58 protein-coding genes and 2 pseudogenes (1 of these 60 cut by a window edge) are annotated in these 55,671 nt (G+C 70.0%); 25 read left to right on the forward strand and 35 right to left on the reverse strand.

Going from position 1 to position 55,671, the window contains the following annotated elements; all coding sequences use genetic code 11:
• Positions 1 to 170 precede the first annotated feature (170 nt).
• The 12 genes and pseudogenes from MICAU_RS32820 to MICAU_RS31585 all read right to left on the reverse strand — a co-directional run bounded on the left by MICAU_RS32820 (position 171) and on the right by MICAU_RS31585 (position 10,930).
• Entirely contained in the window at positions 171 to 491 is a 321-nt protein-coding gene (locus tag MICAU_RS32820; RefSeq protein ID WP_013289124.1) for an STAS domain-containing protein, read from the reverse strand.
• A 202-nt stretch (positions 492 to 693) separates the two neighbouring features.
• Positions 694 to 861, reverse strand: a pseudogene (gene rpoZ / locus MICAU_RS32175) (DNA-directed RNA polymerase subunit omega); the annotation flags it as partial.
• A 149-nt stretch (positions 862 to 1,010) separates the two neighbouring features.
• The gene (locus MICAU_RS30080; protein ID WP_013289125.1) at positions 1,011 to 1,484 is read right to left on the reverse strand and encodes a Dps family protein; all 474 of its coding nucleotides are present in this window, start codon (positions 1,482 to 1,484) and stop codon (positions 1,011 to 1,013) included.
• A 373-nt stretch (positions 1,485 to 1,857) separates the two neighbouring features.
• The gene (gene clpB, locus MICAU_RS30085; RefSeq protein WP_013289126.1) at positions 1,858 to 4,497 is read right to left on the reverse strand and encodes an ATP-dependent chaperone ClpB; all 2,640 of its coding nucleotides are present in this window, start codon (positions 4,495 to 4,497) and stop codon (positions 1,858 to 1,860) included.
• 7 nt (positions 4,498 to 4,504) lie between these two features.
• Positions 4,505 to 4,816, reverse strand: coding sequence for a chaperone modulator CbpM (locus MICAU_RS30090; protein WP_013289127.1), 312 nt, complete (start codon positions 4,814 to 4,816; stop codon positions 4,505 to 4,507).
• Positions 4,816 to 5,814 (reverse strand): DnaJ C-terminal domain-containing protein, encoded by a 999-nt coding sequence (locus MICAU_RS30095; RefSeq protein ID WP_013289128.1) that lies wholly within the window; start codon positions 5,812 to 5,814, stop codon positions 4,816 to 4,818. The genes MICAU_RS30090 and MICAU_RS30095 overlap by 1 nt, the downstream gene beginning before the upstream one ends.
• Before the next feature lie 12 nt (positions 5,815 to 5,826).
• On the reverse strand, positions 5,827 to 6,381 hold the full coding sequence (locus MICAU_RS30100) for a nucleotide exchange factor GrpE (protein ID WP_013289129.1): 555 nt from the start codon (positions 6,379 to 6,381) through the stop codon (positions 5,827 to 5,829).
• Positions 6,382 to 6,406: 25 nt separating this feature from the next.
• Positions 6,407 to 8,314 carry a molecular chaperone DnaK gene (dnaK, locus tag MICAU_RS30105; RefSeq protein WP_013289130.1) on the reverse strand — a complete coding sequence of 636 codons (1,908 nt, stop codon included), beginning with the start codon at positions 8,312 to 8,314 and terminating at the stop codon, positions 6,407 to 6,409.
• 188 nt (positions 8,315 to 8,502) lie between these two features.
• The gene (trxA, locus tag MICAU_RS30110) at positions 8,503 to 8,913 is read right to left on the reverse strand and encodes a thioredoxin (protein ID WP_013289131.1); all 411 of its coding nucleotides are present in this window, start codon (positions 8,911 to 8,913) and stop codon (positions 8,503 to 8,505) included.
• Positions 8,914 to 8,984: 71 nt separating this feature from the next.
• Positions 8,985 to 9,455, reverse strand: a complete 471-nt coding sequence (locus tag MICAU_RS30115; protein WP_013289132.1) for an Hsp20/alpha crystallin family protein — start codon at positions 9,453 to 9,455, stop codon at positions 8,985 to 8,987.
• A gap of 20 nt (positions 9,456 to 9,475) precedes the next feature.
• Positions 9,476 to 9,988 carry a hypothetical protein gene (locus tag MICAU_RS30120; protein WP_013289133.1) on the reverse strand — a complete coding sequence of 171 codons (513 nt, stop codon included), beginning with the start codon at positions 9,986 to 9,988 and terminating at the stop codon, positions 9,476 to 9,478.
• 102 nt (positions 9,989 to 10,090) lie between these two features.
• Positions 10,091 to 10,930, reverse strand: a complete 840-nt coding sequence (locus tag MICAU_RS31585; protein WP_152748323.1) for a neutral zinc metallopeptidase — start codon at positions 10,928 to 10,930, stop codon at positions 10,091 to 10,093.
• Positions 10,931 to 11,097: 167 nt separating this feature from the next.
• On the opposite strand from MICAU_RS31585, the gene MICAU_RS30130 reads away from it, so the two are divergent.
• The gene (locus MICAU_RS30130; RefSeq protein WP_013289135.1) at positions 11,098 to 11,643 is read left to right on the forward strand and encodes a YflT domain-containing protein; all 546 of its coding nucleotides are present in this window, start codon (positions 11,098 to 11,100) and stop codon (positions 11,641 to 11,643) included.
• 79 nt (positions 11,644 to 11,722) lie between these two features.
• Here MICAU_RS30130 and MICAU_RS30135 read toward each other — a convergent pair whose 3' ends face one another.
• The 5 genes from MICAU_RS30135 to MICAU_RS30155 form a co-directional block, all read right to left on the reverse strand.
• On the reverse strand, positions 11,723 to 12,163 hold the full coding sequence (locus MICAU_RS30135; RefSeq protein WP_013289136.1) for an Hsp20/alpha crystallin family protein: 441 nt from the start codon (positions 12,161 to 12,163) through the stop codon (positions 11,723 to 11,725).
• 127 nt (positions 12,164 to 12,290) lie between these two features.
• On the reverse strand, positions 12,291 to 13,454 hold the full coding sequence (locus tag MICAU_RS30140) for a magnesium and cobalt transport protein CorA (RefSeq protein ID WP_152748322.1): 1,164 nt from the start codon (positions 13,452 to 13,454) through the stop codon (positions 12,291 to 12,293).
• Between the two features lie 279 nt (positions 13,455 to 13,733).
• Entirely contained in the window at positions 13,734 to 14,594 is an 861-nt protein-coding gene (locus MICAU_RS30145) for a PPK2 family polyphosphate kinase (protein ID WP_013289138.1), read from the reverse strand.
• A gap of 363 nt (positions 14,595 to 14,957) precedes the next feature.
• Positions 14,958 to 15,839, reverse strand: coding sequence for a zinc metalloprotease HtpX (gene htpX / locus MICAU_RS30150; RefSeq protein WP_013289139.1), 882 nt, complete (start codon positions 15,837 to 15,839; stop codon positions 14,958 to 14,960).
• Between the two features lie 484 nt (positions 15,840 to 16,323).
• Entirely contained in the window at positions 16,324 to 16,815 is a 492-nt protein-coding gene (locus tag MICAU_RS30155; protein ID WP_013289140.1) for a DUF1269 domain-containing protein, read from the reverse strand.
• Between the two features lie 302 nt (positions 16,816 to 17,117).
• Here MICAU_RS30155 and MICAU_RS31590 point away from each other — a divergent pair, with 302 nt between their 5' ends.
• Both MICAU_RS31590 and MICAU_RS30165 read left to right on the forward strand, forming a co-directional pair.
• The gene (locus tag MICAU_RS31590) at positions 17,118 to 17,393 is read left to right on the forward strand and encodes a cation:proton antiporter regulatory subunit (protein WP_013289141.1); all 276 of its coding nucleotides are present in this window, start codon (positions 17,118 to 17,120) and stop codon (positions 17,391 to 17,393) included.
• Positions 17,394 to 17,426: 33 nt separating this feature from the next.
• On the forward strand, positions 17,427 to 18,629 hold the full coding sequence (locus MICAU_RS30165) for a cation:proton antiporter (protein WP_013289142.1): 1,203 nt from the start codon (positions 17,427 to 17,429) through the stop codon (positions 18,627 to 18,629).
• Between the two features lie 54 nt (positions 18,630 to 18,683).
• On the opposite strand, the gene MICAU_RS30170 is transcribed toward MICAU_RS30165, so the two are convergent.
• The 3 genes from MICAU_RS30170 to MICAU_RS33735 are packed head-to-tail and all read right to left on the reverse strand — an operon-like array spanning position 18,684 to position 19,851.
• Positions 18,684 to 19,058 carry a sensor histidine kinase gene (locus MICAU_RS30170; RefSeq protein WP_041799138.1) on the reverse strand — a complete coding sequence of 125 codons (375 nt, stop codon included), beginning with the start codon at positions 19,056 to 19,058 and terminating at the stop codon, positions 18,684 to 18,686.
• A complete protein-coding gene (locus MICAU_RS30175; protein WP_174361752.1) occupies positions 19,058 to 19,567 on the reverse strand; it encodes a sensor histidine kinase in 510 nt (169 codons plus the stop codon). Before MICAU_RS30175 ends, MICAU_RS30170 begins: the two co-directional genes overlap by 1 nt.
• Positions 19,564 to 19,851, reverse strand: coding sequence for a PAS domain S-box protein (locus MICAU_RS33735; RefSeq protein WP_082171391.1), 288 nt, complete (start codon positions 19,849 to 19,851; stop codon positions 19,564 to 19,566). The genes MICAU_RS30175 and MICAU_RS33735 overlap by 4 nt, the downstream gene beginning before the upstream one ends.
• Before the next feature lie 149 nt (positions 19,852 to 20,000).
• On the opposite strand from MICAU_RS33735, the pseudogene MICAU_RS30180 reads away from it, so the two are divergent.
• Positions 20,001 to 20,303: pseudogene (locus MICAU_RS30180) on the forward strand (IS1380 family transposase); the annotation flags it as partial.
• Between the two features lie 300 nt (positions 20,304 to 20,603).
• On the opposite strand, the gene MICAU_RS30185 reads toward MICAU_RS30180, so the two are convergent.
• The 4 genes from MICAU_RS30185 to MICAU_RS30195 all read right to left on the reverse strand — a co-directional run bounded on the left by MICAU_RS30185 (position 20,604) and on the right by MICAU_RS30195 (position 22,319).
• Positions 20,604 to 20,867 (reverse strand): DUF3703 domain-containing protein, encoded by a 264-nt coding sequence (locus MICAU_RS30185; protein WP_085985951.1) that lies wholly within the window; start codon positions 20,865 to 20,867, stop codon positions 20,604 to 20,606.
• A gap of 21 nt (positions 20,868 to 20,888) precedes the next feature.
• Complete coding sequence (locus MICAU_RS32580) at positions 20,889 to 21,038, reverse strand: hypothetical protein (protein WP_157547425.1); 150 nt, start codon at positions 21,036 to 21,038, stop codon at positions 20,889 to 20,891.
• A gap of 294 nt (positions 21,039 to 21,332) precedes the next feature.
• Positions 21,333 to 21,938 carry an ImmA/IrrE family metallo-endopeptidase gene (locus MICAU_RS30190; RefSeq protein ID WP_013289143.1) on the reverse strand — a complete coding sequence of 202 codons (606 nt, stop codon included), beginning with the start codon at positions 21,936 to 21,938 and terminating at the stop codon, positions 21,333 to 21,335.
• A 3-nt stretch (positions 21,939 to 21,941) separates the two neighbouring features.
• Positions 21,942 to 22,319 carry a helix-turn-helix domain-containing protein gene (locus MICAU_RS30195; protein ID WP_013289144.1) on the reverse strand — a complete coding sequence of 126 codons (378 nt, stop codon included), beginning with the start codon at positions 22,317 to 22,319 and terminating at the stop codon, positions 21,942 to 21,944.
• Positions 22,320 to 22,492: 173 nt separating this feature from the next.
• Between MICAU_RS30195 and MICAU_RS30200 the strand changes: the two genes are divergently transcribed.
• From MICAU_RS30200 to MICAU_RS30215, 4 genes are all read left to right on the forward strand, one after another.
• Positions 22,493 to 22,768 carry a multiubiquitin domain-containing protein gene (locus tag MICAU_RS30200; RefSeq protein WP_013289145.1) on the forward strand — a complete coding sequence of 92 codons (276 nt, stop codon included), beginning with the start codon at positions 22,493 to 22,495 and terminating at the stop codon, positions 22,766 to 22,768.
• A complete protein-coding gene (locus MICAU_RS30205) occupies positions 22,765 to 23,151 on the forward strand; it encodes a hypothetical protein (protein WP_013289146.1) in 387 nt (128 codons plus the stop codon). The genes MICAU_RS30200 and MICAU_RS30205 overlap by 4 nt, the downstream gene beginning before the upstream one ends.
• Complete coding sequence (locus MICAU_RS30210; RefSeq protein WP_218917876.1) at positions 23,082 to 24,494, forward strand: ThiF family adenylyltransferase; 1,413 nt, start codon at positions 23,082 to 23,084, stop codon at positions 24,492 to 24,494. Before MICAU_RS30205 ends, MICAU_RS30210 begins: the two co-directional genes overlap by 70 nt.
• A 108-nt stretch (positions 24,495 to 24,602) precedes the next feature.
• A complete protein-coding gene (locus MICAU_RS30215) occupies positions 24,603 to 25,061 on the forward strand; it encodes a GNAT family N-acetyltransferase (protein ID WP_013289148.1) in 459 nt (152 codons plus the stop codon).
• Between the two features lie 181 nt (positions 25,062 to 25,242).
• Here MICAU_RS30215 and MICAU_RS30220 read toward each other — a convergent pair whose 3' ends face one another.
• From MICAU_RS30220 to MICAU_RS30245, 6 genes are all read right to left on the reverse strand, one after another.
• Positions 25,243 to 25,659, reverse strand: coding sequence for an Imm1 family immunity protein (locus MICAU_RS30220; protein WP_013289149.1), 417 nt, complete (start codon positions 25,657 to 25,659; stop codon positions 25,243 to 25,245).
• A complete protein-coding gene (locus MICAU_RS31595) occupies positions 25,656 to 26,051 on the reverse strand; it encodes a DddA-like double-stranded DNA deaminase toxin (RefSeq protein WP_342341499.1) in 396 nt (131 codons plus the stop codon). The genes MICAU_RS30220 and MICAU_RS31595 overlap by 4 nt, the downstream gene beginning before the upstream one ends.
• Before the next feature lie 89 nt (positions 26,052 to 26,140).
• Entirely contained in the window at positions 26,141 to 26,668 is a 528-nt protein-coding gene (locus tag MICAU_RS30230) for a DUF6244 family protein (RefSeq protein WP_013289151.1), read from the reverse strand.
• A gap of 128 nt (positions 26,669 to 26,796) precedes the next feature.
• Complete coding sequence (locus MICAU_RS30235; protein ID WP_013289152.1) at positions 26,797 to 29,244, reverse strand: tetratricopeptide repeat protein; 2,448 nt, start codon at positions 29,242 to 29,244, stop codon at positions 26,797 to 26,799.
• Positions 29,245 to 30,244: 1,000 nt separating this feature from the next.
• On the reverse strand, positions 30,245 to 31,354 hold the full coding sequence (locus tag MICAU_RS30240) for an XRE family transcriptional regulator (protein WP_013289154.1): 1,110 nt from the start codon (positions 31,352 to 31,354) through the stop codon (positions 30,245 to 30,247).
• Positions 31,351 to 32,049 (reverse strand): hypothetical protein, encoded by a 699-nt coding sequence (locus MICAU_RS30245; protein ID WP_152748278.1) that lies wholly within the window; start codon positions 32,047 to 32,049, stop codon positions 31,351 to 31,353. The genes MICAU_RS30240 and MICAU_RS30245 overlap by 4 nt, the downstream gene beginning before the upstream one ends.
• Before the next feature lie 355 nt (positions 32,050 to 32,404).
• Between MICAU_RS30245 and MICAU_RS30250 the strand changes: the two genes are divergently transcribed.
• The 5 genes from MICAU_RS30250 to MICAU_RS32185 all read left to right on the forward strand — a co-directional run bounded on the left by MICAU_RS30250 (position 32,405) and on the right by MICAU_RS32185 (position 42,309).
• Positions 32,405 to 33,520 carry a DNA cytosine methyltransferase gene (locus MICAU_RS30250; RefSeq protein WP_200905210.1) on the forward strand — a complete coding sequence of 372 codons (1,116 nt, stop codon included), beginning with the start codon at positions 32,405 to 32,407 and terminating at the stop codon, positions 33,518 to 33,520.
• Positions 33,521 to 33,537: 17 nt separating this feature from the next.
• Entirely contained in the window at positions 33,538 to 35,394 is a 1,857-nt protein-coding gene (locus MICAU_RS30255) for an ATP-binding protein (protein WP_174361753.1), read from the forward strand.
• Positions 35,394 to 36,941 (forward strand): hypothetical protein, encoded by a 1,548-nt coding sequence (locus MICAU_RS30260; RefSeq protein WP_013289158.1) that lies wholly within the window; start codon positions 35,394 to 35,396, stop codon positions 36,939 to 36,941. Before MICAU_RS30255 ends, MICAU_RS30260 begins: the two co-directional genes overlap by 1 nt.
• Positions 36,938 to 41,815 (forward strand): helicase HerA-like domain-containing protein, encoded by a 4,878-nt coding sequence (locus tag MICAU_RS30265; protein ID WP_013289159.1) that lies wholly within the window; start codon positions 36,938 to 36,940, stop codon positions 41,813 to 41,815. The genes MICAU_RS30260 and MICAU_RS30265 overlap by 4 nt, the downstream gene beginning before the upstream one ends.
• 95 nt (positions 41,816 to 41,910) lie before the next feature.
• Positions 41,911 to 42,309: a very short patch repair endonuclease gene (locus MICAU_RS32185; RefSeq protein WP_152748281.1), complete on the forward strand. Its 399-nt coding sequence runs from the start codon at positions 41,911 to 41,913 to the stop codon at positions 42,307 to 42,309.
• 202 nt (positions 42,310 to 42,511) lie between these two features.
• On the opposite strand, the gene MICAU_RS30270 is transcribed toward MICAU_RS32185, so the two are convergent.
• From MICAU_RS30270 to MICAU_RS30290, 5 genes are all read right to left on the reverse strand, one after another.
• Positions 42,512 to 42,772, reverse strand: coding sequence for a hypothetical protein (locus tag MICAU_RS30270; RefSeq protein WP_013289161.1), 261 nt, complete (start codon positions 42,770 to 42,772; stop codon positions 42,512 to 42,514).
• Positions 42,772 to 43,533, reverse strand: coding sequence for an IS21-like element helper ATPase IstB (istB, locus tag MICAU_RS30275; protein ID WP_013289162.1), 762 nt, complete (start codon positions 43,531 to 43,533; stop codon positions 42,772 to 42,774). The genes MICAU_RS30270 and istB overlap by 1 nt, the downstream gene beginning before the upstream one ends.
• Positions 43,530 to 44,972: an IS21 family transposase gene (gene istA, locus MICAU_RS30280; protein WP_013289163.1), complete on the reverse strand. Its 1,443-nt coding sequence runs from the start codon at positions 44,970 to 44,972 to the stop codon at positions 43,530 to 43,532. The genes istB and istA overlap by 4 nt, the downstream gene beginning before the upstream one ends.
• Positions 44,973 to 45,169: 197 nt before the next feature.
• On the reverse strand, positions 45,170 to 45,886 hold the full coding sequence (locus MICAU_RS30285) for a prepilin peptidase (protein ID WP_013289164.1): 717 nt from the start codon (positions 45,884 to 45,886) through the stop codon (positions 45,170 to 45,172).
• A gap of 30 nt (positions 45,887 to 45,916) precedes the next feature.
• Positions 45,917 to 46,267, reverse strand: a complete 351-nt coding sequence (locus MICAU_RS30290; RefSeq protein WP_013289165.1) for a winged helix-turn-helix transcriptional regulator — start codon at positions 46,265 to 46,267, stop codon at positions 45,917 to 45,919.
• 737 nt (positions 46,268 to 47,004) lie between these two features.
• Here MICAU_RS30290 and MICAU_RS33340 point away from each other — a divergent pair.
• From MICAU_RS33340 to MICAU_RS30350, 12 genes are all read left to right on the forward strand, one after another.
• Positions 47,005 to 47,601 (forward strand): hypothetical protein, encoded by a 597-nt coding sequence (locus MICAU_RS33340; protein ID WP_235437502.1) that lies wholly within the window; start codon positions 47,005 to 47,007, stop codon positions 47,599 to 47,601.
• Positions 47,601 to 48,464, forward strand: a complete 864-nt coding sequence (locus MICAU_RS30300; RefSeq protein ID WP_041799405.1) for a hypothetical protein — start codon at positions 47,601 to 47,603, stop codon at positions 48,462 to 48,464. The genes MICAU_RS33340 and MICAU_RS30300 overlap by 1 nt, the downstream gene beginning before the upstream one ends.
• Positions 48,461 to 49,141: an SAF domain-containing protein gene (locus tag MICAU_RS30305; RefSeq protein ID WP_013289169.1), complete on the forward strand. Its 681-nt coding sequence runs from the start codon at positions 48,461 to 48,463 to the stop codon at positions 49,139 to 49,141. Before MICAU_RS30300 ends, MICAU_RS30305 begins: the two co-directional genes overlap by 4 nt.
• A 20-nt stretch (positions 49,142 to 49,161) precedes the next feature.
• On the forward strand, positions 49,162 to 49,896 hold the full coding sequence (locus MICAU_RS30310) for a MinD/ParA family ATP-binding protein (protein ID WP_013289170.1): 735 nt from the start codon (positions 49,162 to 49,164) through the stop codon (positions 49,894 to 49,896).
• Entirely contained in the window at positions 49,893 to 51,203 is a 1,311-nt protein-coding gene (locus MICAU_RS30315; protein WP_013289171.1) for a TadA family conjugal transfer-associated ATPase, read from the forward strand. The genes MICAU_RS30310 and MICAU_RS30315 overlap by 4 nt, the downstream gene beginning before the upstream one ends.
• A 2-nt stretch (positions 51,204 to 51,205) precedes the next feature.
• Positions 51,206 to 52,054 (forward strand): type II secretion system F family protein, encoded by an 849-nt coding sequence (locus tag MICAU_RS30320; protein ID WP_013289172.1) that lies wholly within the window; start codon positions 51,206 to 51,208, stop codon positions 52,052 to 52,054.
• Complete coding sequence (locus MICAU_RS30325) at positions 52,054 to 52,926, forward strand: type II secretion system F family protein (protein WP_013289173.1); 873 nt, start codon at positions 52,054 to 52,056, stop codon at positions 52,924 to 52,926. The genes MICAU_RS30320 and MICAU_RS30325 overlap by 1 nt, the downstream gene beginning before the upstream one ends.
• Positions 52,927 to 52,971: 45 nt before the next feature.
• Complete coding sequence (locus MICAU_RS30330) at positions 52,972 to 53,160, forward strand: hypothetical protein (protein ID WP_041799409.1); 189 nt, start codon at positions 52,972 to 52,974, stop codon at positions 53,158 to 53,160.
• Between the two features lie 2 nt (positions 53,161 to 53,162).
• Positions 53,163 to 53,615: a TadE/TadG family type IV pilus assembly protein gene (locus tag MICAU_RS30335; protein WP_013289175.1), complete on the forward strand. Its 453-nt coding sequence runs from the start codon at positions 53,163 to 53,165 to the stop codon at positions 53,613 to 53,615.
• 80 nt (positions 53,616 to 53,695) lie between these two features.
• A complete protein-coding gene (locus tag MICAU_RS30340; protein WP_083791351.1) occupies positions 53,696 to 54,079 on the forward strand; it encodes a TadE family protein in 384 nt (127 codons plus the stop codon).
• A complete protein-coding gene (locus MICAU_RS30345) occupies positions 54,076 to 54,522 on the forward strand; it encodes a pilus assembly protein TadG-related protein (RefSeq protein ID WP_013289177.1) in 447 nt (148 codons plus the stop codon). The genes MICAU_RS30340 and MICAU_RS30345 overlap by 4 nt, the downstream gene beginning before the upstream one ends.
• Positions 54,523 to 54,551: 29 nt before the next feature.
• Positions 54,552 to 55,671: the beginning of a BTAD domain-containing putative transcriptional regulator gene (locus MICAU_RS30350; protein ID WP_041799145.1), read on the forward strand. The gene runs 2,240 nt beyond the window's last position; the window shows 1,120 of its 3,360 coding nt (coding positions 1-1,120); it begins with the start codon at positions 54,552 to 54,554; the stop codon falls past the right edge of the window.

Below are 55,671 nucleotides of genomic sequence, written 5' to 3' on the forward strand. Positions count from 1 at the left end.
ATCCGGTCGGCCAGTATTTTGTGCGACACCTGAGCCGTCCTGTGACGCGAGGTGATGCCCGTAGCTTGCGGCGCACCACAGCGCTGAGGCTCGGTTTCCCACGGCTATGACCGAACCTGCCGGTGGTGGCGACCGGCAGGGCGCGCCGCGCCGGGCCCGTCAGCGGGCGGTCAGGCAGATACGAAGCGGCCTTGCCTGTCGAGCAGGTGGAGGACCAGCCGTACCGGCTCGCCGGCCGCTACCAGCCGCAGCCTGCCGGGTGCGGCGTCGTCGGCGACCTCCAACGCGCGCAGGGCCGCGCAGTCGAAGAATGTCACCTCGGCCAGGTCGAGGTGGATTTCGCGGTAGCCGCCGGCGGCGGCCGTAGCCAGGGCGTCGTCCAGCAGCGGTACGCTGAACATGTCGATCTCGCCCGCGGCGCGGATGCGCACCACGCCGGCCGTCTCGTTTGCGTCGGCTACCTTCGTGACCCGCAGCAGTCTCGCATTCATCGATGCATCACCTCGCGTTGTCGACGCTACGGTGCCGCCCGCACGCGGGCATCGGTCAGCTGGATACAGTCTCCGGCGATCGGGGGACCCTGCCCGGGTGGGGCCCGAGCCGGTGCGGTCAGGCCGGCGGTTTGACGGGTAGCCGGATGACGAAGGTGGTGCCCGGTCTATGTGGTTGGCGCAGGCGATGGTGCCGTGGTGGCGGACCGACATACTCCAGCAGACATTCGCCCGCGCTGGCTGTAGTAGGCGTTGATCTGCCGGGCGCGCTTGGCGGCGAAGATCATCAGCGCGTTCTTGGACTGGCTTCTGTCGAGTAGTTCGTCGATGGGCGGATGGTGATCGCTTCCGGTTCGAACGCGGTTGCCATCATCTTCTTCCCTTCTGACACCCGTTCCTGCCTCGCTGGCACACGGCCGGACGTACACCCGTCCGCTGCCCCGTGTGCCTTGGGCGGCGAGCGTCTGCATGCTCTGCGCCGCTCGGCTGCCGGTCGGGGCCGGGCCGCGCACGCGCCTGCTACTGCTGCTGTTCGGCTTGGAACTCCCAAAGCTGTTTTTCCAGGTCGGCGGTTACCGCGATGAGCAGGTCTTGGGTGACGGGGTCGGCGTTGGCCACGGCGGTGATGCGTTCCCGCAGCCCGGCGATGAGCTTGGTGTAGGCGTCGATGAAGTGTTCGATGACCAGTTCGTCGCGTTCCCAGCCGGGCGCCCATTGCGGGATGGTGCTGCGGGCGGCGACGGCTGCGGCGCGTCCGTCGGGTGCGACGCCGATGGTGGCGGCGCGCTCGGCCACGGTGTCGGCGTGCCGGCGGGTCGTGTCGACTACTTCGTCGAGCTGCTGGTGCAGGGTTCGGAAGCGGGGGCCGGTGACCGTCCAGTGAGCCTGCTTGGTGACCAGGGACAGGTCGATGAGGTCGACCAGGGTGTGCTGAAGTGCCTGCCCGGCGACCTGCTGGGCGTCCGGGTCGAGAACCGATTCGATGTGTGCCATCGGTCATCCTCCGTGGGCTGTTGGTGGTGATGGTCAGGGTGGCGGGCGGTGTGCGCGGCGGTCGCGCGACCCATCGGCGGTGTCGACGGGTCGCGAGGAACGTCCCTGTGTCACCGGGTAGGCGTCGCCTCGATCGCCGCGGGATGTCCCTGGGTCGCGCACCGACGTTCCCTCCAGGCTGGCTGTGGATCTATCCCTGGGTGCGCGCCATAGAGGCTGGGGCCACCGGTGGTGCGGCGCTGCTGCCCGCACCACCGGTGCCTGGCTCGCGACCTGGCCGACAGAGCGGCGGGCCCATTGGTTGGTCACCGGTCGTGGGCCCGTTCGCCATCACCGCCCTTCACACTTCCTCGGCTTGCCGTTATGTGACTGGTCAGACGACTTGCGAGGCTGGCTCCGGTGCCCGCCAGGCGACCGTCAGGCCGGCGTCGTCGGTGTGGTCGACCACCACGGTGGACCCGTCGGTGACGTCGCCGCTGAGCAGGGCGCGGCCGATCCGGGTCTCGACCTCGCGCTGCAGGTAGCGGCGCAGCGGCCGGGCGCCGTAGACGGGGTCGAAGCCTTCGGCGGCGACGTGCCGTCGGGCCGCTTCGGTGAGCTCGAGCGTGAGCTGCCGGTCCGCGAGCCGGTTGCGCAGATCCTGTACGAGCAGGTCCACGACCCGTTCGATCTCCGGCAGGGTGAGCGGTTTGAACAGCACGATGTCATCGACGCGGTTGAGGAACTCGGGGCGGAAGTGGGCGCGCAGTTCGGTCATGACCGCGGTGCGCGCGTCGTCCTTGATCTCGCCGTCCGGGGTGACCCCGGCCAGCAAGTGCTGGGAGCCGATGTTGCTGGTCATCACCACGACGGTGTTGCGGAAGTCCACGGTGCGGCCCTGCGCGTCGGTCAGACGGCCGTCGTCCAGCAGCTGCAGCAGGGTGTTGAACACGTCCGGGTGCGCCTTCTCCACCTCGTCGAACAGCACCACGCTGTACGGCTTGCGCCGGACCGCCTCGGTGAGCTGGCCGCCCTCGTCGTAGCCGACGTAGCCCGGCGGAGCGCCGACCAGCCGGGAGACGGTGTGCCGCTCCTGGTACTCGCTCATGTCGAGGCGGACCATGTTGTCCTCGGTGTCGAACAGCGCCGCCGCCAGGGTCTTGGCGAGCTCGGTCTTGCCGACACCGGTGGGCCCGAGGAACAGGAACGAGCCGATCGGCCGGCGCGGGTCCTTCACCCCGGAGCGGGCCCGGATCACCGCATCAGCCACGAGTTGGACGGCCTCGTCCTGGCCGACGACGCGCTCGTGCAGGATCTCGTCCAACCGGAGCAGCTTCTGCCGCTCACCCTCCACGAGGCGGGAGACCGGGATGCCGGTCCAGCGGGCGACGATCCCGGCGATCTCGTCGTCGGTGACGACCTCCCGCAGCAACCTGCGCTCGCCCTGCTTGGCGGCGAGGCGTTCCTCCTCCGCCTGCAGCCGCCGCTCCAGCTCCGGCAGCTTGCCGTGACGCAGCTCCGCGGCCGTGTTCAGGTCATAGTTCCGCTCGGCGGCCTCCGCCTCCACGCGGACCTGTTCGATCTCCTCCCGCAGCTCCTGCACGCGGCGGATGGCCTGGCGTTCGGCCTGCCACTGCGCGCGCATCGCGTCGACCTCGCCCCGCAGGTCCGCGAGCTCCTTGCGCAGCTGGTCCAGCCGCGCCTTCGACGCCGGGTCGTCCTCCTTGGCCAGGGCTGCTTCCTCGATCTCCAGGCGCATCAGCCGGCGGCTCGCGGCGTCCAGCTCGGCGGGCTGGGAGTCAATCTCGGTGCGCAGCATCGCGCAGGCCTCGTCGACCAGATCGATCGCCTTGTCGGGCAGGAACCGGTCGGAGATGTAGCGGTGCGACAACGTCACCGCCGACACCAGCGCGGAGTCCTGGATGCGGACGCCGTGGAACACCTCGAGGCGCTCGCGCAGCCCCCGCAGGATTGAGATTGCGTCCTCCACCGACGGTTCGTCGACGACCACGGGCTGGAACCGGCGTTCCAGCGCGGCGTCCTTCTCGATGTGCTTGCGGTACTCGTCCAGCGTGGTCGCGCCGATCATGTGCAGCTCACCGCGGGCCAGCATCGGCTTGAGCATGTTCCCGGCGTCCATCGCTCCCTCGGAGCCCCCGCCCGCGCCGACCACGGTGTGCAGCTCGTCGACGAACAGCAGGATCCGTCCCTCGGCAGCCTTCACCTCGGACAACACGGCCTTGAGGCGCTCCTCGAACTCACCGCGGTACTTCGCCCCCGCGACCAGCGAGCCCATGTCGAGGGAGAAGACGGTCTTGTCGCGCAGGCCCTCCGGGACGTCGCCGTTGGCCACGCGCTGCGCGAGGCCCTCGACGATGGCGGTCTTACCGACGCCGGGGTCACCGATCAGGACCGGGTTGTTCTTGGTCTTGCGGGACAGGATCTGCACGACCCGGCGGATCTCGTCGTCGCGGCCGATCACCGGGTCCAGCTTGCCGGCGCGGGCGTCGGCGACCAGATCGCGTCCGTACTTGTCCAGCGCCTCGTAGGCGACCTCGGGGTTGGCGGAGGTGACCCGCTGGTTGCCGCGGATCCCGGTCAACGCGCCCAGCAGCCGGTCGCGGGTCAGGCCCTGGTCCTTCAGCGCCCGCCCCGCGGCGCTGGACGAGCCTTCCTCGACCAGCGCGAGCAGCAGGTGCTCGACGGAGACGTACTCGTCCTTGAGCCGCTTGGCTTCCCGGTCTGCCGCGTCGAGCAGCCGCGACAGCCGTTGGGTGACGAACACTTGGCCGGGCTGCGCGCCCGGCCCGGACACGCGCGGGCGGCGGCCGAGCTCGCCTTCGACGCTGTTGCGCAGCTGGTCGGGGTCGGCGCCGGCCTGGGCCAGCAGCCGCGGCGCGAGGCCGTCGGGTTGGTCGAGCAGGGCGAGCAGCAGGTGCTCGCCGTCGACCTCGACGTGGCCGAAGCGCAGCGCCTTGGTCTGCGCGTCGTGCAGCGCTTCCTGGGACTTCTGGGTCAGACGGTTGGGGTCCATGACGTTGTCACCTCCGGTGGGCACCGTCGCGGGTGCGAAGTTGGTGTTCGAGCTGGTCGATGCGGGTCAGTAGATCCAGGACCACGCCGAGGGCGGTGTAGTTGAGGCCGAGCCCGGCGCGTAGCCGCACGATCGCGGCGGCGCGGGGCAGCTGGCCGGCGGGCAGCCACACGTGCCCGGTGGGGTCGGTGGCGGCCTCGAGCAGGCCAAGGTTGATTAGGCGCACGACCATGTGGGTGTCCATACCTGCCGCGGCGGCGAACTGCGGTAACGGCCATGCGCCGTCGGCGCGCGAGACGTGGACGATGGCGTAGCTCATCAGGGCCTCCCGGTGCGCGTGCCGCGCGGGTCGAAGCTGGACACCTCGGCCAGGCGCTGCCACAGGTCGCGTTCGGCGTCGGTGAGCCGGTCCGGGACCATGACTTTGACCTCGGCGTACAGGTCACCGGCGCCGCCGCGCGGGTTGGGCATGCCGCGGCCACGGAGCCGCAGCCGACGGCCGGTGGACGACCCGGCGGGCACTTTGACGTCGACCCGCCCGCCCGGGGTGTCGACCGGCACGCTCGCACCGAGGGCCGCCTCCCACGGCGTCACCGGCAGGTCCACGGTGATGTCACGGCCGCTCACCCGGTACCGCGGATGCGGCGCCAGCCGCACCCGCAGGTACAGGTCGCCGCGCGGGCCGCCGCCGAGCCCGGCGGAGCCTTGCCCGGCCAGGCGGATGCGCTGCCCGTCGCTGACCCCTGCCGGGATGTTGACCTCGTAGCTACGGGCGCCGCCCGGCGTGTGCAGGGTGATGGTGCGCCGGCCGCCTGTGAACGCATCTTCCACGGACAGCTCGATCTCGGCTTCGGTGTCCGCGCCCGGGGCGGACACCCGGCCGCCGAACCCGCCCCGGCCGCCGAACAGGCCACCGAGCAGATCGTCGATGTCGACGCCCCCCAGGTCGGCGTCGTCGAACCCTGCGCCGTCGGTGTTGACGTAGACCCGCCGGCCGCCGAAGCCCGGCCCGCCACCGGAACGGAAACCCGGACCACCGCCGTTGAAGGGTCCTCTGCCGGGCATCGGGCCGTCGTAGTCCTCAGGCACCTGCCGCCAGTGCTCACCGAACTTGTCGTAGCGGGCACGTTTCTTTGGATCCGACAGGACCTCGTACGCCTCGTTGATCCGTTTGAAGGTGTCCTCAGCGCCGGGATCCTTGTTGATGTCGGGATGGTAGGTGCGGGCCAATTTGCGGTAGGCGCGCTGGATCTCGTCCTGGCTCGCACCTCGGTCGACGCCGAGGACCTGGTAGTAGTCGCCTGTCGTCGTGGCCACCGTCGTGTGCTCCTAGTCGTTGTTGCGGGCCACCGCCACCACTGCGGGGCGCAGCAGCGTGCCGTTCGCGTCGGTGTAGCCGGGGCGCAGCACCGCTGCGACCGTGCCGGGCTCGACGCCGCCTGCGGCGGGCACCGCCTGCGCGGCTTCGTGGCGGGCCGGATCGAAACGTTCTCCCACATCGCCGATGCGCTGGTAGCCGAGCCCGCTCAGCACACCCAGAGCCTGGGCGTGCACGGCTGTCACTCCGGCCAGAATCGCTGCCGGGTCCGCTTCGGCGTGCTGCAGGGCCAGCTCCAAGTTGTCCAGGACCGGCAGGAACGCCGCCGCGGTCCGCGCCCGCTCCGCGCGGGCCTGCTCGGCCAGCTGCCGCTCGTACCGCTTGCGCTGGTTGTCGATCTCGGCGACGGCGCGTCGCCACCGGTCCTCCAGCTCCGCCGCCGACGGGCCGGACTCGGCGTCAGGCGGGGCCGGCGCCGCAGCGCCGGCCTGCCCTTCCTCCGTCGTGGCCGGCCCCTCGGCGGGGCTGGTGTCGTGCTGCGGTGTGGTGTCCGAAGGGGTGCTCATCGTTGCCTCACCTCATCGGCAGATGTCAGTTGGTCGGGGTGTAGTCGGCGTCGATCACGTCGTCACCGCCAGGGGCGGCACCACCGCCGCTGCCAGCAGTGCCGCCGGTCGGGCCGTACCCGCCGGCCGGGGCGCCACCGCTGCCGGTGGCGGCGAGGCCGTGCAGCATCTGCTGCAGGTCAGCCGTCAGGCTGCGGACCCGCTCCAGCGGCGCCTCGTCCTTGATCGCCTGCCGGGCGTCGGCGACGAGCATCTCGGCGCGGGCCTTGTCGTGCACGGCGACGGAGTCGCCGAGCTCAGTCAGGCGCCGTTCCACCTGGTAGGCGGCCGAGTCGAGGGTGTTGCGCGCGTCGACGGCCTCACGCAGCCGGGCGTCCTCCGCCCGATGGCGTTCGGCGTCAGCCACCATCCGCTGCACCTCGGACTCATCCAGCGTGCCGCTGCCGGAAATGGTGATCTTCTGCTCCGCGCCAGAAGCCTGGTCCTTGGCCGAGACGTTGAGGATGCCGTTGGCGTCGATGTCGAAGGTGACCTCGATCTGCGGCACACCGCGCGGCGCCGGCGGGATGTTCTCCAGCCGCAGCCGGCCCAGCACCCGGTTGTCGGCCGCCTTCTCCCGCTCACCCTGCAGCACCACCACGTCGACGGCCGGCTGGTTGTCCTCGGCGGTGGTGAAGGTTTCGCTGCGCCGGGTCGGGACGGTGGTGTTGCGCTCGATGAGCTTCGTCATCAGCCCGCCCAGGGTCTCCACGCCCAGCGACAGCGGGGTCACATCCAGCAGCAGGACGTCCTTGACGTCGCCCTGCAGGACGGCGGCCTGCACCGCGGCGCCGAGCGCGACGACCTCGTCGGGGTTGACCGACATGTTCGGCTCCTTGCCGCCGGTCAGCCGCTTGACCAGCTGCTGCACCGCCGGGATCCGCGTGGACCCGCCGACCAGGATCACCTCGTCCAGGTCGTTCTCGCTGACCTGCGCGTCGGCCAGAGCCTGCCGCACTGGACCCAGGCAGCGTTCCACCAGGTCGGCGGTCAGCTGCTCGAACATCGCCCGGGTCACCGTGGTCACCAGGTGCTTCGGTCCGGACGCGTCGGCGGTGATGAACGGCAGGTTGATGCTGGTCTGCGCCACCGACGACAGCTCCACCTTGGCCTTCTCGGCCGCCTCGTAGAGCCGCTGCAACGCCTGCGCGTCGCGGCGCAGGTCGATGCCGTTGTCGCGCTGGAACCCCTCGGCCAAATGGTCGACCAGGCGGCGGTCGAAGTCATCACCACCCAGGTGCGTGTCGCCGGCGGTGGAGCGCACCTCGACCACGCCGTCGCCGACGTCGAGGATGCTGACGTCGAACGTGCCACCGCCGAGGTCGAACACCAGCACCGTCTCGTGGCCCTTCTTGTCCAGCCCGTACGCCAAAGCGGCCGCGGTCGGCTCGTTGATGATCCGCAGCACGTTGAGCCCGGCGATCCGCCCCGCGGCCTTGGTGGCCTGCCGCTGCGCGTCGTTGAAGTACGCCGGCACGGTGATCACCGCGTCCGTGACCTTCTCCCCGAGGTGCTTGGCCGCGTCGTCGGCCAGCTTGCGCAACACCTGCGCGCTGATCTCCTCCGGCGCGTACTGCTTACCCCGCACACTGAACCGCACCGCGCCCTCGGGGCCGGACGTGACCTCGTAGGACACCTGGTCGGCCTCAGTCTTCACTTCGTCGAAGCGGCGGCCGATGAACCGCTTCGCCGACGAGATCGTGCCCTTCGGGTTCAGCACCGCCTGCCGTCGGGCCAGCTGACCGACCAGCCGCTCACCATTGTCGGTGAACGCCACCACTGACGGCGTCGTGCGACTTCCTTCCGCGTTGGCGATCACCTGGGGCTGGCCGCCCTCGTAGACGGCGACCACCGAGTTCGTGGTGCCCAAGTCGATACCTACGGCGCGTCCCATGATCAATCCTCCTCACAACCCCGGCCCTTTCGGTAAGGGCGCGGCTAGCCGCTGCGCTGCGAGTCGAACGTCGCAGCGACCGATCCTTGGCAAATTCCTGTCCATGTCGTCGTCGGGCGTGCCGACGACCCATATGCGTTCAGCCCCGCCTGCGGCGCACACGTCCCCTGGAGTCAGGACGCGAGCGCCTACTCTACCCAGCGGCGCAACGCCGGGGCGGGCGCGGCGCCGGACTGGCGGGCCTTGACCTGTCCACCGGCGACCACCATCAGCGTCGGCACGGCCTGCACGGCGAAGCGCTGCGACAGCCGCGGCGCCGTGTCCACGTTGACCTTGACCAGCTTGACCCGCCCGGCCAGGTCACGGGCCACCTGCTCCAGCGCAGGCCCGACCATCCGGCACGGCCCGCACCACGGCGCCCACAGATCCACGATCACCGGCAACGGTGACCGTTCCACCACCTCGGTGAAGGTGTCGTCGCCCGCGTCGGCGATCCACGGCAGCGCCGCGCGGCACCGGCCGCACACCGGCGTGCCCGACGCCGCCGGCTGTACCCGATTGCGCTGGCCACAATTGGGGCAGGCCGCGACGTCAGCCATCCGCTCTCGTCCTTTCGCGCTGCGCCACCCGGTGCAACCGCGGCTGCGGCGGCACCGGGACGGCGATGTCCTTACCGGCTGGTGATCTCGATGCGGCGCGGCTTGGCCGCCTCACTCTTGGGCACCCGAACGGTCAGCACCCCGTCGGACACCTCGGCGGTGATCGCGTCGGCGTCCACGTCCGCCGGCATGCTCAGCCGGTACTCGAACCGGCCGATCCGGCGGGTGCGGCTGCGCAGCAGCCCGGTGCGCTCCTTCCGCTTGATCTCGCCGGTGATGGCCAGGTCGTGACCGGTGGCCTCGACGCTGATGTCGTCACGCTTCACACCCGGCACGTCCACCTCGACCAGGTACGCGTCGTCGGTCTCGGTGACATCGGCCAGCGGCGTCCACCCGCCGGCGCCCTCACCGGCGGCCACCGAGGACAACACCCCGGTCATCAACTGGTCCACCCGCGCACGCAGCTCGTCCAACTCCCGCCACGGATCCCACCGGCCCACCGCGCTCGACGAGCGAGAAACCGGAACCATCGACGTCGCCATGACTCAAGCACCTCCAAAGATCAAGATCTCACCAGGTCTTCGGCGCTCGGCCGGTGACCCGCACACCTGAAAAGACGCCTGTGCCGCCGCCCACATTCCCAAGTTGAGCGACATCGACTCAACCTTTTTTCGGGATGCTCAACGAGCGTCGCGCCGGCCGGCGCCCGGAGGAGCCCGGCCGGCTGCTCGGTCTCGCCGCACAGCCACGCACACACCGCAGCGTGGCCTTCCCGCGCGTCGGCCTCGCAGCGCCAACCCCAGCCAAGCAACGCGTGACCATCGGAGGTCACGGTGCGGGAGATGAGTTCGTCGGGGCCGGCTACGCCGAGCCAGAAGGTGTGCACCTGCACCGGCCCGCCCTGCGAGACGGCATGGTCGAGCGCGACCAGGGTGTAGTCGGGACGCTCGGACAGCCGCTGCCACACCGCCGTGGACACCACCCGGCCGCGGCGGTCGACGAACCCAGGCCGGCCGTCAGCGTGCCCCTGCCTGGCCTCACCGTTGCGGACCGCGTCGAACATGCTGACAGTCATGAGCAAGACCCCCGCCTCGTCGTCACACGATGCGGCTGCCTACCCGCGCTCGGGTAGGCTAACCAAGCTTTCGCGCCCAGTGCGCCGCCCTGCGGACGGCGGTCAGCGTTGCGGGATGATCCACTGTTCGCCGGGTGCCGGGTAGCAGACCTTGGCGCCGGAGGCGAACCCGTCGCCGAAGGCCCGGGTCCGTTCGAATCCGGTGCCGTGCGCGGCCGGGTCCGTCCACGGCGTGCCGGGGATGTCGCGGGCGATGAACACCGCCAGGGTCGCCTCGTCCAGGTCACCGGCGTTGATCAGATCCCGTTCCGCCACCCAGGCCGCCCAGGCCCCGGCGAAGCAGTCGGCCTGCAGCTCCCGCAGCACCCCGAGCTGTTCCTGCTTCGGCAGGCGGGCCTGCATGGCGTGCCCGAACTCGTGAGCCAGCACGAACGCGGCGGCGAAGTCCCCACCACCGACGTAGTACGGGATCATCAGCCCGGACTCGTCCCAGGCGATGAAGTCCCCCACGGGGCAGTAGAACGCGTTGTTCGCCGGCGCGGGCTCCGGCCCGCACGCCGGGCCCCCGCCCTGGTCCGAGCGGTAATAGGTATAGCCCTTGGGGCTGCTGTAGGCGGCGCCGAGCGTCGGCAGCGTCTGGGACCAGTACTGCTCCAGCAACCCGAGCACCGCCGAGATGGTCCGCTCATAGGCGGCGTAGTCGAACGAGGTGCGCGCGTCGGTGCCGATCGACGGTTGCGGGTCAGCCGGCCGCGGAGCGTCGCCGGAGGTGTCGTCGCGGCGGTCTTTGGCCTGCTCGATCGCCTCCCGAACGATGTCGGTGATACTGCGCTGCCCGCCACCGTCGCCGCCCGAGCAGCCCGCCACCGCCAGTACGAGCAGCAGAACCGTACCCATGATCGCCCGCAGGCCCGCCCGTCGCTGCCGATGTCCGCCCTCCACGACTGCCGCACTACCCCACCGGCGTGCGCTCTACACTCCGCCACCGCGCTCCTGATGATCAGGCCGGGCCGTTCACGCGGGCCGTGATGCCCGCATCCGGACGATTACAACCCAGCCGGAACGGGAACACGGTCGCGGCCAGACATCGATGTGAAGGAGCCACCGTCATGGTGCAGCCGCACTACGACCGCCCACCCGTCACCACCCCACCCACGCCGGCCGGATTCACCGGCGGGCAGGTCGTCGTCGCCTCCTACGCCAGCTACGCCGAGGCCGAACGCGCCGTGGACTACCTCTCCGACCAGAAATTCCCGGTCGGGCGCACCGCCATCGTCGGCCGTGGCCTGTCCAGCTTCGAACAGGTCACCGGCCGGCTGACCATCTGGCGCTCCGCCGCCCAAGGCGCCGTCTCCGGCGCCATCCTCGGCGCGCTGTTCGGGTGGCTGTTCGGCCTCTTCGACTGGGTCAACCCGCTGATCTCCAGCCTGCTACTCGCCCTTTACGGCGCCATCTTCGGCGCCGTCGTCGGTGCGCTGCTCGGCATGCTCGGACACGCCCTGACCGGCGGCCGCCGCGACTTCAGCTCCATCGCCGGCATGCGCGCCGACAGCTACGACGTGCTCGTCGACGCCGAGGTCGCCGCCCAAGCCGTCCAGCTGCTCGACACGCCGACCGCGCCCGGCCGAGGCCGCGCCGGCGGCCAACTGCAGTAGACGCTCAAGGCTGCGGTAGACCCTCAAGAGAAGCGGTGCCGGACCGCGAAGTTCCGCGGTGCGGCACCGTTTTGCCTGATCAGCTTTCCTTGACCTCGCCGGTGATCTCCTTGCCCCCGGCGCCGCTGCTGCCGACGGAGATCCTGCGCGGCTTGGCCTGCTCCGCGACCGGGATCCGCAACGTCAGCACACCGGCGTCGTAGTTCGCGGTCAGCGTGCCGGCGTCCAGGGTGTCGCCGAGGAACAGCTGCCGGGTGAACACCCCAACCGGGCGCTCACTAATGGCAAGCTCGGCGCCCTCGCCGGCCGAGCGCCGCTTCTCCGCCCGCACGCTGAGCACGTTGCGTTCCACCGTCAGGTCGATACCGTCGGGGTCCACGCCCGGCAGGTCGAACTGGACCACGAACTCCTGGCCCTCACGCCACGCGTCCATCGGCATCATCGCCGGCCGCGCCGCCGTGCCCGCCACCTGCTGCATCAGACGGTCGAGTTGCTGGAACGGATCGGTACGCATCAACATCGCCATGACCTCCACACTCGCTGTCGGTACCAGCCCGCGTACCCGCCTCATCGGCGGCCATGCGCACAATTGCGACCGATCCCAGCCGCGAACACCGACCGGGTCGAGACACCGCGCCAACTCGGGATCAGAGCCATCCGTTACGGCGGAACAGCCGGTACAACAGCAGGCAGGACGAGACGATGACAGCAAGGACGACGTAGTAGCCGTACTGCGTGCGCAGCTCCGGCATGTTCTCGAAGTTCATACCGTAGATCCCGGCGACCGCGGTCGGCACCAGCCCGATCGCCGCCCACGCCGAGATCTTGCGCATGTCCTCGTTCTGCCGGGCGGCGACCTCATTCTGCCGCAGCGCGATCTCGTTCTGCCGCACACTGATCCGGGACAGGTCAGCCTGCAGCACATCGGACAGCAGCCGGTCAGCGGCCTCCACCGCATCGGCCGCCCGCTGCACATGGTCGTGCACGTCGCGGAAGTACGGGGTCAGCTGTCGCGGTACTTGCGGCACGGCACCGGCGGCGAGCCGCTGCAGTGGCGAGATCAGCGGCGCGACCGCCCGGCGCAGTTCGGCCATGTACTGCTTGAGCTGATAGACGCATTCGGCGTGATCGCCGTCGTCGCGGCCGAAGACCCGCTGCTCCACCTCGTCGATCTCCATCCCCAAGGCTTGCAGCACGGTCTGGTACTCGTCGACGACCAGATCCACCAGCCGGTGCAGCACCCCAGCCGGGCCGAAATCGGCCAGCGCCGCCCCATTCTGGTCGAGTTCCCGGCGGACCAGCTCGACCGCGCCGCTGTCCCCGTGCTGCACCGTCACCACATATCCCGCCCCGACGAACACGGAAATCTCGCTGGACTCTAGGTCCTTGCCGTCGCCGAGATAGCGCACCGGCTTGATCACGGCGAACACCTGCTCGTCGTAGGTCTCCAGCTTCGGCCGCTGATGCGCCTGCACCGCATCCTCAACAGCGAGCTCCGGAAGCCGCAGCTGCCCGCCGACCGCGGCCATCTGCCCGGCCCCCGGCTCGTGCAGACTGACCCACACGAACCCCTCGTCGGCCGACACCGCGGAGCCCAGCTGTGACAGCGCCACCGTGCCGGCACGCCGCCGCCCATGCTCATACACAGAGCAATCGACCACCCCAGAGACCCCAGCCGCATCATCCGGCCGCACCGGCAGCAACGGCGCATGCTGCGGGTCATCCACGCCGGCCGACCGTGCCGCATCCGTCATGGCACCCACCCCTTCGTCGATCGTCGCCGTGACCGCGAGTCCTTCATGCCCACTCATCTACCCGTCAGTACGAGACGACCACATGACCCCGGGACAGACCGCCGGTCCGCAGCGTCGGCATGCTGCCGCCCCGCTCCCGCTGGCTGAACACGGTAAAGCATGCTCGCGCGTGGCCGGGGCGTCCGCCTAGGTTCTGTCCCGCGGATCATGCGTGGCGATCATGGATGACGGTCGTTTGTTCGGGTGTGGCGCGTGGGGATCTGAGCGGCGAGGAGACCTGAGGGCTGGTCCTGTCTGCCGGGGATGTTGGTCATGGTCGAGATCCTGCTCGGGCTGTCACGGGGCGGCGAGTAGCTTGGCGCGTTCGGCGGTGACGTCGAAGTCGGGTTCGGGGTACTGCGGGTCGATGTCGGCGAAGGTGTGGCGCAGCAGGGTGGCGACGGCCCAGTTGCGGTACCACTTGCGGTCGGCGGGCACGACGTACCACGGTGCGGCGCTGCTGCTGCATCGGGTGAGCGCGTCCTGGTAGGCCTGCTGGTAGTCGTCCCAGCGGGCGCGTTCGGCCAGGTCTCCGGGGTTGTACTTCCAGTGTTTGGTCGGGTCGTCCAGGCGGGCGAGCAGTCGCTTCTTCTGCTCGTCCTTGGAGATGTGCAGCATGACCTTGACCATGGTCAGCCCGTCGGCGGCCTCCTCGGACTCGAACTGGTTGATCAGGTCGTAGCGCTGCGACCACACGTCCTTGTCGACGAGGTCGTGCACGCGCACGATGAGCACGTCCTCGTAGTGCGAGCGGTTGAAGATGCCCACGTAGCCGGGTGCGGGCAGCGCTCGGTGGATGCGCCACAGGAAGTCGTGGCGGCGTTCCTCCTCGGTCGGCGGGCCGAAGCTGACCGCTTTCATCCCGGCGGGGCTCATGCCTTGGGTGACGTTGCGGACGGTGCCGTCCTTGCCACCGCAGTCCATGGCCTGCAGCACCAGCAGCACCCGCTTGGTGGTGGCTCCTGCCTTGGCGGCGGCGAACAGCTTCTCCTGATAGTCCGCCAGCTGCTGTGAGATGGCGGCCACTTCGGTTCTCGACCACCGTTTGGGGTCGCCGCCCCCGGCAGAGGTGTCGGGCAGGCCGGGGGTGCTCCGTGGGTCGATATCGGCCAGCGCAGACTCGGGTCGCACCCTCAACAGTTCTCGCACGTCAGGCATAGTCAACTCCATGGCGGTCAGACGTTGAACCCGTCATTACCCCGATGAGCAGACGGGAGTGTTCGCAGTGGGTGCCGTGCGCAACGGCTCGATTAAACGCGTCGCATCCGCGGTCGGTGAAGGTAGGGATGGCGCTCCGTCTGGTACACGAGTACCTGGCGCGTACCGGGCACCCGAGCGGGTCAGCGACGTCGCCCAGGGTGCGCTGAGGGAGCGGCCCGCGGGCCCGGCGGTCGCCGGGGACGCTTATGAAGTCTTGAGGTCGGCCTCCGGGCGTGCACCAGGCACGCGACTCGTCACGACGCGGGCATGCACGACGCACGGCCGGAAACGATGTCGACGCGGCGCGGGCGTGGCGGACGGTTATCGGTGGGTCGGCCGGTGCGCCGCCATCTCTTCGAGCCGGGCGATGCGTTCGGGCATGGGCGGGTGGGTGGAGAACAGTGCCGCCAGTCCTTCGCCGCGCAGCGGGTTGGCGATCATGAGGTGCGCGGTGCTGGTGAGTTGGCTGTCTGCGGGAAGGGGCAGCATCTGTGTTCCGGCGTGGATCTTGCGCAGAGCGCTGGCCAGGGCGAGGGGGTCGTCGGTGAGGGTGGCACCGTCGGCGTCGGCGGCGAATTCACGGCTGCGGCTGATCGCCAGCTGGATCAGTGTGGCCGAGAGGGGGCCGAGGATGAGCATGAGCAGTGCGGCCAGCATGCCGTGGCCGTTGTCCTCGCCGTCGTCGGACGGGGCGGTGACCGGCAGGAACCAGGCCAGATCGGCGAGCATCGTCAGGATCCCGGCCAGGGCCGCGGCGACGCTGGAGATCAAGATGTCGCGGTTGTAGACGTGGGCCAGTTCGTGACCGAGCACCGCCCGTAGCTCGCGCGGGGTCAGCAGCTGCGTGATGCCGTGGGTGACGCAGACCGCGGCGCGGCGCGGGTTGCGGCCGGTGGCGAACGCATTCGGTTGCCCGGTGAAGCTGATGTACAGCCTGGGCATCGGCTGGCCGGCTCGTGCGGCGAGTTCGGCGACCATCTCGTACAGCTGCGGCGCCTCCGCCTGGCTCAGCGGCTGCGCCCGCATCGCCCGCAAGGCGATCTTGTCGGAGTAGAAGTAGGCGCCGGCGTTCATGGCCAGCGACACCACTGCGGCGATGACCAGGCCGGTGCTGCCGCCCAGCCACCGCCCGACCAATAGGATCATGGCGGTCAGCAGGCCGAGTAGGGCTGCGGTCTTCACGCCGTTGGCGAAGCGGCGCATAACTCACCCCTTCGTAAAGCTGCTCAGCCCCCGGCCGACCGGAGACGGTGTCGGAGCACAGGTCTTCGTCCGGTTCAATTCTTCACCGTGCGTTGGTCGCATGCGTACTGATCACACGATCCAGGCGCCTCCGTGCGGCGGCGGCACACCGAGGATCACCGGCCTCAGCACGCGACGACGTCCGACGACGAAGGTACCGCTACTCGCTCGCTTGGCGGCGACGTCGGCTCGACGGTCACGCAGGTTGAGCGTCACGCGAGACGTCGTCGGGCACATCCGCCCATCGGTACACCCCTCCAAGCTGTTACGCCGGTGTCGGCAGCGGCAGGCTTTTCCTCGCCGCTGCCGACACCCCACGCGGGCACGTGCCCACGGGCAGGGCGTTCGACGGCTCCGCCGCGGCGCACCCCAACCCCATGCCGGAGGCGCGGCTACCAGCCCGGGCGTCCTTGACCCGTCGCCCTACGCGGTAGGTCAGCCAGGTTCACTGTCCGGCTGCGGCCGGTGAACCGACGGGGTGGTTCCGCTGCAACTGCTCGATGAGCTCGCGTTCGGAGTCGCGGCTCAGGTTGGTCTGGATGACGGTCGGGTTGTACGGGCGGATGGCCTCGATCACCCGGTCCACGGTGGCGTTGCGGGCGAGGAAGAAGACCGCTGCCTTGCCGGGCTGCAGCGTCTGGCCGACTTCCTTGATGAGGTCGTCGCGGATGCCGATGTCGGTCAGCGCCCCGGTCACCGCTCCGGTGCTCGCGCCGACGCCCGCGCCGACGATGGCGCCCGCTAACGGATTCAGGAAGAGCAGCCCGATGAGGGTGCCCCAGAGCGCGCCGCTGGTCGCGCCGTAGCCGGCTCCGGCAGCGGTCACGTTCACCGACTGGTGCAGCTTGACCTTGCCGTCCGGGGTGCGCTCGACCCAGGCTGCGTCGGCCAGCTCCAGCAGTTCCTGCCGGCTCAGTTCACCGGCCAGGTCGAACACCTTCTCCGCGGTTTCCCGGGCTGTCCACCCCGAACACCAGCAACTGCGCCATCTGTCGTACCTCCCTGTGAAAAGTCCTCGGTTGGCAACGGCGTGCGGTCAGCTGGCTACCCGCACTCATCGATGCGAAACGCCGGTATCGGTCTTCGACGGGACCGGGCCGGCCAGGGCCGTCGTCAGGACAGGCAGCTGATGGCGACGGCCGGGCGCCATCAAGGTCCGGCACTTCATGTCCGCGGCGGGCGTCGCTTGTGCCTCGCAGCGGATCGGTTGACCAGCCGTCATCGGGGTACACGGCAAGCGTGGACGTACATGAGACGCCGCTGCCCGGACTGGGTAGCCGCTTCGATGTCTGCTTGGACGGCGGCCGTCAGCTGGGTGTGGTGATGCACCGTGACGGTGTGGCCGAGCTGGTGCTCTACCACGCCGAGGATCCCGACACCGTGTGTGACAGCGTGACGCTGCAGCCTGACGAGCGGGTGGTCGTCGGTGAGCTGTTGGCGCTGCCACCGGAGGAGATCCGGTCCGGGGCACGAACCCATCAGCGGAGGTGGCGGTTGATGGAGGACCGGCCATAGACGCCGCCGTGCACCTCGCCGCTGCTGGCGCCGGTGGCACGGCGCAGCTGTTGCTCGATCTCGGGGCGGTGGTTCTTCGGTCTCGGCGTGCTCGGATGGGCGGCGCACCGGCTGCAGCTGTCACCGGTCCCGCTGTATCTGCTGGCCGGGCTGGCGTTCGGACCGCACGGCGTGGTGTCGGTGCTCGACGGCGAGCAGGGTCGGCAGTTCGTGGCCATGGGCGCCGAACTGGGCGCTGTGCTGCTGCTGCTTGCCCTGGGCCTGGAGTACGGCGCGGACGAACTCGTCGCCGGGCTGCGCCATCACGCGCCCGCCGGGCTGGTCGATGTGCTGCTCAACGCTCTGCCAGGTGCCGCGCTGGCCTTGCTGCTGGGATGGGGACCGGTTGCCGCGGTGGCACTGGCCGGGATCACCTACGTGTCGTCGTCCGGGATCGTGGCGAAGATGCTGTCCGACCTGGGGCACATGGGCAACCGGGAGACCCCGGCGATCATATCGGTGCTGGTCTTCGAGGACGTCATGATGGCCGGCTACCTTCCCGCGCTCACCGCGCTGCTGTCCGGGCTGGGCGTGCTCGCGGCGACCGCGAGCCTGGCCGCCGCGTTGGCGGCGGTGGTGGTGGTGTTCGCCGTGGCGATACGGCTGCCCGGTGCCGTCGCCCGGCTGGTGTTCGCCCCTAACGACGAGGTGCTGTTGCTGCGCGTGCTTGGCCTGGCCCTGTTGGTGGGCGGCCTCGCTACCCAGCTCAACGTTTCGGCCACCGTCGGGGCCTTCTTGGTCGGGGTCAGCCTGTCCGGACCGGTCGCGCACCAGGCAAGCGACCTGCTGCGGCCGCTGCGCGACCTGTTCGCCGCGGTCTTCTTCGTCTTCTTCGGCCTGCAGACCGACCCTCGAGTGATCCCCACGGTGCTCCAGCTGGCCGTAGCGTTGGCGCTGGTCACAGCAGCCACCAAGATCGCCACCGGCTGGTGGGCCGCTGGGCACGCCGGTATTGGCCGTACCGGCCGGCTGCGCGCCGGCGTGGCCCTGATCCCCCGCGGCGAGTTCTCCATCGTGATCGCCGGCCTGGTCACCACCGCCGCAGCTTCCGGAGCGGTGGCATTGGACGCCCGGTTCGCTCCGCTGGCGGCAACCTACGTGCTGATCCTCGCCGTCGCCGGACCCCTCGCCGCCCGCATCCTCCACACCTGGCAGGGCCCACGCGAGGCACGACGCACACAATCAACGGCCGGATGACGCTCCACTGCGGCGGTCGTGTGTGGTCAGTACCGTGGTGAGGCCTGCGCCAGGTTACGAGGTGGGCTGAGCGAGGGCTACGGGAAGTCGTGAGCCGGCGTGCAGGTCGGCAGGCGGTGGTGCGGCGGTCGGCAGGGCGAGGATGAAGGTGGCGCCGCGCGGCTGGTTGGGCTGGTAGTCGATGCTCAGGGCGTTGGCCTGGGCGAGTTGGCGCACGAAGTACAGGCCGAGGCCGGTGCCAGGCTTGACGGTGGCTACGCCGGTGTCGGCGCGGGCGAAGCGGTCGAACAGCCGGGGTATGAATTCGGCCGGGACGCCTTCGCCGTGGTCGCTGATGCGGATGTGTACACGGTCGGCGCCGCCTCGCACGGTCACGTCGACCGGGGGTCTGCCGTACTTGACGGCGTTGCCGAGCAGGTTGCCCAGCATCAGTTGCAGGTGGGCGGGGCGGCGAACCCGGTTGCCTCGTCGGGTGCGGAGACCGTGATCGGGTAGTCGCCCTCGTGGTTGAGGGCCACTACGGCTTGGCGCACTGCCTGGGACACGTCCACGCGCACCGGGCGGGCGGTGACCGCGCCGGCGTCGAGTTGGGCAAGGGTGAGGATTCCGGTGACGATGGCGTCGGCGCGATGCCCGGAGGCGTTGATGCGCTGCACGTAGCGGTGTTTGACGTCGTCGTCGGTGCTGGCCCAGTCGTCGAGCAGCATCTCGGAGGCGGAAACCATGCCGGTCAGTGGCTGTCGCACGTCGTGCGAGAGCATGGCGAGGAAGTCGACCATCTGCGTGTTGGCCTGCTGCAACCGCTCCGCCCGGTCGGCCAGTTCCGCTTCGTTGGCCTGCCGGGCGCGCTCCAGCGCGCGGCGTTCGGTGACGTCGATGATCTGCGTGGCGAAGTGCTGCGCCTCACCGTGCTCATCGCGCAGCAGCGCGGTGGTCACCGACGCCTCCACGTCACGGCCCTCGGCATGCCGGTACCGCTTGTCCATGTCGAAGCCGTCGATGCGCCCGGCAAGGCAGTCGCGCAGCCCCGTGACACCGACCGCGGTGTCGTCGGGGTGACTGATATCGGCGAATGCCGGCCGACCAGCTGCCCTTCGGGGTAGCCGAGCATCTGACACATCGCCGGATTGACGCGCAGGAACCGGCCGCTCGGGTCGGTCAAGGCCATGCCAATGCGGGAGTGGTCAAAGACCTTACGGAAACGCTGTTCGCTGAGCTGCAACTCGCGCCGATTGGCTCGCGCTCGGCTAACCTCGGCCCTTCAGTAAGGGCGGCCCGGTGGCGGTGGCCGGGAACGTGAAGTGCCTTCTGATCTGGAACGATGGGACTTGTCTAGGGTCCTGTTCGTCCGTTTCGGAAGGCACTTCCAGGGTGCAGAGTACCGGCACGCGTCCGAAGGTTGTGGTCACCGGTGGGGCTCGGGGTGTGGTCGGGCATGCCGGCACTCGTCTGCTCGCGGATCTGGCTGACAGGACCGGGTTGACCAGCGGTTTCGTTCAGGCGTTGGGGCTGGAGCGGGTGCGCCGGTCGGCGCATGAACCGGGCCGGGTCGCGGTCGATCTGGCCGTGTTGCTGGCCGATGGCGGTGAGGCCATCAGCGATCTGGCGGTGTTGCGGCAGCAGCCGGGCTTGTTCGGGCCGGTGGCCTCGGACGCCACCGCGTGGCGGGTCCTCGATGGCTTCATCATGTTCGTGGATCCCACGTCCTGCATCGTCGCAGCAACACCGCCATAAGGCGGGCAGAACGAGGGTCGAATCACGCTTGACCGGCGGGGCGGAGCTGACGGAGCGCGAGGAGAAAGCATCGCTTGCGACCGCGTCAAACGAGTCTTGGACCAGACCAAGATGTGCACTCCCTCAGCTCTGCTGGCAGGGATGAGGGCGGCCAGTGCGGCGGGGTCACCAATGCCAGCGTGTAGCGCCCACCCGGTCATCTGGTCGGTGACCGGGCGGGCGAGGCGTGGGCTATTGGGCTCATCGGGCGGCGTCGGCCGCTGTTCCGGGCGCGTTGGCGAGCACCGCGGCCAGGCCGGCGGGAATCGGCATGGGTGGGGTCAGCAGTACGCGGGCGCGGCCGGTGTTGCCGACCGGGTAGCGGCCGAGCGCGGATCCGGGTCCGGCTACGGCGAGGCGGATGACCTGCCCGACCGCTCCTACGCGGTCGCGTTCGTGCAGGGCGCGGCGCAGCATGACGGCGTGGGCCACGGTGTGCGGCCACGGCCAGAGCTGGGACAGGATGTGCGCGCGTTCGGCGGCCCGTCACGCCGTCGCCGGGTCGGTCACGGTGCGGCCGGTGGTCAACTCGGCGTCGAACGCGACGCGCACCGCGGACAGCATCCGCCGCCCGATAGCCAGTGCGGTCATGCCGCATTCGACGAGCAGCAGGAGCAGCCCGGTCGGCATCCGCACGCGTCATCCTCGCTGGCACCGTGTCCATCTGCGACGGCACCGGCGCGGGTGCGGGTGTCAGCGAGCGGGACGGTGAGCAGGACCGCGCAGCAGGCATCACTACGCCACGCCTCCGGCCTTCCTTGACCGCCACGGCGGCGATGACCAGGGCGGCGATGGGGTCGCTCAGGACCAGCCGCGCAGGCTTTTCGCCCTGAACTCGCAGGACTCGTCCCCCGGCTGCCGCCACCCAACCAGGCCACCGGACGCCGACGTCTCGCCCAGCGGAGCAGCGAGGTGGTAGATGAAATTGGGCTACCAAGACTTTCCGGACTTGGCCCGCTTCGCGGCTGCGCGTTGGGCAACAATCCGCGTCCCCGTTCCGTTCATGCGCCACCTGGCAACCGGAAGGCTGACGTCGAAGAGGTCGGCGACTTGCTCGTCGTTCCTGCGCTCCCTGGCCGCCTTGTACGCGGCGGCCAGGGGCAGCAGCAGTTCGGCTCCAAGTTCCTGCGCTTCCCACTCCTGATCTTTGCTGGTGGGATTGGCGCAACCGTGGCGACCCTCGGCGCTGAACATGACCCGGTCGAACTCGTGTTCAAGGAGCACGTGGGCCATCTCGTGGGCGACGTTAAATCTGCGGCGGCGGGGCTGGTGTGAGGTGTTCTCCACGATGAACTGGCCCGTTCCGGCAGGCACCAGCGCGGCGGACCATGCCTCCGGACGCTCGGAGGCGTAGAAGGTCACTGATTTCTCAGGACATCCCATCTCCGCAAGGCTGTCCAAGGCGTGCACGGCGACGCCGTGCACGTGGGCGAGTTCGTAGGGGCAGAGCCGATCGTGTTCGGTGAGACCGAGGTCGGTCTTTCGGATGTCGATCGCTCGGCGCTGGATCTCAGCCTTGGGGAGCCTTTTGCCCACGTGTCACCGGTTCCGAGCCGCGCGTTGGGTGGCGTGCAGTTTCATGGCTGCTTCGAGCACGTTCTGTAGGTGTTGCTTCTCCTCCTCGCCGAGATCTTTGCGAGCCCGCAGGAGAACGCCGACCTCGGCGAGGAGTTCCGGCTCCTCGTCTTGGTCGTCCTCCGTGTCGGAGATCCAGAAGGTCTCCGCTGGCATCTTCAGCCACTGGGTAAGGGTCATGAAGGCGTCTGCGTCCGGCCGGTAGCCGTTGGCAAGGCGGGTCATCGTGGAAGGGCTACATCCCACCTCGCCGGCGAGCTGTCGCCAGGAGAGGTTCTTGCTTCTGCGCGCGGCGTCGAGGGCGGCGTACAGCGCCGGCACGTTGATCCTGGTCTGAGCCATGGGCGGGGCATCTCCTCGCAGGTTGCGCGAACCACCTTTCTACCACCGTTCGACATGTCGAACACTCGCGTGGTAGCGTTGATCTCGTTCGACAAGTCGAACGATGTCCTACTAGTAGGACACCTACCGTACCCGCTGCGCTCCAGCAGCAGCAACGATCCGAGGAGATCAATATGACGACCAGCGCGACCGAAAACGTCGGCGAGAACCAGCGCTCGCCCCGGACCATCACGGTCTCGGTCAACAACCAGCCGATCGAGTTGCCCGAGCGCCGGGTCACCGGCCGGGACATCAAGCAGGCCGCCGTCGCCCAGGGCGTCCACATCCAGCCCAACTTCCAGCTCTCGGTGAAGCGGGGCAACCGCTACGAGGTCATCGGCGACGACGACACCATCACGGTCCACCCTCACCAGGAGTTCCTCGCGGTCGCGCCGGACGACAACTCGTGACCGAACCGACCACGGCGGTCACCACCGCGGTCGACGCCGTCCGGGAACACTTCGCCGGCAAGCCGGTCGAGGTCACCCCGGACGGCCCCGGCGGCGCCTTCGTGATCGTTAACGACATTGAGATCGGCCCGGGCTACATCCCGTCGACCACATGGCTGGGCTTCCAGATCAGCGCCGCCTATCCCTGCGCGGATGTGTACCCCCACTACACCGGACGGCTGACCCGCACCGACGGGCAGCCTCACGGGCCGGCCATCCAACAGGTCGACTGGCAGAACAGGCCGGCTCTGCAGTTGTCACGCCGCTCCAACGGGTGGCAGGCCGGGATCGACAACGCCGCGCTCAAGGCCGAGAAGGTGATCAAATGGCTCGTCACCCAGTGAACCCGCCGGCGGACGGCTGGAGCCTCACTGTGCCGGCTCGGCTGTGGGCCGACCTGTCCAATCACCTGTTCCGAAGCGACAGGGACGAACACGGCGCGGTCATCCTCGCAGGCCGCGCGAAGGGCCCGCGCGGGCCCCGGCTGCTCGCCCGCGAGCTGATCCTCGCCAAGGACGGGGTCGACTATGTGCCCGGTGAGACCGGGTACCGGGCTCTCGCGCCGTCCTTCGTCCGCGACGCCGCAGTCCGGGCGCGGGAGGAGGGGCTCGCCTACCTCGCCGTGCACAACCACCTCGGCGGCGTCACGGTTGGCTTCTCCCGGATCGACCTGGCCAGCCACGAGCGGGGCTACCCGGCACTGCGGCAAATCACCGGCCAGGTCGTCGGCGGACTGGTCTTCACTGACCAGGCCGCCGCCGGTGACCTGTGGTTGCCCGACGGGTCCCGCGTCGACCTCGCGGAGGTCGTCATCCCGAGCGGCAACCTCATTCGCCTGCGGCCTCGCCCCGCCCGCGCCGGCACGGCCGAGCTCCTGCACGATCGGCAGGCGAGGCTCTTCGGTCAGCTCGGCCAGGAGTCCCTCAGCCGCCTGCGGGTTGCCGTGGTCGGCCTCGGCGGGGTCGGCAGCATCCTCGTCGAATTCCTCGCCCGCCTCGGCGTCGGCGGCCTGGTCCTGATCGACGACGACATCGTCGACGAGACGAACCTGCCCCGGCTGCTCGCCGCCGAACGCGACGACGTCGGCCGGCCGAAAACCCTCCCCGCAGTCCGGAACGCCCGTCGGGCGAACTCGGATATCGACCTGACGGTGATGGCGGAACGAGTCGAGACCAGCACGGCGAGACAGTCGTTGAACTACTGCGACTGGATCTTCCTCGCCGCGGACAGCCACTCCGCCCGGTACTGGGTCAACGCCGCCGCCAACCAGTACCTGATTCCCACGACGCAGATCGGCGTCAAGATCCCCGTGAACGACGACGACATCGTCGGCCAGATCCACGCCGCCAACCGGTTCGTGGTCCCCGGAACCGGCTGCATGTGGTGCAACGGCCTCATCGACCCGACCGAACTCGCGATCGACATGCAACCCGAACACGTACGGGCTGCCGCCCGCTACGTCGCAAGCGTTCCAGCGCCCAGCGTCATCGCCCTCAACGGCCTCGTCGCCACCGAGGCCATCAACCACTTCATGCTCGCGGTCACCGGCATGCACCACGACCCCGACGACACCACCTCCACGATCCACCTGCCCAGACGGCGCGAACGCACAGGCCAGATGCCACGTCGTGACAAGGACTGCCCATGGTGCTCTCCAAACGGGCACCTCGGGCGCGGTGACGGCTGATCAGGGCAGTGGCGATCTTGCCGACGATGGGGGTGCGCTGGCCGGGCGCCCGGCCGTGGCCATACCGCCGCTCCCGGCTCGATCCGTGCACGAAATAGGATGCGTCGAGTGACGTTCGACTTCATCGAGAAGCGGCCCGGACCGGGTGACCAGGTGATCTGGTATCCGTTCGCTGAGAACAGCGACTTCAGCCCGAGCTGGTGGGACTACCGGTCAATCGACGGCGTCAAGTCATACACCTTGCTGGAGGTCCGCCAGGGTGGAGTGGAAGTAGCACGGATCGAGCTCGACCCCGGCGTCGTGATCGATCACTACCTAGGAACCCCTGAACTCGGCAACGCAGCACTCGAGATTGAACTAATCGAGGTGGCGGAGTCGCACCGACGCCGAGGCATCGGGACCAAGATCATCGGGGCGTTGGCGTCCAGTTACCCCGAACGACGACTGCTCGCCTTCAGCGAGGAAGCCGACGACTTCTGGGCGTCGCTGAGATGGACGCGATACGACCACCCGGAGGGCCCGCAGCTCAACCGCCCCTTGTACATCCAGCCAGCCGAAAAGGTCTGAGTAAACGCGGCGGCGGAACAACGGGACGGATCGAGCGACCCCTGAACGGACGGCGCGACTACCGGCGCTAGGTCGAGTCGTACCGCCCGTAGAAGCCGTCCGGGTCGTACCTGCGGGGCACGCAGGGCCTTCGGCATCACGGGTGGGCGCGCCAGAGCGCGCCGCTGCCCTCGCCACGCGATCACTCGGTGACGGCCGCCAGGTGCGGCGGTTCGCCGCCGGTCTTGAGGAAGGTGACTGCCAGTTGTATCGCCGTTTCGGGCCGAAGTTGTAGGTGCTCAGCTGGGTACTCGGTGGGCACTCCGCCGAAGTCGAAGTGGAGTCCCTCGGCCGGGGTTTCCGCTTTGGGGTCGTTGAGGTAGCCGCCGTCGTCAGCGATGTGTACTGCGAAGGCGTGGGTGGGGTGACCGAGTCCGATCTGGATGCCGGGTGGCAGGTCGTCGGGGTCATTGTCGGTGTCGCTGAAGATGGTCAGCACGACGGGCTCGCCGGCCTGTTGGATCTCGCGAAGGAGGGCTCCGAGGGCGTCGGGGTCGGTCAGTTCGACCTCGTGGTTGTCGCGCTGGTCGCCCCGGTCGTAGGTCCAGGTCACCTTCATGCGATCGCCTTTCCGTTTCCGGTGTAGGTACGCCAATGGCGTACCTGCCCGTCATCGTCGCGTACGTAGACGGCCAGCCGCGCGCCGGCCGGCAGGAGCCGGGAGAGGATCTTCTCGCAGCCGTAGGGGGTGTAGTCGCAGGGCGGATTGTTCGTCACCACAGCTGCCTGGGTGATGTGGTCGCGGCGCATCCGGGCGGCAAGCTTGGCTTCCAGATGGTCGGTCGTGGTGGCGATGAGTTTGTAGGCAGGCTTGAGGTCGGCGGCGGCGTCCGGGTCACGGCCAGACCTCATGGGTATCCGCTCACCACCGATCAACGCCACACCGGAGGTAGGGTCTTTCGCTTGCCGTCGAGGCAGGTCCCGAGCGGCATCGGTCAACCCTTCGGGCACCAACTCGGGCTGAGCCGGTGCTTCCGTTGCAGTCGCAGACGTGTCGCGTGTGGCGGGCGGTCGGCTAATGTCGCTGCCACCGCCCGTCGTCAATTTCCCAGTTCACCGACCTGCCGAGCCTGCGCCAGCGCCGTATCGACGTGCTGTCGGGCTTCGGTCCCGCGCGTCCGGACGGTCGCCAGGACCTGCAGCACCTGCTGCAGCCGCGATAGCGTGGGACCGGGCTGTCCTCCCTGCAACGCCGCCGTGACCAGCCGTCGCGTGTCATCGACCGCGGATCCGGCCGCAGTGACATGGCCGTCGACGGCGGTCAGCGCGGCTACGACCGGCGTAAGCGTGGCGATCGTCTCCTGCGGTGACGGCTGCTGCGGCACGGCACTGAGCGACCGCGACGCCTCACCCAGGACCCCACCGGCCTGCGCCAGCCGAGACCGGGCCTGTCCGAGCACTTCTCGCGCGCGAGCCAACCCGGCAGCGATGCCGGCAAAGCCGGAGGCCACCGCCCGAGCGGTGATCTGCTCGATCGCATGGTCGACAGCGCCAGCCTCCTGCTGGGTCCGGTCCACACCCGCCGCCATTGCCTGCAAGTCGGTGCCAATGCTGTCGGTCAGTGACATCGCGTCACCCTCCGGCTCCGAGTCCGTTAGATCCGTGGCAGCGTAGAGATGAGTGCCAGTCGAGCACAACCAATGCGCACAACGGCCTCCAGCTGAGGAGCCCGTATCCCTTGAATGAACAGCAGGCGTCAGGCCTCGCCTCTCCATTCCCGCAGAGCGCCAGCCGTCGCCACCGTGTTGGGGTGGTCATCGCCCAGCAGCCGAGTACTGTCGGCAGTCACTCTGGTGAGGAGATCGATCGCCTCGGCAGTGCGCCCCGCCTGCCGATAGGAGGCCGCCAAGTTTGCACGGGCGGTCAATGTGCTCGGGTGCTCCTCACCGAGGAGTCGCACGAAGTCGTCGACCACCTTCGTCAAGAGGTCAATCGCCTCGGCAGTGTGCCCCGCCCGCCGATAGGAGACAGCGAGATTCGTGCGGGCGATTAGTGTGCTTGGGTGCTCCTCACCGAGGAGTCGCACGAAGTCGTCGACCACCTTCGTCAAGAGGTCAATCGCCTCGGCAGTGCGCCCCGCCCGCCGATAGGAGACAGCGAGATTCGTCCGGGCGGCCAACGTGTCCGGGTGCTCCTCGCCGAGAAGGCGCGTCCGGCCGGCGGTCACCTTCTCCTCAATGGTGATCGCCTCGGCAGTGCGCCCCGCCTGCCGGTAGGAGCTGGCGAGGTTGGCGCGGGCGGCCAACGTATCTGGGTGCTCATCGCCGAGAAGGCCCACGAAGTCGTCGACCACCTTCGTGAGGAGCTCAATCGCCTCGGCAGTGCGCCCCGCCTGCCGATAGGAGACAGCGAGGTTGGCGCGGGCGCCCAGCGTGTCCGGGTGCTCGTCACCGAGTAGGCGTGCGCTGTCGGTGGCCACCTTCTCCTCAATGGTGATCGCCTCGGTTATGCGCCCCGCCTGCCCATAAGAGGCGGCGAGGTTGGCGCGGGCACTCAATGTGTGAGGGTGCTCATCGCCGAGTAGCTGCACGTAGTCGGCGACTACCCTCTTGATGAGGATGATCGCCTCGGTAGTGCGCCCCGCCCGTCGATAGGAAGTTGCCAGGTTGGCATGCGCGGCCAGCGTGTCCGGGTGCTCCCTACCGAGAAGGCGTGCGCTGTCGGTCGCCACCTTCTCCTCAATGGTGATCGCCTCGGTTATGCGCCCCGCCTGCCCATAAGAGGCGGCGAGGTTGGCACGGGCGGTCAATGTGTTCGGATGCTCGTGACCGAGCAGCCGGACCGCCTGTTCGGTCATGTGCTTCCAATATGCGACGGCGGGCGTGTGCAGGCCGGCGCGTAGCAGGCTGATGCCAGCTCTGGACAGCAGTGGGTGCCCGTGGGGTTGCCAGAGCAGATCGCCGGCGATGTCGGCCAGGGTGTTGGTGTTGGCGCGCAGCGCGTTGATGAGATCGGTGGTGGCGTGGTCGGCGTCTGGCCATAGTTGCAGCAGCGCGTCGGCGGTGGCGTGGGCGACCGACACGGAGTCGGTGGTGGTTTCCCGGGTGGCGCGGGCAGTCAAAGCATGGATGCGAACGGCGCGAGTGGTGTCGGTGGGGGTGTGGATGAGCAGCCCGTAGCGGTGCAGCAGCCGCATCGCTTTCCACGCCTCGTCGGTGGTGACGGGCTCGCCGGTGTCACCCCGACCGTGGGTGGACAGGTATTCGGTGACCGCAAGGGTGGACCATAGTGCGTCGGGGTGCCCTGCCGGGTCGGCCATGGCGGCCAGCGCTAGGGCGGGGCGGGCCAGCCCGACAGGTGCGGAACCATCGGCGGCATCTAGAGCGAGCAGCAGGGTGACGGCCACGGGCCGCCCGTAGGCGTCGGGGTCTGCGCTGGCGGGCATGAGGTCTGGCAGCCCTTCACCACCACTCTTGTAGCGGGCCAGGTAATTCGCACACCCCTCCTCCTGAGCGATCATGTAAGCGGCAGCGTGGGACAATGCCAGCGGTAGATGCCCCACCGCGGCGGCAAGGTTCGGGGCTTGGTCGTCGAGCAGGTGGGCGCACCCGACACCGGCAAGCCGGTCGGTCAGGTACATCAGCGACTCACTCGGGCTGTACACGCCGACGTCGGTCTTCCTCCGGCCGGAACTGAACAGGGTGGCATCCTGCAGGCGGGTCGTGGCCAGGGTCCAGCCGGTGGGTCGCGGCGGTGGCCACCAGCAGCCGAGTAGGGCCGGGTCAGTGATGTTGTCTAGGACGAACAGCCAGGTCCGCTCGGTGCTGTTTAGCCACTCCAGTAGCGCCGTCGCGTCAGCGGTCGGGTCAGCACCGTCGGCTCCGGGAACACCGGCCTTCGCTGCGGCGCGGGCGTAGGTAGTGACGACCTGGTCAGGGCTGGCGGCATTGACCCATACCACCAGGTCTGTCGCGCGCCCGTTGATGGCGTCCCAGGCAAACCACGCCGCCAGCTGCGACTTACCTACCCCTCCGCCACCAGCCAATACCCGCGCGTTGCCGTCATGGTCTCGAGCCTGATGAGGCAAGAGCACGTCATAACCGCAGCTGCGGGTGTTGAGGATCTTCTCCCGTAAGTCCTCTCTTGGCTGAAACGCCGATGCCAATGCCGGAGGCCGCCCCACCACCACCGGCCACAGCGGCACTGCAGGAGCCTGGTGCTGGTGGTACTCGGTCTTGACACCACCGAGAATGATGCCGGAGTTGGCTACGCCACCCCTGCTCGCTCGCGCATTGCCGGAATCGGTAACGCTGGCCCTAGTAGGTTCTGCGTCCGCTGCGGCTCCGCTGGCGGCCATTACTGTGAGCCACGCTGGATGCCGGTGTTGGCCACTGAACCTGGCCCCTCAGCGGTCGCGTCCCCTGAACGGACCACCTGTGCCGACCGGTCCCTGGCGTCGGTCTCTGCTCCGGTGTTGGCTCGTCCACCAGCCTTGGCGATGGCCTTACCGCTCTCTTCTACCCGGTCCGTATCGGGCACCGACACGCCTCCACTCTGCCGTGGTGGTAGTAGGTACGGAACTGCCAGAGCAACCAACGCCACGACCGCGCCGATGCTGCTGGCCGTCTTGTCGGCCTTGTCCAGTCCAACTACGACCAGGTACACCACCACACCAGCAAGGAGCACACCAAAGACAACCCGTCCCGCCCACACCCACTGCTGGCTCCGATGAGGCACCGCGGCCACCCCCTAGCGAATGGGCCCAGTCTACGTCCTCATTCACGCATGGCGATCACTCGATCGCAGTGCGAGCGCTGCTACGCCTCCCCTTCGACAACCAAATCCGCGGAGAGCCCTTCGTGACGGCTTCGAACGGACCGTCCTGGGAATCCTGGCCGCCGCGACCGCGGTACTTCTTGCCATCGCCGTGGTGGGTTCGACGGCCGCGAGCTGGCCAGTGGCGTCGAACGTCCTGCTCCGGCATTCGGGAGGGACGCGTCCGGCCTGCGGACTGTGCACCACCGGCCCTCGGCAGCGGATCATGGGCATGACGCCCGCTCACCGGTCGTTTGCCCGGCTCCTCCGTTACTCGCGCGCCGTCGGTAGGAGCACAGCTAAGTGCTCGGTCCGGTACGAATTTACTGAGGGGGAAGACGTTGGCACGACATCAGCCGTACACGTCAGGGCTTCAGGCGGAGCACCGACTATGCCTCGACGTCGAGCCCCAGGGTGATTTCCGATCCTGCCGACACCACCACTTGAAGCATGTCGGAGGACATGCCTGCCTGCTCTGCTACAGAAGTCACGGTGTGCTCCTGCTCGGCGAGGAGAGCGGCGGCTTTGCCGAGCAGTGAGGGCTGTTCGCGGTGTCCCAGGTCTGCTGGCTCGGGGTAGCCCCACTCGGCGAGCATGTTCATGGCCCGCCGGTATGTGTAGTCGCTGTAGATGCCCATGGCGTGGCCTCGGTAGACGAGCGCCTTGAGTGAGAGGCCCCAACGGCGTTTGGTTCGCTGGAGCTGCTCGAAGTCAAGTCGGGCGGGCAACTCGTCGCGGAGCTGGCGGCTCGGTGCGAGAAACTGCGACCCAAAGGCCGTCGCTTCTCGCTCGAGTATTTGGCTGCCGGGCTCGGCGTCGTGGTGCAGCAGCAGGTGAGCGAGTTCGTGAGCCACGTCCATCCGTGACCGCGCCTTGTCGTTCTTGCTCGGGCTGAGGAACACGAACGGCCGCGACCCGTACCAGTGGGAGAAGGCGTCAACCCGCTCGGAGACGTCCGGCAACGTGAGCACGACAACTCCGGCCGCCTCCAGCAGTCGAACCATATGAGGCACGGGTTCGTCGCCCAGACCGAGGGCGTGGCGGGCGGCTACCGCCGCCGCTTCGAGGTCGCGGCTGGACGCTTCCTCTGGCAAGTCGATCGACGGCAGCCGCAGCACCGGCAGCTGTAGGTGCTGTTCGACAGCGTCAACGACACGCCATGCGATCTCGCCGAATGCGAGGGCCTGGTCCCGTTCGGCTTGCGTCGTGGTGCGCAAGCTCCGGAAGTGCGGGTGACCCGCCGTCACCGGCGCAGGAATGCCGGCGGCAAAGAACCGGACCGGGACGGCAAGAGCGAGCGCGAGGCGGGCCAGCGTCGCGGGCGACGGACGGGACTGCGCCAGCTCGTACTGGCTCACTGCGGCAGCAGTCACCCCTACCTGGCGGGCCAGCTCCTTCTTGCGGATCCGTCGCCACCGGCGGGCGAGCGTCAGCGCGTGGGGCTGAAACGCTGCCGCTGCCAGCGCCGGTGCTTCTCCCCGGTCGCGGGTGGCCGTCACGCGAGCGCTGACAGCCGCACGCCGTCACCGCGCCGCTTCGGCCGGACCATGACCTCGAGCTCCGGGATCGGCACCTCGCCGGGCAGCGCGGGACCTGGGATTGCAGAGCTGCCGCCCGTGGCCACCAGCACCGGGTGAGCCGGTTGGCCGATCCAGAGTTGCACCTCGAACCAGGGGGATCCCCCGTCGCGGTTGTCCCGCGGCAGTCCGAGGTAGGCGACCGCTTCGCCGGTGTCGAGGTCGCCCGCGTGCGCGACACGAACGTGGCGCCGGCGCGGAACCACACCGGTAAACGCCTCGGGGAACTGCTCTTCGTCGTCCAGTGCGAGTTGGCCGCCTCGACTGTTCTCGACGGCTCCGCCGAGCCGCGCTTCGCTGCCTTCCCAGCGGATCGACTCGACGCTCGCGCCGGTGCCGCCCTGGAGGGAGTAGAGCCGCACGATGTAGCCCGCGCAGAGGATCTCCAACGAGTTGTCCTCGATCCGGGCGTCGACGCCTGCCAGACCGCCGAACTGCGCCACTCCCAGGTTCGTCAGGTTGCGCCAGACCGTGGTACCGAAGCTCATAGCGTCGTCGCCCAGGTCTGGCTCGTGTCGGTCAGCTGCCCTCCGGTACACCTGCCGGATTAGGTCCGCGAGGGGGGTGAGCACGCCGTTCTTGTCGAGGGTTGCGACGGCTTCGCTCAGGTGATCCACGGACGGAAACATAGCAGGTACTTCAGTTGATGTTGTGAAAGTCAAGTCCGGGTCGCGAGTCGGGCGCTGCGGCACGCCAACCACGCCTGCTAGCCCAGCTGCGGCGCGAGCCTTCGCGGCCTTGTCCCTGATCGCAGCCCGACCGGCAGCGCGGGCGCGTATGATGCCTGCGGGTCGCCTGCCTCCTGTCGGAGGCTGCCGATAGGGTGCAACCCATGCTCAGGACGACCCCGCGACACGCGACCTCGACACCGGTCGGCGAACGCCGACGGATTACTGCAGGCCACGGGCGTTCCGTCGGGTCGGGCGGCGGGCTCTGATGGCGCGGCCAGCTGGTCGCTACGCCGCAGTTTCCATGTTCTCCGGCTGCGGCGGTATGGACCTCGGCGCGGAGCAGACCAAGCGTGTGGGCGTCGTCTGGGCAAACGACATCGAGCCGTGGGCCGTCGAGACGTATCGGCGCAACCTCGGGCGGCACATCGTTGCCGAAGATATCGCCGAGCTCGACGTGCCAGACGTGCCCTGCGACATCCTGCTCGCCGGGCCGCCGTGCCAGGACTACTCCACCCTTTGGAACCACGACGGCCTGAAGACCGCGCGAGGCAACCTGTTCCGCCATGTCGCGCGGTTCCTGGACGGGCTGCGTCCGGCAGCCTTCGTGCTCGAGAACGTGCCGGGCCTCCTCTCCGCCAACCACGGGGCTGCGTGGACCCTCGTCCGGCACGCTCTGCGGTCGCCGTCGAGCTTCGTGAGCGGCCCGAGGAACGGGCCGGGTGTGCGGTACGACCTGTCGGCCCAGGTCATCGATATGGCAGACCTGGGCGTCCCGCAGCACCGCGAGCGCCTGATCGTCGTCGGGGTGCGCCGAGATCTGAAGGTTCGGCCGCCGATCATCCCGGAGCCCTACGCCGGGCGGCACGTAACAGTCGCCGACGCACTCGACACAAGTCCCATCCCGGACGACGCGCCGAACCACGAGCGCGGGCTCGACGGACCCGAGGTAGTCAAGCGCCTCGAGCTCATCCCGCCCGGGGCGAACTACGGCGTCATCCCCGAGGGGCACCCGTCGGCGGTCAAGGGGCTGATCAGCCACGTCTACCGGCGGCTGGACCCGGACAAGCCGGCCTACACCATGATCGCGGGCGGCGGCGGCGGCACGCACGGCTACCACCACGTCGAGCCGCGGCGGCTGAGCAACCGCGAGAAGGCGCGGCTGCAGGGCTTTCCCGACGACTTCGTCTTCGAGTACGGGACGGTGCGCAACCGGGCATCGGCGTACGCTCGCGTCCGCCGGCAGATCGGCAACGCTGTCCCGCCTCCGGCAGCGAAGGAGATCGTCGACGCGCTGACTCAGGTGCTGCTGTCAGCAGGCGTGCCGACCCGCAGGGCAGCCGAGCTGAACGCTCTACGCCGGCTGGCAGGACGCACCACCCAACCTGAGCGCCAAGCCGAGAGGAAGGCAGCCGGCTAGTGAAAGACCCCCGAGAAGTGTCGGACGAACTGCCCGCTGTCGCCGCCTTGCGGTCGCTGTCGGTGTTTAGCGCCGACCAGGCCGGCGCCTACCGCGAACACTTCCAGCGCCTCGGCGAGGCGCTCGGCGCAGATGTTCCCACCCGCTTGGCTCAGTACGTCGCCGCGTGGGCCGAGTCCGGGCAGGCTGGGGCCGTGGTGTTGACCGGCAACGCCGGCACGGGCAAGACCGCAGTGGCGGAGACGTACTCCCGCGCTGTCGGGGGCGACCTTCCCGAAGGCGACGACCTGCGCGAGGTCGCCTCGGGCCGCTGGGTGGTCAAGGACCTCTCGGGGCTTCCGGACGACGCGGCGCGGCGTTCGACGCTGCAGGCGGTCCTCACGGGCCTGGCAGCAGGGTCCGGCCAGTATCTGGTGTGCGCGAACGAGGGCGTCCTGCGCGACGCGCTCGACATCCTCGACCACGAAGACCTCGCCACAGCCCTCGACCAGGCGCTGCGCAGCGGGGCAGCTGAGGTCGGCAAGCTGGTAGTGGTCAACGTCAACCGCCAGCGCCCGACCGCGCCTGGGCTGTGGGACGCCCTGCTCGACTTCCTCGTGCGCGAAGATCTGTGGTCCGGCTGCGCCGGCTGCCCGTTCGACCTCGGCAGCTGCCCCATGCGCAGCAACGCCGAAGCGCTGCGGGACCCGCAGGTGCGCGAGCAGCTACGGACCCTGGTCCGCCTCGGCGCCGGCGAAGCGGTGCCGACAATCCGGGAAGTCCTCTCGGTGCTCGCCTGGGCCGTCGTCGGCGACCGGACGTGCAAGCACGTCAAGACAGCAACGCGGGACATGGAAAGGGCCGCCTTCACCGCCACCGACGGGTACTTCACCCGCGTCGTGGGCGGAGGCCTGACCCTCGACGCCATCGAGCGCTCGCCGCTGATGGCGGGGATGCGCACTGCCCAGCTGGGGCACGTCAGCGACCTGGAGATCGACGGCTGGCTGCGGGACACCACCGGAGCGCCCGACGTGGTTCGGCTGCTCGCCGGCGATCCTTCGCTGGTCGAGGACGGGCCCGACGGCAGCCTCGCCCTGGCTGGGAGCCGCTCGCCGCAGGACCGGGTGCGCACCAAGCAGGGGACCATGACGTTCCACCACCTGGGTGAGCTCGTCAGCACCAGCGAAGACCCGACGAAGGTAGACGACGGGTTGGACGCGCTCGTCTCCGGCGACCGGGACAGCAACGCGCCCGCCCAGGTGCTGTGGCGCCAGCGCCTCTATTTCGAGGCCAGCCAAGCGCTGGGCGGCGCCGACGTCGCGTCGAGGCGGCTGCTGGGATACCGCTACGTCGCCGACCTCGTGCGCTTGGCGCAGAAGGCCGCCCGCAGCGAGGACGTCGTCATCGAAGTCTCGGAAGTGGTGCGCGGCCTGAACTTCCTCGTCACCGGGTTCTCCAGCCCCCACGAAGGGCTCGTCGTGCCAGACCCCGCCTGCCTGTTCGCCCGCGACCCCGGTTCCTTCCGGCCGGCGAGGCCGTCGCTGGTGTACGGACTCGTCCCGCTGGAGCGGCTGTCTGTGCGGGTGCCCGACCGCGGGCTCGTGGAGCGGCTGCTGGATGTCGACCACGTCGACGTAGAGCTGGTCGTGGACGGCCGCGACGACTTGTCGCTGCGGATCCGCCCGAAGATGTACGAGGCCATCCGCGAGGCCGCCGACTTCCAGGGACCCGTCGGCCAGGGCGTCGCCGAGATGAACGACCTGCGCGGCTTCTACAGCCGGCTTGCCTCGGCGGAGGCCGCCGGCGACGCCATCCGCGTCGCCGATCCCGACTCCGACCCGCCGGCACTGGTGAAGGTCAACCTGCCGTACTTCGCGACCTCTCGGAGGGCGTAGTGCTCCTCGACAACCGGAATCTCACCCCCGGCCGGGTCGCACAGGTGCTGTTCGGCTTGGACCCCGACCGCGACGAGCGGGCTCCGCAGCTGTGCGCGGAGACCCTGCTCACCCTCGCCCAGAACCGCTACCGCGCCCCGGCCAGCAGCGACGAGCTGCGCAGCCCCAAGCGACAGCGGTTCGCCCTGCGCAGCTTGGCGCTCGCCACCAACTTCCTGGCGGGCCGGGAGGGGCGCGCGGGCGAGGACAACATGACGCCGAACCTGTACGGCAAGCTGCTCGCGTCGGGTTCCGATGTCCGCAACAGCGCCAACCTGGCGCTGGCCCAAAGCGCCCTGCAGGGGCTCGTCGACCCTGACACGCAGCGCGGCCAGCCGGGGGCGTGGCTGCTGAGGCCGTTCCACGAGTCGCTGCTGTGGTACGACGCGCGCAAGGCGCCGAGCCGACCCGACTGGACAGTGCGCAAGGTGTACATGCGCGGCAGCGGGATCACCCTCGCCCGCCTGCTCCTCGCGCCGACCGACCCGAAGGCGGCCGAGCAGGGGGCGCGCGCTGTCTCCGCCATCCGAGAGGCCCTGACGGGGCCGAGTCCGCTGGCGGATATCAGCCGCCGCCTGGAATCGGCACTGCAGACCGACGTGCCGTTCACCACCAAGACGCCGGACACCGAAGAGGACGAGAAGGCAGCTTGGGAGCGGGGCGAGGACGAGCTGCTGCAGCCGCTCGCGGCCAGCCTGTGCCGTCACGCCGAGGGGGTGATGTGCCAGGGCAGCGCCAGCGGGCCGGCCAAGCTCTGGCAGCTGCGCACCATCCTCGCGCTGGACCTGGCGGTACACGCCCTGAGGGTCGCCTGGGACGCCACCTCGACACCCGAGGAAGACCGCTTCCTCCTGCTGAGCTTCGGCGGGGGGCCGCGGTCGCAGGACCGGGTCCGGCAGCGGTCGGAAGAGTCGTACCGGCGGGCCCGGATCCGGCTCAACGAGGCGACGATCTCCACGGTCGCCCGCATCATGCGCCAGCTGGTGGAGAGAAAGACCGTCGTGTGGGCCGACGAGTTCGAGAACCGGCGCAACAAGCTCGACGGAGAGAAGGGCCCCGACGGGCTGCTGCACCAGCTCACCAAGCTGACCGCCCGCAGCTCGGACGACGAGTACCTGCGGCTGGCGCGCACGTCGGTGGAGAGCGCGAACTACGGCCGGGCTGAGGACGGGTTCCGGGTTTTGCTGGAGTCGGTGGGGCTCGTTGCTGGGACCCGCTACCGCTACCTGACAGCTACGCCGGACTTGCTGGCCGCCCTCGTGGGCGCGCTGTCGAGCCGGATGCCGATGCCCAGCAACGAGTTCTTCGCCGCAGTGCGGCAGGAGTGGGGACTGGTGATCAACCAAGAGTCGGCGGCGTCGACGAGCCTGCGCGGCCAGGTCGACGGGGCCGGCCTCGAGCGCAACGCCCGCCGGGCCGAGAGGCTCATGAGCGAGGCGGGACTGGCGCTGAGCTTGTCCGACCGGACCACCGTGGTCGGCGAGCGCGCGCAGAGGCGGTCGATGTGAGTCAGCGGCTCGGCGGCGCACTGGCCGCACACATCAGAAACCTGAGCGGAAGCTCCAAGTTCGTCCTAGTCGAGGGTGTCCCGACCAGCCTCGCTCTGGGCATGGCGGCGGCGTGGAGCGAGGCGCTCCCGCCGTTGGCCGTAGTGTCCGACTGCCCCCGCCGCTTCGGCGCCCACGCGCTGTCGGGCTCCGGGACGGGACTGCGCAACCGCTACCCGCAGGGCATCGTGCTGGTCCTGTGCGAAGGTCTGCAGGTCCCGGACCGCAGCGGCCTCAACCTGTTCGAGAACGTGTCGCCCGGCGTGCTCCTGGACTCCCCCGAAGGCCTGCTCACGATTGCCCGCCAAGAACCGGCCGCCAGCCTCGACGGCCCGGTGCGAGCGGTGCGGGAGGCTATCGCCCGGGTGGGCATCGCCCACAAGCCGAGCGCCGCGCAGGTAGCGGCATATTTCGACCTGGTCGCTGCCGGCGAAGACCCCCTGAAGAGCCTGCCCGCCCTGGGCGCCTTCGCCGACACCGCCACCGGCGAGAGGGTCGACGCCGACCGCATCGGCGACAACCTCGCCCTCGCCGCCCGCCGCACCAGCGACGACGTCCTGCGGCCCAGCGCCTACACGGAAATTCGCCGGCGCGCCGAGACGGTCCTCGGTCGACGGCCCAGGCTGCGCAACGAGCCGGCGGAGGCGAACGCCGCCGCGGCGGCCGTGATGACGATGCTGCAGTCCGGCAGCGAGCAGCTGCTCCAGGAGCTGGAGTTCGACGAGGCACGCGAGATCCTCGAACAGCGCACCAAGGACCTCGCCGACGTCGCGCTGCAGGCGCTGGCCGACTACCAGCGGCGGCACGAGGACGAGCGGGTTGCGCTGCTGCCCTGGCCTAGGTACCACTCGCGGGCAGAGGAACTCCGCCGCTCCGCTCAGCAGCGAGACGCCGCGCGGGACTTGCTCGACCTCGACGAAGCCCAAGCCCACGGCATCTTCGACAGGCCGACCAGGATCAAGCTCGAGAAGCTGCTGCGCGACAAGGCCATCAGCGGCAGCAACCCGTCCTGCCCCGAGAGCGCCCTGATCAAGGCGGTGCAGCAGCTCGGCGGTCCGCTGAAGCGCATCAGCCTCCTCAGCCCGAAGCCGTCGGCAGAAAACGCGAAGCCGAACCGCAGCGGCGCGGTGCGGTGCATCACCCTCGGCTGCGCGCGGCTGCGGCTGGGCGGGTTGATGCGCCGGCTCGAAAGCCGGGGCGTCGAAGTTGACGGCCTCCTCCTCCAGCCGGCCGACACCGACAAGACCGTCGAGGCGTCCTTCCACGACGCTGACCTCGCCTCGGGGGAACTCGCGCTGTTGCAGCTGCGGCTCCACGCCGCCGACGGCAGCACCGTCCAAGTCGACTGGCGGCCCGACCTCGACGACGCCGCACTGCTGCGCGCCGCGCTGCTATTCGCTGAGGAGACCGCCCTCACCCTGGCGGCGGCCGACGAGCCGACCCTCTCGTCGTTTTGCAGCAACGAGGCACCGAGCCCGCAGCCCGTTTCGAATGAACTGAAGCCGCTCGCGCACGAGCTGCGCGAGCTTGCGCAGCTGTCGCTGCAGGAAGGGCTCAGCCCTCAGCCCCTGCGCAGGTGGGCTACCAGCTGGGCTGCCGCCGGCAACGACAAGGCACCCGGCGCGGAGGCCGAGGTGGCAGAGGCACTCTCGCTGGCGGGGGCGGTCGAGGGCCCAGCCCACTGCGTGGCTCTCACCGGCTTCGCGCCACTGAAGGCCGAGTGGCTCGCCCAGTACCTCGACGCGCTGTGGTCCCTGCTCGACGCGGCCGACGCAAGCGACGACAAGCCTGTCGCCGCGACGGCCGCTGGAATCGCCCGCACGACAGCCTCGCACCACCCCGCCCACGTTCGCGCACGCCTGCGGGACAAAGCCATGCTGCCCACCAGCGAAGGGCGGCTCTGGAGCCTCTACGGCGGGGCCAACACCCGCGACGAAAGCGGCTACGCCGGCGCGGCGCTGACCTCGGTCGTGGTCCGGCTGCTTTCGCTGCAGCCTGAGGCCGCCGGGCACCTGCGCTGCCTGGCCTACGGACCCGGCGCCGCCGACCTGCTCGTCTCGCAGGCAGTCAAGCTCATCGGCCGCAAGACCGGCCGCGGCACCGTCGCCAAGGTCGAGGTGTTCTGCGTCGGGGAGGAGCCGACCGACAGGCCGCACTGGCAGACCCTCGCACGCGCGGATGAAGAGCTGCGCGACAGCCGCGACGTGCTGGAGCTGCGCTACCTCGACAGCCTCGCCCGGGCCCGCGAGGTCCTGCAGCAGCCGGGTTCGCCGAACCCGGCGGTGCACCTCGCGCTGGTGACCGGAATCAGCGACGGCGGAAACCGGCTGCAGATCGAGTTCCCCGAAGTGCCCGCACCGCGGGAGGACTCCGAAGTGCTCTTCGCTCCCCGGACCTCGCAGCGGCCTGGGAAGGAGCGGCGCATGCTGCTGATGCCGCCCGCTACGACGCGTGCCGGCATCACGTGGTTGAAGCTGCAGGCGGCTGTGGACGAATCCTGGCCGGAGGAAGGCGAGAAGATCCCGGTGCCGGAGGTCCGCACCGGGGCCATGGACATCGCCGAGCAGCTTCGGGAGGTCCACGACCTCGCGCTCTGGGTAGCCACCCTCGACCGCTACGCCACCCGCGACAGCCTCGAGCAGGCCCTCGGCGCCCACCGCATCGCCATCCTGCACCAGGAGCGCCGACTCGGTGGCGACAGCCCGCTGTCGCTGGTGCTAAGCCAGAAGTCGGGCGGCCCGGCAGACCGCGCCATCGGCCGCAGCCTGCGCGCAGCCAACATCGTCGCCGACCGGGACGTCGCCTTCAACGTAGGAACTGACCTCCGCAAGGTTGCGAGCCAGGGCTACGGCATCCTGGCCCTCGAGGCCGCCACCAGCGGCACGGGCATCAATGAACTCGTCGGCCACGTCGTGGCATTCTCGCTGCTCGCCCGCACGACCACCCCCTGGCCTCTGCCGCCGGGGTGCCGCGTCCTGCTCGTCAGCCTCGACGAGTACCGGCACTGGTTCCCCAGCCGCCGCGCCGACCTACTCGCAATCGCACTCGACCCCTCCGAGGAAGGGGTCCACGTCGCGGCCATCGAGGTGAAGGCCAGGCGCAGCGACGAAACCGACGCCGCTGCCGGTGCACTCGACCAGCTCAACCAGACGCTCGCGGCCACTAGGTGGGCCGCCTACCCCGAGCCCGGGTCCATCCACAGCCGCCTGTGGCTCAACCGCATCGCGGAGGCCGCCTACTCGGTGGCACGGGAGTCGCGCTTCAAGCTCGACGCCGAAGAACTGGCGGCGCTCGAGGCGTTCCGAACCGGCACGGGGACCCTGGAGTGGGCGGGCGTCGGCCTGGTCTTCGGCCCCAAGGTGGAGGAGTTCCACCGGCACTACCCGAACAAGGTGGCCAGCGACATCGTCCCGGTGGTGCTGCACAGCATCAAACTCACCGAGGACCTGCTGCTCGAAGCCGCGCAGGTGCGCATCACGGACCTGAGGACCGTCGAAGCCGAGCGCCCGCCTCTCAAGGGCGGACGGACGCGGCGCAGACCGGAGGCCAAGCCCGCAGAACAGGCGCAGCCGCCGGCCGACACAACCCGGGACGCTGACGTCCCCGAGCCTGCCCGGCCCTCGCCAAACGAGACGGCCGCGCCGCCGAACCCTCAGGGTACTGAGCCGCAGCAGGCCCGCACCTCCGAGCCGAGCGCGACCGAGGAGCCGCGCAGGCACACGCAGCCGACTACGTCCGCCACGGAACCGGTGCCGTTCCGCGCCCCGGTCTTGGGCTGGGACGCCACCACGGGCGAGGAGGTGCGCTGGCACCCGGCCGGCCCCGAGCAGGGCGTGCTCCAGAACGGCCACGTGGAGGTGTGGGGCAGCTCGGGTATGGGCAAGACGCAGTTCACAATGAGCCTGCTCGCGCAGCTCGCCCACCACAGCGGGAGCAAGTTCGGCATCGCCGACTTCAAGAACGACTACAGCGACGAGACCGGCTTCCCCCACCTGGCCGGCGCGAAATTCCTCGACCTGTGGAACGACGGCGCGCCGTACAACCCGCTCGCCTTGGGGGAGTTCAGTGAACGCGCGGTCAACACCGCCGTCATCGAACTGCGCGACACCGTCGAAGTCGCCACTAAGTCGTTCACCAGAATGGGCGTAAGGCAGCGGGCGAAGCTGGAGAAGGCACTGCGCAGTGCCTACGCCGTCGGGCGGGCAGAAGGACGGTGGCCGACGCTCCGGCTCCTCGACGACGAACTCGACGCTGACCTGTCCGGAGTGATCGGCGACCTGACCCACAACGAACTGTTCCGCGACGGGCCTCCCCTCGGGGAAGTCATCGACCACAACGTCGTCTTCGGGCTGAGCCGGATCCCCGGCAACGGCCAAACTACCGTCCTAGCCGCCGGATTCATCCTGTCAGCCCTGTTGCTGCGAGTGCAGTCCCTGCCGCCCGTACCGAACTCCGTCCGGTACGTCACCGTAGTCGACGAAGCCCACCGAGTCGCGGCCTTCAAGGCCATCGACACCATGATCCGCGAAGGCCGCTCGAAGGGCCTCGGCGTCGTGCTCGCCACTCAGCAGCCGGGGGACCTGCCCGACGTGGTCGCCACCAACGCCCAGACCAAGGTGTGCTTCCGCCTTCCGGACGCCACGGTCGCGGCCGCAGCCGCCCGAAAGCTCAACCCGAACGACTCGCGCCTGGCCGAGCAGATTCGGACCCTGGGCAAGGGAGAAGCCCTGGTCAGCTTCGGCGGGACCAAGCCCCGGCTGCTGCGCATGGCCCAGGCATACCGCGACCGCCGCGAACTCGGACTTCCCGGCGAGGAGGCCGCAACCGGGCAATGAAGAAGCACCAAGGGCGCCCTGCCACCGCGAACCGGACGCCCCGGAACGACACGGCCGCGTACTCCTGGGCAAGCAGCCCAGGGGTGCGCGGCCGCATGCAGCGGCAGCGGACTCGCGACACCCAGCCCGAGCTTGCGATACGACGCCTGCTGCACGCCGCCGGACTGCGCTACCGAGTCGACGTCGCACCCACACGATCGCTCCGTCGTCGCGCTGACATCGTCTTCGGCCCAGCCCGAGTCGCCGTCTTCGTCGATGGATGCTTCTGGCACGGGTGCCCACAGCACGGAAGCAGGAAAACCAAGACCAACACCGACTACTGGTCGGGAAAAGTCGCACGGAACCAGGCCCGCGACACCGCCACCGACGGTCTCCTCACTAACGACGGCTGGCTTGTCATCCGCGTGTGGGAGCACGAGGACCCTCGGGAAGCCGCCGAGCGGATCGCCAGCAGCGTGCACAAGCGGCGACGGTGGGGCAGCCGCCAGTCTTAGCCCGGTCTCCTAGCTGACGTAGGTGAGCCGATACGGCACCGCTTCGAGCACCGCCCAAGCGGGACAGGACGAGACTGTCACACAGCGACGCCGCCGCAGGACAGTGATAGGAAGAGCTTTGGCTCCGCCATGGCCAACACCGCGCACTTGTGTCGGGGTACTCGTTGGAGTGCAGAGGTGAGTACGGCTGATCTTGCAGAGGTCAGGTGTCGTGGTGGGCGCCCTGTTCGTCACGGTGAGTTGTGTCTTGCAGGCGCAGGCGGGTGAGGCCGAGCATGTCGATCAGCCATCCGGGTCCGCCGGTGATGCCGCGGGCGCGTAGGAGGGTGTCGACCTCGTGGTGGGTCGCCGCAGTGGCGCGGGCGAGGAAGTCCTCGCAGATCTGGAGCAGGAGTTGCAGCAGGTCGCCGTGGTGGGTGTCGCTGGTGGCCGCGGGGTCGTCCGGGATGGCCGGGGTGGGCATCAGGCGACGTTCTCGATGGCGGTGAGGCGGTTCTTGAGTCGGTAGCTGGGGCCGTTGATCGGGACGACGTCGCAGTGGTGCAGGAGCCGGTCGAGGATGGCGGTGGCCAGGACCTCGTCGCCGAAGACTTGACCCCATTCGCCGAAGCCTTTGTTCGAGGTCAGCAGGGTGGAGCCCTTCTCGTAGCGTTTCGAGATGACTTGGAAGACGAGGTTGGCCTCGGGGCGTTCGAGGGGCTGGTAGCCCACCTCGTCGATGACCAGGACGGTGGGGCGTAGGTAGGTCTGCAGCTTCCGGGCCAGCCGGCCGATCGCGTCGGCGGCGGTGAGGTGGCGGACCATGTCGTCGAGGGTGGTGAAGTAGACGGTGAATCCGGCTCGGCAGGCGGCGACCGCGAGGGACACCGCGATGTGGGTCTTGCCGACGCCGGGTGGGCCGAGGAGAGCGACGTTGGCTTTGGCCTGCACGAATGCGAGGGTGGCGAGGTCACGGACCTTACGGGGGTCCAGGTCGGGTTGGAAGCTGAAGTCGTAGTCGTCGAGGGTCTTGTGGTGCGGCAGCTTCGACAGGCGTAGCCCGGCGCGGAAGCGGCGTTCGTCGCGGACGGCGAGTTCCTCTTCCAGGACGAGGTCGAGGAACTCCAGGTAGCCCATGGCCTCGGTGTCGGCCCGGCCGGTGAGTTCCCGCAGCGTCTTGGCCAGGTGAGGCAGGCCGAGTTTGGTGGCGCTGGCGTGGATGCGGTTGGTGACCAGCTCACTCACTTCGAGACGTCCTTCAGGTGTGGGCGGTTGGTGAACGGGCTGGCCGCAGCGATCTGCTCATAGACCGACAGCGGCCGGGCCTCGACGGCGACCTGAGCGGCAGCGGCCCGGTTGAGCAGGGCTTGCAGCGGTCCCTGGCCCCCGTCGAGGCGGGCCGATCGGCGTGCGGCCGGCTGCCCGCCGGCGGGGTCGCCGGTGGTGACGGCACGGGTGTGTCCGTCGGGCAGACCGTCCCAGTGGCTCTCGTCGACCACGCGGGCGCCGCGGCCCACGGCCCGCTGGTGCGTGGCCAGCAGCGTGGTGCCGTCCAGGCCGGGCACGGTGGCGTGGATGGTGATCGTGGCGGCGGTCGCCCGAATCTCCACGAGTTGGCGGTGGCGGACCCGTCGGGCCGGCACGGAGTAGAGGTTGCCGGCGTAGGCGACCAGGCAGTCCTTGCCGACGTGCCGCAGATGCCGGTCGGCGACCACATACGCCCTGGCCGGGATCGGTCGCAGCGCGGCGTGGTCACGGACCGCCCGCACGCCGATGATCTCGCCATGGGTGCGATGCCGCACGGCCCGCCGCTGCCGAACCCAGGCCACGAACGTGGCGTCGAGCTCGGCCAGCGAGGAGAACGCCCGCCCCGCCAGGACATGATCACGGACGATGGTGACCTGCCGTTCGACCCGCCCTTTGCCGGTCGGCCGATAGGCGGCCAACACATCGATGTCGAAGTCGTAGTGCCCGGCGAACGCGACCGCTTCCGGGTGCAGCGGCACCGCCAGGCCCGGGGCGACGTGCCGACGGACCACGGTCTTGGTCCGGTCGTAGACGATCACCCCGGGAACCCCGCCGAAGTGCGCGAACGCCCGCCGGTGACACTCCCAGAACGCGGCCAGATCCTGGCTGGTGGTGAAACAGCAGAACGGATCCCGCGAGTACGACAGCACCATGTGAAACGAGTACACCTTCGGGATCCCGACATGGGCCAGGATGCCGCCCTCGTCGCCCCAGTCCACCTGCGCCTGCGCACCCGGAACGACCTCGAACCGACGATGCAGCCCGGCCAGCTGATCAGGGCTGATCCCCAACTCCGCCGCGATCCGCGGCCGGGCCTGCTGCAGATACAACTTCACCCGCTGGTAGTTACCGGTGAACCCGTACTGCTCAACCAGTCGTTCATGGATCACCGTGCCCTTGAGCAGCAACTCCGCCCGCAACCACGCATCGACCACGTGCGCGAACACATCGATCAACTGCCCACGAGCCGGCCGCGCCCGAACCGGCGGCACCACCTCGCCGCCACCAGCAGCCAGGTACTTCTTCACCGTCCGCCAGTTCAGGCCCGTCTCACGAGCGATCTCCGAAACACTCGCACCAGCCTCGTGCAACGCCCGGAACCGACGCACATCCAGCCACCGCTGCTCATCCAACGCCCCCACCGCCAGCCGCCCCACGCCGGTCCGATCACGACCCGAGCAGCCTCACCCTCAGTCACCCGCAGGCGACGGACAAACAGTGCGCACCTCTGCAAGATCAGCTGTACCTAGCTCTGCACTCCAGGCCGTACCCCGACACACTTGCCATCGTCATGGCGCCGGCGGCCCGCTCTCTACGTACGGAGCACGCGCAACACACGCTGCATCGGTCGTGATCAGCTGCTGACCATGGCTGCTATCAGTGCCCCGCCGACCAGATAGGGGCCGAAGGCGATGGTGTGCGCGCGGCGCAGCGCCAGGCGCGCCAGTGCTTCGGGAACGGCGAGCAGGAAGGGCAGCAGGCCGCCGAGGAACACCGCCGGCCAGCCGGCAGCGCCTAGCGCCGCGCCGAGCAGCGCGGCCAGCCGCACGTCACCCAGACCCATCCCGCTGCCCGCCACAATGACCAAAGTCAGGTACAGGCCGCCGAGCGTCGCCGCGGCGAGCACGGCGGTGACCAACGTGTGGGCCTGGCTCGTGGTCGCTGCCTGGCTGGCCAGCACGACGCCGACGGCTATGGCGGCGGCGCTGATCGCGGGGGTGGGCAGCCTGCGGACCGCGACGTCGACGGCGGCTAGAAGCATGCCGGTGTGCATCACTACCAGCCATACCGCCAGCAGAGGCAGTCCGCCGGGGATGTCGCGCAGCATCCAGGCCAGGCCGGCGGAGGCAACAGCCAGCCCGGTGCCACACAACTCCGAGACGGCCACCAGCATGAGCGCGCTCCTGACGGGCACGCAGCGGGGTGCCGAGGTGCCGCTTACGCCCGCCCGGGACGGTGGTAGGTCCATGCTGGCCTGCGGCTTGGCCACCAGCCAGATGTACACGTGCGGCAGCGCCAAGCCGGCGAGGGCGCCGCCGAAGAGCGCCAGCCCCAGCACCGTGGGATTCATCGGCCGTCGCCATTGTGGGGCGAGATGGGCCTACGCCGCTCCCGCGTCCGCACCGGTTGGTTGGGCATAGCCGTCGCGATAGGTGTCCGACCAGCGGCGCATCTCGCGCATGAACGATGAGAGCAACGGCAGGAGGTGGGTGCCGGCGGCGGTCAGGGAGTAGGTTCCGGCACCCGCGTCGTCGGAGTGGTGCACCAGGCCACCGTCGCGCAGGCGGCGCAGGGCATCGTTGAGCGATTTCGAGCTCGGCGCCGGTTGGATCTCGCGCAGCAGCTCCGAGAATCGCATCGGCCGTTGACCGAGTGCCGTGAGGATCTCCAGGGTCCACCGCTGGGCGCACAGCCTGATCGCTTCGTGCACGACGTGAAGGTCGTCGTCCATCCGCCTCCCCTCCCCGTCAAGGTCGGCCAGAGGACGAGTCTAGGGGATCGACTGCTCTACGTGAACAACGAATCCACGTTGAGTCAGATGGAGATCATCGAGGCAACGAGTCACGTCGTTGGGTAGCTGGTGCGCCGGCAAGGTAGCGGCAGCCCTCCGCGAGCGCATTCAGGGCGTCCGCCAGAGCGTTCCCCATAGTGGACAGGCGATAGGCGCCCGTGGTGGCAACCACGTCCCAGCTGCCGTGCGGTTCCCGCCGCAGAAGTCCGGTCGCCGCGAGCCAGCATAGGTCGGCCCGCAGCGCCTCGCGGGAGGCCTCGTCCACACCACCGAGGTCGCCGACAGTGGCAGCAGCGCGGTCACGCAACGTCACGAGAGCCGCGATGGCTATGGGCCGACGGGCGAGCTCCGCAGCAAGGTCGGCGGGCTGAGGACCCTCGGCGGTGCGGCTCATAATGCGCGCTCCCTTGAGATTTTCTGAGGATTCTAAGGCCTTCGATCCCTGCGGGCATAGTGTCGCGAATCCGACACCGGCTGGTCGGATTGCGTCGAAAGACTCGCATTATCGGTGACCTCGAGGTGAGCACCTGACGGTAATCACCGGAAGGTAAGCACGTTGCGGTAACCGTAGGGGCCGGGTGTAGAGGTGGGTTCAGGCATCCGTGCGTGCAACTTCCACGACAGCGGGGTGGGCCCGCTTCGCTGTGGCCAGGAACCGTCAGGAGGCAGGGCGGCAGATGACGATCCGTAACAGACAGCCAACTTCCACCGTTCGAGCGCGAGGCCGCCGCTTGCGCCTGGCGGGCTCGGCGGCAGCCCTGTGCCTGGTGGCCGGAGCGGGAGCGTGCGACGCCGGAAACACCGGGCAAGAACCTTCTCCCACTACCTCGGTCAGTGTTTCCACACCCAGCCAGGATCCGCGTGGCTCGGCCGAAGGCGCCGCGCTGGGCGTGTACCGCGGTATGTGGGCCGCGTACGCGAAGGCCGGTCTTACCGCAAACCCCGACGAGCCCGACCTCAGCAGGTTCGCCAGCGACGGCGCGCTGAAAACGTTGCGAAACGGGCTGGCCACCTACCGGAGCAAGAAGCAGGTACTCAAGGGCAAGTACGTCCTAGACCCTCAGGCCACCGACGTCGCGCTCAACGCCTCACCGGCAACGGTGACCGTCACCGACTGCATCGACGACAGCGCCTTCCTGGTCTACAACCTGGCGGGCAAGCCGATCAACGACGTGCCCGGGGGCCGGCGGAGCGCGCGGGCAACGGTCACGGACCTCGAGGCCGGCGGCTGGAAGGTCACCAGCTTCGGTGTCCAGGACGTGGGGTCGTGCTGATGCGTCGCACCGCCCAACTCCTGACCGCTGCGGTCTCGGCAGCGATCGTACTGATGACTGGAAGCCTGGCAGCACGTGCTGACGGTGGCATCGGCGGGGTCAGCTGCACCCAGAACCCGTCAGCTCCCGAATGCGAGATCAGCGCCGGCACCCCCGGCGGGTCTGGCGGCTCCACCGGCGGCAACCAGGGCGGCGGGTCCGGTGACGACGGCTCGGGCGGCGGCGGTGGCGACGGCTGCTACTGGGCGCCGGTCGACGTGGGTCTCCCGCCTCCGCCGGGCAAGGGCCCAGAGGGCGGTTGGTATTCGCGGACTTGCGTAGCCAACGGGTTGGGGTCGCAGGAGGTGCCGGTGTGGCTGGACCAGGCGCCGACGGTAAATCTGACGGCGTTGGCGCAGACGGCGCGTTCTCGGCTGCGCCTGCCCTCGCCGCAGATTCGCACGAATCCCGCCACGGCGCCGTTCGTGCTAGTGCAGGTGCCGGTTTGGCTATGGGTGGACCCAGCGACGTGGGGTGCCCGGTCGGCGACGGCGTCGGTGCCTGGGGTGTCGGTGACCGCGACCGCGACGCCGACCCGGGTGGTGTGGTCCTTCGGCGACGGCAGCGACGACCTGACGTGCACTGGTCCGGGTAAGCCGTGGAAGCCGGGCACCGATCCGCGGGCGTCGTCGCCGTGCGGGCACACCTACACCTCCTCGTCCGCTGTCGCGGCGGGGGCGGCGTTCCGGCTGCGGGCGACGGTGACGTGGTCGGTCACCTGGTCTGGTGCCGGTAGTGGGGGCACTCTCGCTCCGCTCACGACGACCTCGACGGTGTCCGTGCGGGTGGCGGAGTCCCAGGCGATCGTCGGAGGTGTCCGGTGAGCGTCACGACGGACCGTCCCCGGCCGGGGAGCATCGCCGCTGCGGATCTGCCGCCGGTGTCCACCGGTATGCGGCGGGTGGGGCGGCGCAGCGGGCGGCGTGTGGTCGCCGGGGTGCTGCTGGTCCTGGCGACGGTGGTGACGTTTTGGCAGGTGGATCTGCGCCGGCACGCCGACGAGCAGTTCCTCGCCGTCGCGCGGGACGTGCCTGCGGGTCAGGTCATCACCGACGTCGATGTGCGGGTGGTGCGGGTGGCGAACCCGTCCGGCCTGGACCTGGTCCCGGCCGAGCGGCGCGGCGGGATCGTTGGCCGTTCGGCGGCGGTGCCGTTGGTGGCAGGGAGCCTGCTGGTGTCGGGGCAGGTCGGGCCGGCGGCGTGGCCTGCGGCGGGGCAGGCGGTGATTGCGGTGCCGGTCAAGCCGGGCCGGGCCCCGACGAGCCTGACGGCTGGGTCGCGGGTGGTGGTGCTGGTCGCCCCGCCTGCGGGGGGCGGGCAGCAGGCGCCGCAGCAGAACAGCGGTGTGCGCCGGGCGGTGGCCACGGTCGTGTCCGTGGCGGCGGGAGCGGACCAGGTGGGCACGCAGTTGGTGACGGTGCTGCTCGCCGCGGATGCGGCGGAAGCGGTCGCGGCGGCTCCGGGGGACGTGTCGCTGGTGCAGCTCGGCCCGTCCCAGTGAGACGTGAGGAGGTGCGGGAGATGTTGGTGGTGGTGGCGTCGGTGTCCGGCGCGCCGGGTGCGTCGACGGCCGCGTTGGGGATGGCGGCGTTGTGGCCGGAGCGTCCGGCGTTGCTGGTGGAGGCTGATCCCGGTGGTGGGGTGGTCGCGGCGCGGTTCGGGCTGGCGCAGGAGCCGGGGCTGGCGTCCCTGGCGGCGGCGGCCCGGCACGGCGGGCACGCCGGTGGGGCGGCGCCGTATGTGCAGCAGGTGCCGTTGGGTTTGCACGTCCTCGTCGGGCCGGGTGCGGCCGAGACCGCTGCGGGGGCGGTGTCGGTCCTCGCCGGCCAGGCCGAGGCGGTCGCGCGGTTGGCGCCGGTAGTGGTCGCCGACGCGGGTCGCCTCTACGCCAACAGCCCCGCGTGGGGCCTGTTGCGCTCCGCTGACGCGGTCGTGCTGGTCACCTCGGGGTCGACTGAGTACCTGGACCACCTGGACACCCGGCTGCCGGCGCTGCGTGCCGCGGCGCGGCCGGGTGGTGTCGGGCTGGCGGTCTGCGGCAGGTCCGCCTACACCCCGGCGGAGATCAGCGGGCGCCTCGGTGTCCCGGTGTGGGCGCAGCTGCCCGCCGACCGGTGGGGCGCGGGCGTCCTCGCCGGGCGGATGACGGGGCGGGCGTGGACACGTACCCGCCTCGCCCAAGCTTTGCGCGCCCTCGCCGCGTCCGTCGCGGCCGGCGGGCGGCCCGCCGGTGCGGCGCTGGAGGTCGTGCGGTGACCGCCCCGACGCTGAACGGCGGCACGTCCGCGGCGCCGCCGGAGGTGGTGGCGCGGCTGCGGGCCCGGGTGAGCGACCGCCTAGCCGCGCACGGCGCGCAGCTTCCCGACGGCGAGCGGCACGCGGTGATCGCGGGATACATCGCCGAGGAACTCGTCGTCCACGCCCGCGAGGACATCTCCGCCGGCCGTGTGCCGCTCACTCCGCAGGCCGAGGCGGCCCTGGCGCGGGCGTTGCGGGACAGCTTCACCGGCCTGGGCGGCCTGCAACGGTTGATCGACGACCCGCGGGTGGAGGACATCTTCGCCAACGGCTGCGACAACGTGTGGATCCGCACCACCGACGGGCAGGTGCAGCGAGTGCCGCCGGTCGCCGCCTCCGACGACGACCTGATCGACCTCGTGCGGATCGCGGCGGCGCGCAGCGGGCAGGAGGAGCGCCGCTTCGACCGCGGTTCCCCCGGCCTGTCGCTGCGGCTGCCCGGCGGGCAACGCCTATTCGCCGTGATGGCGGTAGCGAAACGCCCCTCGCTGTCGATCCGCCGCAACACCCTGCACCGGGTGACCCTGGACGACCTGCTGCACCGCGGGGAGATCACGGTGGGGTTGGGGGAACTCATCCGGGCGCTGGTGCGGGCGCGCAAGAACATCGTGATCTGCGGAGGCGTCGGCGTCGGCAAGACCACCATGCTGCGCGCCGCCGCCGGCGCGATCAGCCCGCACGAGCGGATCGTCACCGTCGAGGACGCCTACGAACTCGGCCTCGACGAGGACACCGACGCCCACCCGAACACCACCGCCCTGCAGCAGCGCGAACCCAACCTCGAAGGCGTCGGCGGCATCGACATGTCCACGATGGTGCGCTGGGGCCTGCGGATGCGCCCGGACCGGGTCATCGTCGGCGAGACCCGCGGCGCCGAGGCCGTACCCATGCTCCTGGCCATGTCGCAGGGCAACGACGGCAGCATGTGCACCCTGCACGCCTCCTCCAGCAAGCAGGCGCTGACCCGGCTGGCCATGTACGTCATGCAGGCGCCGGAGAAGTTGACCTTCGACGCGGCGAACGTGCTCATCGGCCAGGCCGTCGACTTCGTCGTGCACCTGGACGTCGCCACCGACGGCACCCGGGTGGTGTCCTCCATCCGCCAGGTCCTGGAGACCGACGGCACCCAGGTCCCCTCCAACGAGATCTACCGCCCCGGCCCCGACCGGCGGGCCGTCCCCGCCGCGCCGATCCGCGCCGACACCCTCGACGAGCTCACCGCCGCCGGCCTCAACCCGAACCTCCTCGTCCGGGACCGGTGGTGAGCATGGACCTGCTGCCGATCCTGCTCGGCCTGGGCTGCGCCGCCGGCCTGATCCTCGTCGCCGACGGGCTACGCCGCCGCCCACCCGGCACCCCGACCACCCGGACACGGCAACGGTGGACGTCGGCCGACCGTACCCGGCTCCTCGCGGCCATCGTCGCTGGATTCGCCGCCGCGGCGGCGACCCGTTGGCCGGTCGCGGCGCTGCTGACCGCCGCCGCGGTGTGGGCGCTGCCCCGCGTCCTCGGACCCGACCGGGAGCACACCCGCGCGATCGCCCGGATCGAGGCGATCGCCACCTGGGCCGAGCTGCTGCGCGACACCCTGTCCTCGGCCGCCGGCCTGGAGCAGGCCATCACCGCCACCGCCCCTGTCACCCCCCAGCCCATCCGCCCCCAGGTGCAGGCCCTCGCGGGGGCGGTGCGCGGCGGAGCACGGCTGCCCGACGCGCTGCGCGCGTTCGCCGCCGACCTCGCCGACCCCACCGCTGACCTCGTCGTGCGCGCCCTGACTCAGGCCGCCGGCTACCACGGCGGGCAACTGTCCCAGTGCCTGACCAGCCTCGCCGCCACCGCCCGCGAGCTCGCCGGCATCCGGATGCGGGTGGCCACCAAACGGGCCGCGACCCGCACGGCCGCCCGGGTCATCACCGGCACGTCGGTGGCGATGGTCGCCGGGCTGATCCTGCTCAACCGCGGGTTCCTCGCCCCGTACCGCAGCGTCACCGGGCAGCTCGTGCTCCTTGTCGTCGGCGCGGTGTTCGCCGGCGGGTTCTGGTGGCTGGCCCGCGCCTCCCGCGTCCCGCAACCACCACGGGTGCTCTCGGCCGACCAGCCCGGGCAGGTGGCGTGATGGCCGCTTTCGTGGTGGCGTGCGGCGTCATCGCCGGGCTCGGCCTCGTCCTGGCCGGCACCGGCCTGCATCCCGCCCGCCCCAGCCTCGCCCAGGCCCTCGACGCCCTGCGCCGCACCCCGACTGCCCCGGAAGAACCAGTGGGGGCCAGGACCCGGCTGCTCGCCGCGCCCCTGCGCGCCCTCGGCCTGCCCCGGCAGCGGATGCGCACCGACCTCGCCGTACTCGGACGGCCGACCGCCACCCACCTGGCCGACCAGGCCCTCGCGGTCCTCGCCGGCCTGCTGCTGCCCCCGGTCGCGATGTCCGTCCTCGCCTCCGGCGGGGTCAGCTTCGCCGCCGGCATGCCGCTGTGGGCGTCGCTTGCTGGCGCGGCCGGCGGCTGGTGGCTCGCCGAGACCACCGTGCACGCCGAGGCGCAGCGGCGCCGCGACGAGCTGCGCTACGCCCTGTCCGCCGTGCTCGACCTCGTCGTCATCTCCCTCGCCGGCGGCGCCGGACTCGAACAAGCCCTCGACGACGCCTGCGCCGACACCCACGGCTGGGCCGCCGGACGCCTGAACCGTGCCGTGGCCACCGCCCGGCTGCTGCGCATCCCGCCCTGGCAGGCCCTCGGCCAGCTCGGCGAGGACACCGGCGTCGTCGAACTGCAGGAACTCGCCGCGACGATGAGCCTCGCCGGCACCGAAGGCGCCCGCATCCGCGACTCCCTCACCATCCGCGCCGCCACCCTGCGCGCCCACCAGGCCGCCGCCCTGGAGGCCAGAGCCAACTCCGCCACAGAACGCATGTCCATGCCGGTCATGCTCCTGGCCGCCGCCTACATGCTGTTCCTCCTCTACCCGGCTGTCACCGCCGTCGACAGCTTCTGACCCCGACACACCAGAAGGAGAAACGCCGTGCACCCCAGCAAGCTGATGGCCCTGCTGACCCTGGCACACCTCACTCTCACCGACCGGGCCCGCCGGCTGCGCGACTCCGGCGACCGGGGCAGCGAGACCACCGAAAAGGTCATGTGGATCGCCCTGCTCGTCACCCTCGTCCTGGCCGTCTACGCCATCTTCCAGGGCAAGATCATCACCAAGATCACCGGAATCAACCTCTAGCCATGCACCGCACGCGACGAGGCAGCCGACGCCGGCTCGGTGGTGACCGCGGGTCGGTCACCACCGAGGTGGTCCTCTACGCGCCCCTGCTGTTCCTGCTTGTCCTCGTCGGCGTGCAGTTCGCCCTGTGGGCCCTGGCCCAACTCGGCGTCCAGCACGCCGCGAACCACGCCCTGCAGACCACCAGGGTGTCCGGCGGCACCGCCGCCGCCGGCCGCGCCGACGCCGCAACCGTCCTCGACCAGGTCGCCGGGCAGGTCGTCGTCGACCCGCGCGTGTCGGTCACCCGCACCGCCGACACCGCCACCGTGGCCGTAGCCGGCCGGGTGCCCGCCGTCGTGCCGTTCCTGCGCCTGCAGGTCAGCACCCAGGCCAGCGCCCCGGTCGAGCGTTTCCGCCCCTCGACCCTGTCGCTGGCCCCCTCGCCGCCTGGAGTGGAAGGAGACTCGACGTGACCCGCGAGCAGCGCCGCAGCCGACACCCACGCCGCCGGGCGCCTCGGCTGCGGGGAGACCGCGGTTCGGTCAGCGTCGAGATGGCGCTGAGCTACGTACCGCTGATGGTCCTGGCCGCCCTCGCGGTGGTGGCGTGCCTGCGCCTGGCCTCGGCCGCCATCGACGTCAACTCCGCCGCCGCCGCCGCGGCCCGCCAGGCGTCCCTCGCCCGCACCCCCGGCGAGGCCCGCGCCGCAGGTGCCGACGGCGCCTCCGCGACCCTGGCTGGGCGGGCCTTCACCTGCCAGCCGTCCAACGTCACCGTCGACGCCGGCGCGTTCGTCCCCGGCGGGCAGGTCAGCGCCACCGTGGCGTGCACCGTCCGCCTCGAAGACCTCTACGGCCTCGGCCTGCCCGGCACCATCACCATCCGCGGCATCTCCCACCAGCCCCTCGACACCTACCGCGGGACAACGGCGCCATGAACCGGCTGCGTACCCGCCTGCGGCAGGCCCGCCACGACGACCGCGGCCAGATCACCCCGTGGACAATCTTCGGCGTCGTTCTCGTCCTCATCCTCGCCGGCCTGGTGCTCGACCTGGGCCTGGGCATGTCGGACAAGGTGCGGCTCCTCGACGTCGCACAGGGCGCCGCCCGGGCAGGCGCCCGCGAGATCGACCTCGCCACCTATAGGGCCACCGGCGCCGTCCAGCTCCAGCCCGCCCAGGCTGCCGCAGCCGCGCGGAGCTTCGCCCAGCAAGCCGGCGTCGACGGGCAGGTCACCGCGTCCGCCACCCCCACCGCCGTCACCGTCACCATCAGCGGCACCCGACAGACGCAGTTGCTGCACCTCGTCGGGATCACCGCCCTGCCGGTGTCCGCGACCGCGACCGCCAATCCCCTGACCGGCGTCACCGCCCCGTCCTGACCAGGCATCTCGCACGACCGGGAGCTCCAGTGTTCGCATTCCTCGCCGCCACGGCCCGCCGGCTGGCCGGACTCGGGTTCCTGGTGCTGCTCACCGCTGGCGTGCCGTACGCGCTCATCCGATACGTCGGCTGGCCACTACCTCGCCAGGTTCCTACCTGGCAGGACATCGCCACGGCCCTCACCTCACCGCTGACCGACACCATGCTCGGCAATGCCATCGTGTGCCTGCTCTGGGTGGCGTGGGCGGCGTTCATCTGGTCGCTGATCGCCGAGGTCGCCGAAACCGTCACGGGCATCCGCCTGCCGCAACCCCGCGCGATCGCCCCGGCCCGCGGGCTCGCCGCCATCCTGGTCGCCGCCATCACCGGCGGCGTCCTCGCCACCGCCGCCCAGGCCGCACCGACCCTCACCCAGCCAGCACAAGCGACAACGGCCCACACCAGCGCCACCGCTACGGCCCCGGCAACCACCGTGCCCAGCAGCACCGTGCGGCTGGTGAGCACGGATGGGCACCACACGGAGACCTGGCAGACAGCCGCATCGACGTCCGCCCTGGCGGACATGGGGGATCCGGTGCCGGCCCGGCTGGTAGCTGGCCACGTGACGCTCGTGTCATCCGGGCAGACCTACACCTGTGAAGTGCGGCGCGGGGACACCCTGTCGAAGATCGCCCAGCAGTGGCTCGGCGACGCCAACCGGTGGCCGGAGATCTTCGCCCTCAACCGGGGCACCCACTTCCGCGACATCGGCGGCACCCTCACCAACCCGAACCTGATCTATCCCGGCTGGACCCTGGAACTGCCCGACGACGCCACACCACCCGTCGGCACACCCCGGACCCCGCCACCCGCCGACCCCCCAGCGGCAGGCCCCGAACAGCCGACACCCGGCACCGCCGCGCCCGCGCCGACACCACCGAGCCAACCCACCCAGCCGCCACCCGACGCGCCGTCCGTGAGCCCGTCGCCAGGCTCCACCACCCGGGCACCGCACGACGGTGACGACGGCGTAGTGCACGTCCCCTCGCAACCGGTCTCCGCCTCGCCCGCTGAGCGGCCGTCGGCCTTCGGAGCCTCGACGACGCCCAGCCCTTCGGTCGACGGGCAGCAAACACCCGGGCCGCGAACGAAGGCGTCACCCGGTGTCT

Source organism: Micromonospora aurantiaca ATCC 27029 (assembly GCF_000145235.1).
In the GTDB taxonomy this organism is placed as follows: domain Bacteria; phylum Actinomycetota; class Actinomycetes; order Mycobacteriales; family Micromonosporaceae; genus Micromonospora; species Micromonospora aurantiaca.

What these genes read in the sequence shown, in the direction of transcription:
- MICAU_RS32820 (WP_013289124.1), bottom strand. Translation starts at nt 491, where the DNA reads ATGAATGCGAGACTGCTGCGGGTCACGAAGGTAGCCGACGCAAACGAG.
- MICAU_RS30080 (WP_013289125.1), bottom strand. Translation starts at nt 1,484, where the DNA reads ATGGCACACATCGAATCGGTTCTCGACCCGGACGCCCAGCAGGTCGCC.
- clpB (WP_013289126.1), bottom strand. Translation starts at nt 4,497, where the DNA reads ATGGACCCCAACCGTCTGACCCAGAAGTCCCAGGAAGCGCTGCACGAC.
- MICAU_RS30090 (WP_013289127.1), bottom strand. Translation starts at nt 4,816, where the DNA reads ATGAGCTACGCCATCGTCCACGTCTCGCGCGCCGACGGCGCATGGCCG.
- MICAU_RS30100 (WP_013289129.1), bottom strand. Translation starts at nt 6,381, where the DNA reads ATGAGCACCCCTTCGGACACCACACCGCAGCACGACACCAGCCCCGCC.
- dnaK (WP_013289130.1), bottom strand. Translation starts at nt 8,314, where the DNA reads ATGGGACGCGCCGTAGGTATCGACTTGGGCACCACGAACTCGGTGGTC.
- trxA (WP_013289131.1), bottom strand. Translation starts at nt 8,913, where the DNA reads ATGGCTGACGTCGCGGCCTGCCCCAATTGTGGCCAGCGCAATCGGGTA.
- MICAU_RS30115 (WP_013289132.1), bottom strand. Translation starts at nt 9,455, where the DNA reads ATGGCGACGTCGATGGTTCCGGTTTCTCGCTCGTCGAGCGCGGTGGGC.
- MICAU_RS30120 (WP_013289133.1), bottom strand. Translation starts at nt 9,988, where the DNA reads ATGACTGTCAGCATGTTCGACGCGGTCCGCAACGGTGAGGCCAGGCAG.
- MICAU_RS30130 (WP_013289135.1), top strand. Translation starts at nt 11,098, where the DNA reads ATGGTGCAGCCGCACTACGACCGCCCACCCGTCACCACCCCACCCACG.
- MICAU_RS30135 (WP_013289136.1), bottom strand. Translation starts at nt 12,163, where the DNA reads ATGTTGATGCGTACCGATCCGTTCCAGCAACTCGACCGTCTGATGCAG.
- MICAU_RS30140 (WP_152748322.1), bottom strand. Translation starts at nt 13,454, where the DNA reads ATGAGTGGGCATGAAGGACTCGCGGTCACGGCGACGATCGACGAAGGG.
- MICAU_RS30145 (WP_013289138.1), bottom strand. Translation starts at nt 14,594, where the DNA reads ATGCCTGACGTGCGAGAACTGTTGAGGGTGCGACCCGAGTCTGCGCTG.
- htpX (WP_013289139.1), bottom strand. Translation starts at nt 15,839, where the DNA reads ATGCGCCGCTTCGCCAACGGCGTGAAGACCGCAGCCCTACTCGGCCTG.
- MICAU_RS30170 (WP_041799138.1), bottom strand. Translation starts at nt 19,058, where the DNA reads ATGCTGGGCAACCTGCTCGGCAACGCCGTCAAGTACGGCAGACCCCCG.
- MICAU_RS30195 (WP_013289144.1), bottom strand. Translation starts at nt 22,319, where the DNA reads ATGGCTCAGACCAGGATCAACGTGCCGGCGCTGTACGCCGCCCTCGAC.
- MICAU_RS30200 (WP_013289145.1), top strand. Translation starts at nt 22,493, where the DNA reads ATGACGACCAGCGCGACCGAAAACGTCGGCGAGAACCAGCGCTCGCCC.
- MICAU_RS30220 (WP_013289149.1), bottom strand. Translation starts at nt 25,659, where the DNA reads ATGAAGGTGACCTGGACCTACGACCGGGGCGACCAGCGCGACAACCAC.
- MICAU_RS30230 (WP_013289151.1), bottom strand. Translation starts at nt 26,668, where the DNA reads ATGTCACTGACCGACAGCATTGGCACCGACTTGCAGGCAATGGCGGCG.
- MICAU_RS30250 (WP_200905210.1), top strand. Translation starts at nt 32,405, where the DNA reads ATGTTCTCCGGCTGCGGCGGTATGGACCTCGGCGCGGAGCAGACCAAG.
- MICAU_RS32185 (WP_152748281.1), top strand. Translation starts at nt 41,911, where the DNA reads ATGCAGCGGCAGCGGACTCGCGACACCCAGCCCGAGCTTGCGATACGA.
- MICAU_RS30270 (WP_013289161.1), bottom strand. Translation starts at nt 42,772, where the DNA reads ATGCCCACCCCGGCCATCCCGGACGACCCCGCGGCCACCAGCGACACC.
- MICAU_RS30285 (WP_013289164.1), bottom strand. Translation starts at nt 45,886, where the DNA reads ATGAATCCCACGGTGCTGGGGCTGGCGCTCTTCGGCGGCGCCCTCGCC.
- MICAU_RS30290 (WP_013289165.1), bottom strand. Translation starts at nt 46,267, where the DNA reads ATGGACGACGACCTTCACGTCGTGCACGAAGCGATCAGGCTGTGCGCC.
- MICAU_RS33340 (WP_235437502.1), top strand. Translation starts at nt 47,005, where the DNA reads ATGACGATCCGTAACAGACAGCCAACTTCCACCGTTCGAGCGCGAGGC.
- MICAU_RS30300 (WP_041799405.1), top strand. Translation starts at nt 47,601, where the DNA reads ATGCGTCGCACCGCCCAACTCCTGACCGCTGCGGTCTCGGCAGCGATC.
- MICAU_RS30310 (WP_013289170.1), top strand. Translation starts at nt 49,162, where the DNA reads ATGTTGGTGGTGGTGGCGTCGGTGTCCGGCGCGCCGGGTGCGTCGACG.
- MICAU_RS30320 (WP_013289172.1), top strand. Translation starts at nt 51,206, where the DNA reads ATGGACCTGCTGCCGATCCTGCTCGGCCTGGGCTGCGCCGCCGGCCTG.
- MICAU_RS30325 (WP_013289173.1), top strand. Translation starts at nt 52,054, where the DNA reads ATGGCCGCTTTCGTGGTGGCGTGCGGCGTCATCGCCGGGCTCGGCCTC.
- MICAU_RS30330 (WP_041799409.1), top strand. Translation starts at nt 52,972, where the DNA reads ATGGCCCTGCTGACCCTGGCACACCTCACTCTCACCGACCGGGCCCGC.
- MICAU_RS30335 (WP_013289175.1), top strand. Translation starts at nt 53,163, where the DNA reads ATGCACCGCACGCGACGAGGCAGCCGACGCCGGCTCGGTGGTGACCGC.
- MICAU_RS30340 (WP_083791351.1), top strand. Translation starts at nt 53,696, where the DNA reads ATGGCGCTGAGCTACGTACCGCTGATGGTCCTGGCCGCCCTCGCGGTG.
- MICAU_RS30345 (WP_013289177.1), top strand. Translation starts at nt 54,076, where the DNA reads ATGAACCGGCTGCGTACCCGCCTGCGGCAGGCCCGCCACGACGACCGC.